The sequence below is a fragment of the Pseudomonas sp. CFII64 genome (genome assembly GCF_000416235.1).
GTDB lineage: Bacteria > Pseudomonadota > Gammaproteobacteria > Pseudomonadales > Pseudomonadaceae > Aquipseudomonas.
The window spans coordinates 1-56,723 of record NZ_ATLO01000003.1; the positions used below are offsets into that span (position 1 = coordinate 1).

The 56,723-nt window shown below is 59.7% G+C and carries 54 protein-coding genes and 1 riboswitch (1 of these 55 running past the window's edge); of the genes, 20 read left to right on the top strand and 34 right to left on the bottom strand.

The features are described 5' to 3' along the window. Positions 1-91: 91 nt before the first annotated feature. On the bottom strand, positions 92-2,716 hold the full coding sequence (gene ligD / locus CFII64_RS00015) for a DNA ligase D (RefSeq protein ID WP_044901054.1): 2,625 nt from the start codon (positions 2,714-2,716) through the stop codon (positions 92-94). A gap of 305 nt (positions 2,717-3,021) precedes the next feature. Here ligD and csrA point away from each other — a divergent pair, with 305 nt between their 5' ends. The 4 genes from csrA (at position 3,022) to CFII64_RS00035 (ending at position 5,604) form a co-directional block, all read left to right on the top strand. After that, a complete protein-coding gene (gene csrA / locus CFII64_RS00020; RefSeq protein WP_002554157.1) occupies positions 3,022-3,210 on the top strand; it encodes a carbon storage regulator CsrA in 189 nt (62 codons plus the stop codon). Positions 3,211-3,527: 317 nt separating this feature from the next. After that, positions 3,528-4,274: a hypothetical protein gene (locus CFII64_RS28985; protein ID WP_020288680.1), complete on the top strand. Its 747-nt coding sequence runs from the start codon at positions 3,528-3,530 to the stop codon at positions 4,272-4,274. After that, on the top strand, positions 4,274-4,690 hold the full coding sequence (locus CFII64_RS00030; RefSeq protein WP_020288681.1) for a phage holin family protein: 417 nt from the start codon (positions 4,274-4,276) through the stop codon (positions 4,688-4,690). The genes CFII64_RS28985 and CFII64_RS00030 overlap by 1 nt, the downstream gene beginning before the upstream one ends. Further along, complete coding sequence (locus tag CFII64_RS00035; RefSeq protein WP_020288682.1) at positions 4,687-5,604, top strand: DUF3618 domain-containing protein; 918 nt, start codon at positions 4,687-4,689, stop codon at positions 5,602-5,604. The genes CFII64_RS00030 and CFII64_RS00035 overlap by 4 nt, the downstream gene beginning before the upstream one ends. A gap of 72 nt (positions 5,605-5,676) precedes the next feature. Here the strand turns inward: CFII64_RS00035 and CFII64_RS00040 are convergent, their stop codons facing one another. The 3 genes from CFII64_RS00040 to CFII64_RS00050 all read right to left on the bottom strand — a co-directional run bounded on the left by CFII64_RS00040 (position 5,677) and on the right by CFII64_RS00050 (position 8,602). Further along, positions 5,677-5,919, bottom strand: coding sequence for a DUF465 domain-containing protein (locus tag CFII64_RS00040; RefSeq protein ID WP_020288683.1), 243 nt, complete (start codon positions 5,917-5,919; stop codon positions 5,677-5,679). Positions 5,920-5,993: 74 nt separating this feature from the next. Continuing rightward, entirely contained in the window at positions 5,994-6,929 is a 936-nt protein-coding gene (gene panE / locus CFII64_RS00045; protein ID WP_020288684.1) for a 2-dehydropantoate 2-reductase, read from the bottom strand. A gap of 245 nt (positions 6,930-7,174) precedes the next feature. Next, entirely contained in the window at positions 7,175-8,602 is a 1,428-nt protein-coding gene (locus tag CFII64_RS00050; RefSeq protein WP_020288685.1) for a hypothetical protein, read from the bottom strand. 932 nt (positions 8,603-9,534) lie between these two features. Here CFII64_RS00050 and CFII64_RS00055 point away from each other — a divergent pair. Next, the gene (locus CFII64_RS00055) at positions 9,535-9,849 is read left to right on the top strand and encodes a hypothetical protein (protein WP_020288686.1); all 315 of its coding nucleotides are present in this window, start codon (positions 9,535-9,537) and stop codon (positions 9,847-9,849) included. A gap of 290 nt (positions 9,850-10,139) precedes the next feature. Here the strand turns inward: CFII64_RS00055 and CFII64_RS00060 are convergent, their stop codons facing one another. Beyond that, positions 10,140-10,409, bottom strand: a complete 270-nt coding sequence (locus tag CFII64_RS00060; protein WP_020288687.1) for a DUF1652 domain-containing protein — start codon at positions 10,407-10,409, stop codon at positions 10,140-10,142. Positions 10,410-10,735: 326 nt separating this feature from the next. After that, the gene (locus CFII64_RS00065; protein ID WP_020288688.1) at positions 10,736-11,218 is read right to left on the bottom strand and encodes a GNAT family N-acetyltransferase; all 483 of its coding nucleotides are present in this window, start codon (positions 11,216-11,218) and stop codon (positions 10,736-10,738) included. 406 nt (positions 11,219-11,624) lie between these two features. Here CFII64_RS00065 and CFII64_RS00070 point away from each other — a divergent pair, with 406 nt between their 5' ends. Further along, complete coding sequence (locus tag CFII64_RS00070) at positions 11,625-12,557, top strand: hypothetical protein (protein ID WP_020288689.1); 933 nt, start codon at positions 11,625-11,627, stop codon at positions 12,555-12,557. Between the two features lie 160 nt (positions 12,558-12,717). Here CFII64_RS00070 and dctM read toward each other — a convergent pair whose 3' ends face one another. The 8 genes from dctM to CFII64_RS00110 form a co-directional block, all read right to left on the bottom strand. Further along, a complete protein-coding gene (gene dctM / locus CFII64_RS00075) occupies positions 12,718-14,001 on the bottom strand; it encodes a C4-dicarboxylate TRAP transporter large permease protein DctM (protein WP_020288690.1) in 1,284 nt (427 codons plus the stop codon). After that, on the bottom strand, positions 14,001-14,633 hold the full coding sequence (locus CFII64_RS00080; RefSeq protein WP_020288691.1) for a TRAP transporter small permease: 633 nt from the start codon (positions 14,631-14,633) through the stop codon (positions 14,001-14,003). Before CFII64_RS00080 ends, dctM begins: the two co-directional genes overlap by 1 nt. A 79-nt stretch (positions 14,634-14,712) precedes the next feature. Further along, the gene (locus tag CFII64_RS00085; RefSeq protein ID WP_020288692.1) at positions 14,713-15,705 is read right to left on the bottom strand and encodes a TRAP transporter substrate-binding protein; all 993 of its coding nucleotides are present in this window, start codon (positions 15,703-15,705) and stop codon (positions 14,713-14,715) included. A gap of 197 nt (positions 15,706-15,902) precedes the next feature. Continuing rightward, positions 15,903-16,730 carry a CoA ester lyase gene (locus CFII64_RS00090; protein WP_044901055.1) on the bottom strand — a complete coding sequence of 276 codons (828 nt, stop codon included), beginning with the start codon at positions 16,728-16,730 and terminating at the stop codon, positions 15,903-15,905. A 166-nt stretch (positions 16,731-16,896) separates the two neighbouring features. Beyond that, the gene (locus tag CFII64_RS00095; RefSeq protein ID WP_020288694.1) at positions 16,897-18,096 is read right to left on the bottom strand and encodes a CaiB/BaiF CoA-transferase family protein; all 1,200 of its coding nucleotides are present in this window, start codon (positions 18,094-18,096) and stop codon (positions 16,897-16,899) included. A gap of 144 nt (positions 18,097-18,240) precedes the next feature. Further along, positions 18,241-19,590, bottom strand: coding sequence for an MmgE/PrpD family protein (locus CFII64_RS00100; RefSeq protein ID WP_020288695.1), 1,350 nt, complete (start codon positions 19,588-19,590; stop codon positions 18,241-18,243). A 10-nt stretch (positions 19,591-19,600) separates the two neighbouring features. Then, positions 19,601-20,764 carry an acyl-CoA dehydrogenase family protein gene (locus CFII64_RS00105; protein WP_020288696.1) on the bottom strand — a complete coding sequence of 388 codons (1,164 nt, stop codon included), beginning with the start codon at positions 20,762-20,764 and terminating at the stop codon, positions 19,601-19,603. A 64-nt stretch (positions 20,765-20,828) separates the two neighbouring features. Next, positions 20,829-21,668 (bottom strand): MaoC family dehydratase N-terminal domain-containing protein, encoded by an 840-nt coding sequence (locus CFII64_RS00110; RefSeq protein ID WP_020288697.1) that lies wholly within the window; start codon positions 21,666-21,668, stop codon positions 20,829-20,831. Between the two features lie 147 nt (positions 21,669-21,815). Here CFII64_RS00110 and CFII64_RS00115 point away from each other — a divergent pair, with 147 nt between their 5' ends. Continuing rightward, positions 21,816-22,733 carry a LysR family transcriptional regulator gene (locus CFII64_RS00115; RefSeq protein WP_020288698.1) on the top strand — a complete coding sequence of 306 codons (918 nt, stop codon included), beginning with the start codon at positions 21,816-21,818 and terminating at the stop codon, positions 22,731-22,733. Here CFII64_RS00115 and CFII64_RS00120 read toward each other — a convergent pair. After that, a complete protein-coding gene (locus tag CFII64_RS00120) occupies positions 22,714-23,685 on the bottom strand; it encodes a DMT family transporter (RefSeq protein ID WP_020288699.1) in 972 nt (323 codons plus the stop codon). The genes CFII64_RS00115 and CFII64_RS00120 overlap by 20 nt on opposite strands. Positions 23,686-23,786: 101 nt before the next feature. Between CFII64_RS00120 and CFII64_RS00125 the strand changes: the two genes are divergently transcribed. Together CFII64_RS00125 and CFII64_RS00130 are read left to right on the top strand one after the other, a co-directional pair. Next, complete coding sequence (locus tag CFII64_RS00125) at positions 23,787-24,656, top strand: LysR substrate-binding domain-containing protein (protein WP_020288700.1); 870 nt, start codon at positions 23,787-23,789, stop codon at positions 24,654-24,656. 221 nt (positions 24,657-24,877) lie between these two features. Then, positions 24,878-25,834: an alpha/beta hydrolase gene (locus tag CFII64_RS00130; protein WP_020288701.1), complete on the top strand. Its 957-nt coding sequence runs from the start codon at positions 24,878-24,880 to the stop codon at positions 25,832-25,834. Here the strand turns inward: CFII64_RS00130 and CFII64_RS00135 are convergent, their stop codons facing one another. Continuing rightward, positions 25,835-26,566 carry a CatB-related O-acetyltransferase gene (locus CFII64_RS00135; RefSeq protein ID WP_020288702.1) on the bottom strand — a complete coding sequence of 244 codons (732 nt, stop codon included), beginning with the start codon at positions 26,564-26,566 and terminating at the stop codon, positions 25,835-25,837. Between the two features lie 236 nt (positions 26,567-26,802). Between CFII64_RS00135 and CFII64_RS00140 the strand changes: the two genes are divergently transcribed. After that, positions 26,803-27,579 (top strand): thioredoxin family protein, encoded by a 777-nt coding sequence (locus CFII64_RS00140; RefSeq protein ID WP_020288703.1) that lies wholly within the window; start codon positions 26,803-26,805, stop codon positions 27,577-27,579. Here the strand turns inward: CFII64_RS00140 and deoC are convergent. After that, positions 27,573-28,256 carry a deoxyribose-phosphate aldolase gene (gene deoC / locus CFII64_RS00145; RefSeq protein ID WP_020288704.1) on the bottom strand — a complete coding sequence of 228 codons (684 nt, stop codon included), beginning with the start codon at positions 28,254-28,256 and terminating at the stop codon, positions 27,573-27,575. The genes CFII64_RS00140 and deoC overlap by 7 nt on opposite strands. A gap of 98 nt (positions 28,257-28,354) precedes the next feature. On the opposite strand from deoC, the gene deoR reads away from it, so the two are divergent. Beyond that, the gene (gene deoR, locus CFII64_RS00150) at positions 28,355-29,125 is read left to right on the top strand and encodes a DNA-binding transcriptional repressor DeoR (RefSeq protein WP_044901056.1); all 771 of its coding nucleotides are present in this window, start codon (positions 28,355-28,357) and stop codon (positions 29,123-29,125) included. 21 nt (positions 29,126-29,146) lie between these two features. On the opposite strand, the gene CFII64_RS00155 is transcribed toward deoR, so the two are convergent. From CFII64_RS00155 to pcsA, 7 genes are all read right to left on the bottom strand, one after another. Continuing rightward, the gene (locus tag CFII64_RS00155) at positions 29,147-30,214 is read right to left on the bottom strand and encodes an aldose 1-epimerase family protein (RefSeq protein ID WP_044901064.1); all 1,068 of its coding nucleotides are present in this window, start codon (positions 30,212-30,214) and stop codon (positions 29,147-29,149) included. Then, positions 30,214-31,545 (bottom strand): L-fucose:H+ symporter permease, encoded by a 1,332-nt coding sequence (gene fucP / locus CFII64_RS00160; protein ID WP_020288707.1) that lies wholly within the window; start codon positions 31,543-31,545, stop codon positions 30,214-30,216. The genes CFII64_RS00155 and fucP overlap by 1 nt, the downstream gene beginning before the upstream one ends. A 61-nt stretch (positions 31,546-31,606) precedes the next feature. Next, entirely contained in the window at positions 31,607-32,527 is a 921-nt protein-coding gene (gene rbsK / locus CFII64_RS00165; RefSeq protein WP_020288708.1) for a ribokinase, read from the bottom strand. Positions 32,528-32,752: 225 nt separating this feature from the next. Beyond that, positions 32,753-33,517: a trans-aconitate 2-methyltransferase gene (gene tam, locus CFII64_RS00170; RefSeq protein WP_020288709.1), complete on the bottom strand. Its 765-nt coding sequence runs from the start codon at positions 33,515-33,517 to the stop codon at positions 32,753-32,755. 75 nt (positions 33,518-33,592) lie between these two features. Further along, positions 33,593-34,339, bottom strand: coding sequence for a DUF72 domain-containing protein (locus CFII64_RS00175; RefSeq protein WP_020288710.1), 747 nt, complete (start codon positions 34,337-34,339; stop codon positions 33,593-33,595). 6 nt (positions 34,340-34,345) lie between these two features. Next, positions 34,346-34,522, bottom strand: coding sequence for a hypothetical protein (locus CFII64_RS29645; protein WP_020288711.1), 177 nt, complete (start codon positions 34,520-34,522; stop codon positions 34,346-34,348). A gap of 328 nt (positions 34,523-34,850) precedes the next feature. After that, entirely contained in the window at positions 34,851-35,570 is a 720-nt protein-coding gene (pcsA, locus tag CFII64_RS00180; RefSeq protein ID WP_020288712.1) for a phosphatidylcholine synthase, read from the bottom strand. Positions 35,571-35,729: 159 nt separating this feature from the next. Continuing rightward, positions 35,730-35,923: riboswitch (cobalamin riboswitch) on the top strand. Positions 35,924-36,106: 183 nt separating this feature from the next. On the opposite strand from pcsA, the gene CFII64_RS00185 reads away from it, so the two are divergent. Genes CFII64_RS00185 through CFII64_RS00195 form a run of 3 tightly spaced genes read left to right on the top strand, consistent with a single transcriptional unit; the run spans position 36,107 to position 38,951 of the window. Next, positions 36,107-37,123 (top strand): ABC transporter substrate-binding protein, encoded by a 1,017-nt coding sequence (locus CFII64_RS00185; RefSeq protein WP_020288713.1) that lies wholly within the window; start codon positions 36,107-36,109, stop codon positions 37,121-37,123. Further along, on the top strand, positions 37,120-38,163 hold the full coding sequence (locus CFII64_RS00190) for an iron ABC transporter permease (RefSeq protein ID WP_020288714.1): 1,044 nt from the start codon (positions 37,120-37,122) through the stop codon (positions 38,161-38,163). The genes CFII64_RS00185 and CFII64_RS00190 overlap by 4 nt, the downstream gene beginning before the upstream one ends. After that, positions 38,160-38,951 carry an ABC transporter ATP-binding protein gene (locus CFII64_RS00195; protein WP_020288715.1) on the top strand — a complete coding sequence of 264 codons (792 nt, stop codon included), beginning with the start codon at positions 38,160-38,162 and terminating at the stop codon, positions 38,949-38,951. Before CFII64_RS00190 ends, CFII64_RS00195 begins: the two co-directional genes overlap by 4 nt. Before the next feature lie 95 nt (positions 38,952-39,046). Here the strand turns inward: CFII64_RS00195 and CFII64_RS00200 are convergent, their stop codons facing one another. From CFII64_RS00200 to CFII64_RS00215, 4 genes are all read right to left on the bottom strand, one after another. Continuing rightward, positions 39,047-39,538, bottom strand: coding sequence for a GNAT family N-acetyltransferase (locus CFII64_RS00200; RefSeq protein WP_020288716.1), 492 nt, complete (start codon positions 39,536-39,538; stop codon positions 39,047-39,049). Positions 39,539-39,628: 90 nt separating this feature from the next. Next, positions 39,629-40,579, bottom strand: coding sequence for a DUF979 domain-containing protein (locus CFII64_RS00205; protein ID WP_020288717.1), 951 nt, complete (start codon positions 40,577-40,579; stop codon positions 39,629-39,631). Further along, positions 40,579-41,310: a DUF969 domain-containing protein gene (locus CFII64_RS00210; RefSeq protein WP_044901065.1), complete on the bottom strand. Its 732-nt coding sequence runs from the start codon at positions 41,308-41,310 to the stop codon at positions 40,579-40,581. The genes CFII64_RS00205 and CFII64_RS00210 overlap by 1 nt, the downstream gene beginning before the upstream one ends. Before the next feature lie 84 nt (positions 41,311-41,394). After that, entirely contained in the window at positions 41,395-42,630 is a 1,236-nt protein-coding gene (locus tag CFII64_RS00215; RefSeq protein ID WP_020288719.1) for an OprD family porin, read from the bottom strand. A gap of 354 nt (positions 42,631-42,984) precedes the next feature. On the opposite strand from CFII64_RS00215, the gene CFII64_RS00220 reads away from it, so the two are divergent. Continuing rightward, a complete protein-coding gene (locus tag CFII64_RS00220; RefSeq protein ID WP_020288720.1) occupies positions 42,985-43,914 on the top strand; it encodes a LysR family transcriptional regulator in 930 nt (309 codons plus the stop codon). 336 nt (positions 43,915-44,250) lie between these two features. Further along, positions 44,251-46,140, top strand: coding sequence for a methyl-accepting chemotaxis protein (locus tag CFII64_RS00225; RefSeq protein WP_020288721.1), 1,890 nt, complete (start codon positions 44,251-44,253; stop codon positions 46,138-46,140). Positions 46,141-46,143: 3 nt separating this feature from the next. On the opposite strand, the gene CFII64_RS00230 is transcribed toward CFII64_RS00225, so the two are convergent. Then, complete coding sequence (locus tag CFII64_RS00230) at positions 46,144-47,031, bottom strand: LysR family transcriptional regulator (RefSeq protein ID WP_020288722.1); 888 nt, start codon at positions 47,029-47,031, stop codon at positions 46,144-46,146. Between the two features lie 122 nt (positions 47,032-47,153). Here CFII64_RS00230 and CFII64_RS00235 point away from each other — a divergent pair, with 122 nt between their 5' ends. After that, entirely contained in the window at positions 47,154-47,612 is a 459-nt protein-coding gene (locus CFII64_RS00235) for a multidrug/biocide efflux PACE transporter (protein ID WP_020288723.1), read from the top strand. On the opposite strand, the gene CFII64_RS00240 is transcribed toward CFII64_RS00235, so the two are convergent. Next, the gene (locus CFII64_RS00240) at positions 47,602-48,753 is read right to left on the bottom strand and encodes an MFS transporter (RefSeq protein WP_020288724.1); all 1,152 of its coding nucleotides are present in this window, start codon (positions 48,751-48,753) and stop codon (positions 47,602-47,604) included. The two genes, CFII64_RS00235 and CFII64_RS00240, sit on opposite strands and share 11 nt — an antisense overlap. A 202-nt stretch (positions 48,754-48,955) precedes the next feature. On the opposite strand from CFII64_RS00240, the gene rarD reads away from it, so the two are divergent. Next, a complete protein-coding gene (gene rarD, locus CFII64_RS00245; RefSeq protein ID WP_020288725.1) occupies positions 48,956-49,831 on the top strand; it encodes an EamA family transporter RarD in 876 nt (291 codons plus the stop codon). A gap of 6 nt (positions 49,832-49,837) precedes the next feature. Here rarD and zapE read toward each other — a convergent pair whose 3' ends face one another. After that, on the bottom strand, positions 49,838-50,956 hold the full coding sequence (gene zapE, locus CFII64_RS00250) for a cell division protein ZapE (RefSeq protein ID WP_020288726.1): 1,119 nt from the start codon (positions 50,954-50,956) through the stop codon (positions 49,838-49,840). 365 nt (positions 50,957-51,321) lie between these two features. Here zapE and CFII64_RS00255 point away from each other — a divergent pair, with 365 nt between their 5' ends. After that, positions 51,322-52,767, top strand: a complete 1,446-nt coding sequence (locus CFII64_RS00255; protein WP_020288727.1) for a SulP family inorganic anion transporter — start codon at positions 51,322-51,324, stop codon at positions 52,765-52,767. Positions 52,768-52,817: 50 nt separating this feature from the next. Here CFII64_RS00255 and CFII64_RS00260 read toward each other — a convergent pair whose 3' ends face one another. Genes CFII64_RS00260 through CFII64_RS00270 form a run of 3 tightly spaced genes read right to left on the bottom strand, consistent with a single transcriptional unit; the run spans position 52,818 to position 55,796 of the window. After that, positions 52,818-53,141 carry a hypothetical protein gene (locus CFII64_RS00260; RefSeq protein WP_020288728.1) on the bottom strand — a complete coding sequence of 108 codons (324 nt, stop codon included), beginning with the start codon at positions 53,139-53,141 and terminating at the stop codon, positions 52,818-52,820. Continuing rightward, complete coding sequence (locus CFII64_RS00265) at positions 53,138-54,502, bottom strand: acyclic terpene utilization AtuA family protein (RefSeq protein ID WP_020288729.1); 1,365 nt, start codon at positions 54,500-54,502, stop codon at positions 53,138-53,140. The genes CFII64_RS00260 and CFII64_RS00265 overlap by 4 nt, the downstream gene beginning before the upstream one ends. Position 54,503: 1 nt before the next feature. After that, on the bottom strand, positions 54,504-55,796 hold the full coding sequence (locus CFII64_RS00270; RefSeq protein ID WP_020288730.1) for a CitMHS family transporter: 1,293 nt from the start codon (positions 55,794-55,796) through the stop codon (positions 54,504-54,506). A gap of 131 nt (positions 55,797-55,927) precedes the next feature. Between CFII64_RS00270 and CFII64_RS00275 the strand changes: the two genes are divergently transcribed. Then, on the top strand, positions 55,928-56,723 hold the 5' portion of the coding sequence (locus CFII64_RS00275) for a LysR family transcriptional regulator (RefSeq protein ID WP_020288731.1). It continues 83 nt past the right edge of the window; the window shows 796 of its 879 coding nt (coding positions 1-796); the start codon lies at positions 55,928-55,930; its stop codon lies beyond the right edge, outside the window.

The following is a 56,723-nucleotide window of genomic DNA, read 5'->3' on the forward strand; positions in this document are numbered from 1 at the left end:
GGGGTCGACCGTCAGGGCGAAACCTCAATAAACCGCACCGCAAATGCTGTTGATGCGCTGGCATTTATGGCGCAACACAGCAACAAATAACCTACCGCTTCATCCCGATCCGCTTACGCATCTGCGCCGTAATCGTCTGTTTCACCTTCGCATACCCCGCCCACGGATCGTCCTGATCTGCCAACCGCTCCATGAAATTCTGAATATTCCAGCCATTGGCGCCTTTAAGCTGGGCGACTTCTTCACGCAAAACCGGTACTGAAATCGGCAATCCATCCCGCGTACGGGCCGAGAACGCGCAAATAGTGGTAGCGCCCTGGCTGTTGCGCAGGTAATCGATGAAGATCTTGCCGACCCGATTCTTCGGCCCGGACACTGCGGAAAATCGTTCCGGCAGCAACTTCGCCATATGGGTGACGATGGCCTGGCTGAACGCCTTGGCCTCGTCCCAGCCGGCCTTGGGTTTGAGCGGCACGACGATGTGAATGCCTTTACCGCCGCTGGTTTTCAGAAACGACTTGAGGCCCAGCTCGTCCAGAATGGTCAGGGTCAGTTGCGTCGCTTCGACCATATGTTTCCAGGGCAAGGCCGGATCGGGGTCGAGGTCGAGGATAAAGCGGTCAGGATGGTCGAGATCCGCCGAAGTCGCATTCCAGGTGTGCAGCTCGATGGTGCTCATCTGCACCGCACCAATCAGCGCCTCGGCGTTGTCGATGATCATGATGGGCTGGCCAGCGTGTTCCTTGCCGAGACTGATCAGGCCAGGAATCGCCAGCTTGTCGGCGTTCTTCTGGAAGAACAGCTCGCCGGCGATCCCTTCTGGCGCGCGGACCAGTGCAACCGGCCGGTCCTGCAGATGCGGCGCGATCCAGGGGAAAACCTGCGCGTAATACTGAGCCAGCTGCATTTTCGTCGCGCCACTGCTGGCATCGATGACCCGCTCCGGATGGGTGATGCGGATCTTGCCGTCGCCGGAAGCCTTTTCGGCAGCCTTGGTTTTTGGGGGTGCGGCTTTCGCAGCCTGGGGCGGAGCTTTTTTCACGCTACGGGGTTTCGGTTTCTCGACCTCGGCGGCAGGCGTGGTCTGCTCCTCGCTGATCTGCGAGGCAGGCTTGTCATCGCGCATGCCGTGGAACACCGAATGGCGCACCGAACCCTCCCGAGTGATCTCGGCATACGCCACTTCGGCCAATAACTCGGGCCTGAGCCAATGCACGCCTTTGGCTTCGAAACCGGTGGGCGGATTGACGACGGGAATGGTTTTGGTTTCCAGAGGTTTGAGGCGTGCATGAATGCTGCGCAACGTTGACTCGTTGAAACCGGTGCCCACTTTGCCGGCATAACGCAACTCGCCGCTATCAGCGTCGTGCAACCCCAATAGCAAGGCGCCAAACGCACTGCGACTGCCTTTGGGCTCACTAAAGCCGACGACAACGAACTCCTGACGATGCTTGCACTTGAGCTTGATCCAGTCCGTGCTGCGACGAGACTGATAGAGGCTGCCGACACGCTTGCCGATCAAGCCTTCCATCTTCATCTGGCAAACACTGTTGAGCATGTTGTCCGCCGATTCGCCGAAGTCCTCCGAGAACCGCAATGCGTCGTCGGTACCGCGTTCCAGAACCGCTGCCAGCGCGGCGCGGCGTTGTTCGAGCACCACCTCGCGCAAATCCATGCCATTGAGATACGGCATGTCGAATAGGTAAAACACGATGCTCTCGTGGCGACCGCTTTCAAATGCGTTCTGCAGCGCCTGAAAATCCGGCATGCCTTCTTCGTTGGCGACCACCACTTCGCCGTCCAGCCAGGCGGATTCCAGACCGAGTTTTTTCAAGGCCTTGGTCTGGCGGGGCATTTTTGCGCTCCAGTCATGGCCGTTGCGGGTAAACAGCTGGACCTTGCCACTGTCGATGCGGGCCATGATGCGGTAGCCGTCGAACTTGAGCTCATAGCGCCAGTCTCCGTCGGGCGCGCTGTCCACCAGCGTCGCCAGTTCGGGCTTGATGGATTCCGGCAGCGGGGCTATCTGAGCGCCGGTCAGGGCAATGGATGGCGGGGTTGTGATTGCGGCTTTCTTTTTTGCAATTTGTTTCGGGGGCTTTGTCGGCGATTTCTCTGTAGCGCGCTTTTTTGCGATCAGGGTGCGCTCACTCAGGACGCTATCGGGCTGGTCTTCGACAATGTCGTATTCGGCTTTGGCGCGGGCGAAGGAATCCTTGGATTTGATCAGAAACCATTGCTCCTGCTTACCCTCCAAATGAGTGCGAACCAGATTCCACAGGCCGCCGAGCTTTTCCCCTTCGAGCTGGAACTTGAGCCGGCCTTTTTCATACGCCGCTGCAGGATCGCCTTGGGGAATCCAGACGCCGCGATCCCAGACGATTACATCACCCGCGCCATAATGACCTTCCGGGATAGAGCCTTCGAAGGCGGCGTAATCCAGCGGGTGATCCTCCACATGCACGGCCAGGCGCCGTACGGCAGGGTCCAGGCTAGGGCCTTTGGGCACGGCCCAGCTCTTGAGGGTTCCGTTTATTTCCAGGCGAAAGTCATAATGCAGGCGAGTAGCATCGTGCTTCTGGATACAGAATTGGAGGGCATGCTCGGCAACCGATTTCCTACGAGATCTGACGCCTTTTTCTATCTTATTGCCAGAAGGCTCCGGCGTAGCTTCAAAGTCACGCCTACGCTGATACTCATCCAGGGATCTGTTCATGGTTCACCTCTGCGCCTTGCAATAAAGAGCAAAGCGCTCGGTGATAGTTCAGCGCCGAGGAATGAAAGCTTTTTTAGCTCCCCAGTAAACGCGGGCATTTGCGAGCAAAAACAGGCAGAATTGGCGTACTCACCACGTCAGTGATTCAAATACCCGTGACAGAAGAACGGGCCAAGGGAATTAAATTCCCCCCGGCACCGTCATACTGATGGACGCATTTGGATGTACTCGGCAATATTCACCACGCAAAGGCAAACGCCAGCTTCTTGGTAGAGGCGTTTCAAGAGGCCATCAAGGAAAAGATTATGTTGATACTCACCCGCAAAGTAGGCGAAAGCATAAACATTGGTGACGAGATCACCGTCACAATTCTTGGCGTTCAGGGTCTTCAGGTCCGGCTAGGCATCAATGCGCCTAAAAATGTTTCTGTGCATCGTGAAGAAATCTACAAACGCATACAGGCGGAGCTGGCGCCCAACCAAGACCCACAATGAATTCCTAGCGTCACCCAAATTCAAGCCGACCTGCCTCATCGTTGCGGGCAGATCGGCCGCACGGCGTCCATTATGACGCCGTTTTTTATGCCTGGGATTCAGTTGACTGCACCGGCCTGTTCGCGGGCAAACCTCGCTCCAACAGATCTCCCCCACCAGGCACCGCCTACCATTTGTCTGACTTTCAGAACTCTGCGAAAAAATCACCCCTCCATCTCAAGTAAGCATTGAGACCGACGCTGAGCCCGTAGTCCCCGTTGTCGTCGTGAGCTTAGCTCGTCTTCTTTTGGTGAAACAGAATGGACGGTGAATAAGAAATGAACACAACTTCCGAGAACTCGACCGACAATACCCAACATAAAACTGCGCCGCCCGAAGAACATCTGCAGCACCTGCAAGATGATGCCAAGGCTGCTTTAGAGAGTGCCAAGGAACACGGAACGGCACAGTTCGAGCAGTACCGGGACACGGCGGCCGAACAGATCAATGCGTTGGCCCAAGGCGCTCAATCTGCTGCGCAGCAAATGGAAGGCAGCGATACCCTCGGCCTCTCGCATTACGTCACTGACATTGCGCAGAATATGGCGACCCTGGCCGACAACCTGCGTGGCAAAAGTGCTGACGAACTGTTGCAGCAGGCCGGCAGACTGGCGCGGGACAATCCCGCACTGTTTCTGACTGGCAGTGTCGCATTGGGCTTTGGCCTGTCGCGTTTCCTGCGGGCATCGAGCCCTTCGCCGACCTCTTCGTCAACCTCCCCGATGAAGCCATCCGAGCCCGGTGATTCGGCGGTTGATCGTCACCAGACCGGAATCAATCCGGCCATCGCCGCTGACGAAGAGCTGCCTGTCACGCCAGCGCATACCGATGACGTTTATCACAGCGCCCGGCCAGGCATTCCGGATCGCTCGGCATCGCCTGACGCGGCGGGTCCCGGCAGATCACCGGGTGCGTATGTACCTACCGATCCATTGGGCAGCTCTGCGACCTATCCCGACACCGATGCCTCGGCCCCCAAAACGAACGAGATGCCTAAAGGCGGTTCTTCTCGAGGAGACCTGTAATGGCCACGACACCCAATATTCCTCCCACAGGTTCTGAGAACGAAACCTCGGTGCTCGGCCTGATCCGCCAGTTGGCCCACGAAGTGCCGGCGCTGGTCACCAAGGAACTGGCCCTGGCCAAAGCCGAACTCAGGGAAACCCTCGAGACCACCAAGGCCGGTGTGGCTGCCGTCAGCGGCGGCGCCGTCGTGATGCTGGCGGGCCTGATCATCGTGTTGCTGGCAGCCGTGTACGCGCTGGCGATGATTATGCAGCCCTGGCTCGCCGCGCTGATCGTCGGCGTGGTGGCCATGGTCGTGGGCTTCATCATGGTCCAGTCCGGGAAAAAACAGTTCGAAGCCTCGAACCTGACACCCGAACGCACGGTTAACTCATTGCAAAAAGACAAGGAAGCCATCCAGAGGAAAGTCTCATGAGCATCGATAGCAGCTTTGAAAGCGGCATTGCCGACAAGGAAACCTTCGCCGTCGAATCCGAAAAAAGTCCGGAAACCCTGGAGCGTGAGATCGACGCCCAGCGCTCGAGCATCGGCAATATCGTCGACGCCCTGGAAAGTAAATTCTCCCCTGGCCAACTGGTGGACCAGGCCTTGGCGTATGCCAAAGGCAATGGCGGGGAGTTTTTCGGCAATCTGGGCAATACGATCAAAGCCAATCCAGTGCCTACCGTCCTGACTTCGGTAGGCCTGCTCTGGCTGATGCTGGGTCAGAATCGCAGTCTGGCACCCTCCTCCGCAGCTACGGGGTCGGGGGCTTCCAGCCTTGGCCTTGGCCATCTCGGCGAGCGACTCAGTGACATGGCCCACAACATGACTGATTCACTGGGCAATGCGCGCAGTCGTATTGAAGAAACAGCCCATCGTATGAAAGACAAGGCCAGCGATGTCACCGACAAGGCCAGCAACCTGACCGGCAGCGTCAGCGATAAGCTTTCATCCGCCGGCCAACGACTGAACATGGGCACTCACGACGCCAGCGACGCCTTGCAGGAGCAAGCCAGGAAGGCGCAGTCGAGCTTCAATTACATGCTGCGCGAACAACCCTTGGCCCTGGCCGCCATCGGCATCGCGCTAGGCGCGGCCATAGGCGCTGCGCTGCCGTCGACTCAACGGGAAAACCAGTTGATGGGTCAAGCCAGTGACCAGTTGACCGATAAGGCCAGGCAGGTCGCGAGCGAGGGTTACGACAAGGTCAAGGAAGTGGGCGCCGATCTTGCGGGCGAAGCCAAATCGGTCGCGTCGTCAGCAAGCTCAAACTCGCCCGACACGGGCAACATGGAGTTCGGCAGCCCGAGTAAAACCGCGCCCAATGCGGGGACCGGTCTGGGCTAGGCAGAAGACGTCATCACTGATGGGTAAACGAGGAATCGGGCCGTAGTGGCCCGATTCTTTATGCTTCTTGCGTCACTCGGGACTGGTGAGTCGCTGGACGATCTTGTCCTTGATCAGCAGGCGTTTTTCCTTGAGTTTCTTCAACTCGTCATCGCTGACACTTCCCGCCGAACCGGATTCGGCATCGAGCACGCCAGTATCTATCTGGCCGTAGTCACTGAGCAGCTGATTGAGTTTCCTGTCGGTTTTCGTGCGCTCGGCAACCTGCTCCTTGGTAAGCCCCAAATCCTTGTACAAATCGTGTTTGACCGGCATAGCGACACCTCTCTTCTGACTGCGATGATCTTAAAGGTATGAGGCCGGGCGCTGTCTTAGGTTCGATGCAATCGTCATTGCTCGCGCAGACGCCGCGCTTCATAAGCCTTCAAATGAGTGTAGGCAAACTCCAGCACCGACAGCTCGCCGGATTCCACGCCCTGCGCATCGCGCCGAGTCAGCAAATCACCCAGGACGTGTTCAGCCTCCGTGGGTGCTCCACGCTCGACGTCGCGCAGCATTGACGCCATCATCTTCGAGCCGGGCGCAGTCAGCATCTTCAGCGAACGCTGACGAGCCGGTTCGCGCAGTGGAAAACCGCACGCCGCTGCGACGCTGGCACATTCGGCGAACAACCCGACGATCAACGGCTTGCCATCGGCGACCAACACATCGCCGAGACTGGCGCGCATGGAGCAGGTGATTCCGGCACCGGTGGCAATGAAGCACCACTTTTCCCACATCTCTTGCACGATGAACTGGCTGAGACTGGCCTCGAAGCCCGTATCCGCCAAGGCTTCGGCGACGCGCAGGATGCGCGTGGTCAAGGCGCCGCTCAGTTCGCCAAACGACAACTGATTGGTGTCATTCAAATGCAGAATCGCACCGGTAGCGTCCCGGTCCAGAGAAATCAGACACTGGCCGCCCAGTACGTTTGCGTCGTCGAAACGCGCACAAAGCCGGTCCAGGTGCGCCATGCCGTTGAGCAACGGCAGGATTGCCGTCTCGGGACCGACTGCAGCAGCGAACGAGTCCATGGCCGCGTCGAGATCGTAAGCCTTGCAACTGAGAATAATCAGGTCGTACGGATCGCTGAGCATCTGCGTCAGCACGTGGGGCGGCGATGGATACTGGATGTTGCCCAGCGGGCTGCGCACCACCAAACCATCGCGGTTCAGCTCCTCGGCGCGGCCGGGACGCACCAGAAAGGTCACATCGCGTCCGGCCTCAAGCAATCTGCCACCAAAATAACCGCCTATCGCCCCTGCCCCAACGATCAGAATGCGCATGATGTCGTTCTCCTGTCAGTCTGCCCGCGCCCACCCAAGTATCGAGAGTAGTGGATGTACAACCGCTGCTCAATGAATGATCAACGGCAAGGAGGAAGAGCGGTGTCTAGCCTGAACCTGTTTCAGTCTCAAAACGCCTTATCGAGGACAAGTCCTCTCCCACAAATGACGGGATGCGGGGCAAAAAAAATCCCGAACCGCTCTCAAGCGCCTCGGGATTCTTCTGACCCTCACCGGTCGACGCGTCAGCTGTTGGCGCTGCTCAGGGCTGGAAACAGAAACGGCAGGCCTTCCTCCAGACGCTCGGCCAGGCTGCGGCTCGGAGCCGCAAGCTCCGGCGTAGTCTGTTGCAGCCTTGCAATGACCGATTCAATGACCGCACGGCTCGCGTCGTTGTGGAACTGCCACACGCCGTAGATGCGCCCATCAAAGGATGGCTCGCTGCCCAACCGGGGATCAATGCCCAATCCTGATCCAAGCCCGAACAGATGCAAGCCGTGCAAGCGCAGGCCCGAGGTATCCATCGGGCAGCCTGCTGCATCCGAATCCACGCCACCTTTGACTTCGCGCAGGGTGATTGGCGTGCCGTCCGAATAGCTCATGGGAGGCAGATTCGGCTGATAACCCGTGCATTGCACCACAGTATGCGACTCAAGCAGCGCCTGGGCAGCCGCCTGGTAATCTCCCGGCGCACCGCCTTGGGTCTGGAAAGCCTGGGCGCGCACGCCGGTCTTGCCGACACGCGCGTGTTCAATGACCGCACGACCCACATCCAGCGCGCGGTAGCGCAAGCCACCGGAACGATTGACCCTGCCGGAGACCGGGCAGATATCCTGGACCGGATCAAATCTATAACCGGCAGCCTCAGCCTGTTCTGCACTTTCATAGAACAGACGAATCGCCGAACGATGGATCAGGGTGAGCTCCTGCAGGCCGGCAAATTCAAGGGCGTCGGCCAGATTCTCGAGCATGGAAAAGGCACTGTGCGAACCGCCGACCACGGTGATCCGCCCGGAACAGGCCAGCGCTGGGGCAAAGGTTTCGCGCAGCTGGACGGCATTCATGCGCAGCAATTCATCAGCGCTTTTAATGGTGGCTGTGGGCGGCACCCGCAAACCTTGCTGCGCGAGCCCCTTCACCAGATGCTGCGGATCCTGTCGACCGCCAAGATTGAGCACCAGCGTACGGCAGCGAATACGCCGCGTGCGGCCCTGAGCCTGGACCCAGACGAAAAATTCGTCGTTATCGCGCACCACCTCAGTGATGGTCGTGCTGCGCCAAAGCCTGGCGCCGTAATGCTCGACGATAAAGTCCAGCACCAGCCGGGACGCTTCAGCCAGTAACTCACCAATGTCCGACAACTGTGGGGCGTGCTGGGCCTGACGACGGATGCGCCAATAAGCGGGCGAATGCTCAAGCGGGGCGAAGACGTCCCTCAAGGCCGGATCGCGCAAACACTCAAGGATCACGTCGCCTACCGAATTCGCCGTGATGCGGTACTCGCCGAGGCGGCCCGTCCCTGGGGCGGCACTGGCATCAACAATAATCAGCCCGTCTTTGGCCAGATCAGGCAAGGTTCCGCTCTTCAATGCGTTGAACAGCAGGCCCATGCCCGCTGGTCCGGCGCCGCCAATCACGCAACCGCAAGAAGTTTCCAGATAATCTCCAAACATAATGCCGCTCCATAGTTTGATCGACGGGTTAATACAATCCAACAGTTCCTGAGCCATCCGTTGTAACGAGGGCTGCTGCACTTTCTCTGGGCCGAACAACGCCCTGCCGTTTAACGGGCATACAAGAAAGCGTGTCGCATCGATCTAGCGTCGGCAGGCCGACTTTGAATGCATATACGCAAGGGATGCGGCAATACTTACTCCTGCAAGGCACCTGGTGACTTTCCTGCGGAACGCGCAGACAAAGCTACCGCCTGGTGCAATCGGGAGGCTGTTTGGAGTAATAAATAATGCACACAAGAAACGAATGACGGCTGAACTCACCGCTCGCATTTTTTGTTTATCAGGCCCCCACAGGAACGGCGCAGACGCTGCCGCTTGGCAAGATCACCGAAAAAACAACAAGTTAGGCAGATTGCCTGTTTCCAGAGCCTGACAAACGGTGTCAGGAATGAAGAGATAATTCCAAATATTACTGCAAGTGTCAACTTTTAGTTAAACTCGTCAATCAAGAACATCTTGATGATAACCATTTGATTATCATGATGTTTATTTTTTGACGCCTACTCCGCAAGCAAAATGTCCTGAAAAAAAAGCGGTGTCGCCTGATTGTATTTTTTGACGGTCCGATTCCAATGAATCCAAACGCCAGCGCCGGTAAGTTGACGAACAAAATTTCAATGCTAGTTATATACGACGCGGAACGCCTGAAACCTGGTTATTGCATCTATTTTGACGCGCCGTCAGAAACAAGTTCATTACCGGTTACTTACGGGGTACGGGCATGGCATCCGTTGCGCCCCACGCAGCACAGGCGAGTTCCCAGGGCTGTCGATCAACGGCACTGCCGTCATCGTCAACGGCAGAACTATTCCCACTCGCAAGTATCAATCATCTAACGAAGAGAACAGGCGTCTGCAAGGGATACCATTATGAGCACTGATCAAGACCAGCGAACAAGCATCGCCGAAATCGACTACTCACGCGATACCCTGTTCGGCCCGATTCCGATGCAAGCCACCTGCCGGGTTCGCCTGGCTACTGTGGAGCACGCCGGACACCGCTTGCGGGAGCTGACAATTCTGGGTGAGGTGCCCGACTACCTGTCCAAGTCAACGGTGATCCGGGTCGCCCTGGACGGCCGTATCGAGGCAGGTCCGATCCGGGACCAGTTTCCAGTGCGCGATGCCGATGAAGCTCAGTTCAAATTGCTGTTTGAAAATGAACACCGGCGTAGGACGTACTGACAGACAATGCCCGGCTCGCTGATCCTGTTGCGAGCCTCGCCAGCCAGGTGGACCTGCCGCAAACCGGGAAGGTCGGATGTCTGACCTGCTGAGATGACCTGCAAACACGCAGCGCCTGTACGATTAATTCAACATTCAAGTTAATTCCAGAACTACATATCGTACAACTACACATCCCGAGCAACGTCAACAGTTGCAGAATCGACTTTCTGTCAGACAAAAAAAAGCCGCTAGTTCAGCAAGTTGCTCTTAAACATCGCGGCGTTTACAGCGTGTCAGAAACGTTTCATCTAACCGACCGAACGAACCGGCATCTGCAAGTGTCCAGCATGCTCCAGGTCGTAGCGCAGCTCAGCAACAAGCTCCGCGATATCTCGACTGGTGTTTAGTCGATCCAGTGATATACCGGTAACCAGAAGTTCTACCTGACCGGTCTTGGGGTCGGCGATCTGCACCGTCATGGTCGAGCGCGGTGCAATACTGCAAGTACAACGTAAAGGCAGGAAAGCCCCCTCGATAATGCTCCGTAATTCGAGGGTGGAAAGTCGGTAAGCAAACATGCGTATCTCCTTATGGCTGCTGAGCGGCGAACAAATCGCAGACCACAGCATTTTATTGATCCCGAGGGTTGAATATCCTTTGCCCGACAAGTAAATGTCGCCATTTATTTGAAGGCATGATTCTTTATACGCTGTAGATCCGTGCCTTCGCAACTTTGTTTTTAGGTGTAACAAGTTGTTAAGTTATTGAACTTGCAGAGAATCTTATTGCAGAAACGATTCACTCGCCCCGGTTATTTGTTCGACACCTGACTTGAATCAAGTCAGGTGACTATTTATTGGTCAGGAAAAACCGCCAATTGACTGGACGCTGATCCGGTCGTGGCTCAATCCGGGCTGCGCGGCAGACGGAAATGAATCAGTGCCACTCGCCCACCCTGTTTGTCGCGGCGCTCATCCACGGCATACGGCCGAAACCCCAGCTTCGGGTAAAAAAGCAGACCCGGCACGTTGTGGTTATAGCAGGAAGCCGTCATCTCGGTGGCCTCGTGCTTGTCAAATGCCAGGTCCTTCATGCAGCCGATCAGGTAGCGGCCCACCCCTCGGGATCTGGCTTTCGGGGCGATGATCACATTGCCCAGTGAGCAGCGCCCACGGAAATCGCTACGTGAAAAGTTGGCGTACCCGACCACCTCGCCGTTCATCTCAATAACCGTGGAGTCTGAGTGATTGTCCAGAGCATCCTTGAGCTGGGGCGGCGTCAACGGATACAAGGCTCGGGGAAACATATAGAACAGCTCGTCGACACTCTGTGGCAGTCCGCACACAACCGCTATGTCTTTTTCTTCCAGGGGACGATGTAGAAACATTTATGAGTAACCTCTCGAAGAATCAGGATAAGCACCTAGACACTATATGCGATATGGCAGGCCGCGCACCCGCGGGATGCGAATCCACGAAAAACCCTTGCGCATCAAAGCGCCATATCGACTTGGCTAAGATAGGACAAGCCGATTCAAGTTCAGATGACCTGCTCCAACGCACCACACAAGACCGGCCAACTTCCCTGCATAACCCATTGAAGCGGCTGTGATTACTGCTCATGCATTACGCCTGCTGAAAATCTCCCGACCTTGCAAAATGCATGAATCAGAACTGAGGTTTCATTTACAACCGGTTGAATTCATTGGGTTTTAATTTTTCTAGAACTGGCACAGAGGCTGCAATACTCACTCCGGAAAGATGTAACAATATTATTCATGGAGTAGAACAACAATGATTTCATCCCCCGATACTTACGTAACTGCCCCGCAGGATTCGCAAAATCACTCAGGTGTGTCCTGGGGTGCGATCTTTGCCGGTGCCGCTGGCGCCGCTGCGTTGTCTCTCATCCTCGTCCTGCTGGGCTTCGGCTTGGGCTTCTCTGCTGTTTCGCCGTGGGCGGACAGCGGCATAAGCGCTAAAGGGCTGGGCATTTCCACGATTATCTGGCTGGCGCTGACGCAGATCATTGCTTCAGGGCTGGGTGGCTATATTGCCGGACGCCTGCGGGTTCGCTGGGCAAATCTGCATGGTGATGAAGTCTATTTCCGCGACACCGCACACGGCTTCCTGTCGTGGGCCGTTGCGACGCTGGTTGCCGCGACGTTGATCGTTGGATCGATCGGCAGCATGGTCAGCGGTGGGGTTCAGGCTGGCGCAAGCATGGCATCCGGCGCAGCCGGTGCGGTGACTCAAGTTGCAGGCAGCGCTGCCAGCAACACCAGCAGTCAGGATTATGGCTACTTCATCGACAGCCTGTTCCGCGACGATCGTCCGGCCGCTGTCAGCGATGACGCAGCTCATGGTGTGGTGTTCCGCATCTTCGCCAAGACGCTGAACAATGGTGGCGACATGACTGCTGAAGACCGTACCTATCTGGCGCAGATGGTTGCCCAACGTACCAACCTGAGCCAGGCCGACGCCGAGCGTCGTGTGGATCAGGTTTACGGTCAGGCTCGCCAGGCTGTTGAAGACGCCAAGCTGGCCGCCAAAAACGCCGCTGACACCGCCGCCAAGGTTGCTGCCTGGACGGCGCTGTGGATGTTCATTTCGCTGCTGTGTGGTGCGTTCTTTGCCAGCTACGCAGCTATTTTCGGTGGTCGTCGTCGCGATGCGGTGACTTACACCGAAGCCCGCGCCTACACCACTACAACAACGGCTCGATAAGCCAGGAGAAAGACAATGCGCTCATTACTACTGCTGTTCCTCGGCGTGCCGATCCCGATCATCATTCTGATCGCGCTGTTCATGCACTGATGTGCTGAGCGGTTAAATAAAGAAGCCGTCTTCTCTCGCGAGGAGACGGCTTTTTTGTAGCAGGTTTAAATCACGGCATGCCCAACCAGTTAGGCAGTGCGAGGGAGATGAACGGTACGTAAGTCACCAGAATCAGGAACGCCAGCAGAATCGTCAGCCAAGGCATCGCCGCACGAATCGTCTGACCCAACGTCAAACCGGTTACCGCCGATGTCACGAACAGGTTCAGCCCCACCGGAGGGTGCACCAGTCCGATCTCCATGTTCACCACCATGATGATGCCCAGGTGAATCGGGTCGATACCCAGCTTCATGGCAATCGGGAAGAAGATCGGCGCCAGAATCAGGATGATCGCCGAAGGCTCCATGAAGCTACCCGCCACCAGCAACACGATGTTGACCATGATCAGGAAGCCGATTGGCGTCAGCCCTTCGGAAAGCACCCAACTGGTGATCTGTTGCGGGATCTGTTCAGTGGTCAATACATGAGCGAACAACATGGCATTGGCAATGATGAACATCAGCATGATCGTCAGCCGACCCGATTCCAGCAGCACCTTCGGGCAGTCGCTGAATTTCATGTCCTTATAGATGAACAGTGCAACGAAGGCCGAATAGACCGCCGCGACAGCTGCCGCCTCGGTTGGCGTGAACATGCCGCTGTAAATCCCGCCGAGAATGATCACCAGCAGTAACAGCCCCCAGAACGCCCGTTGTGCGGTGTGCAGCCATTGACGGAACGTCACCCGTGGCTGGGCAGGCAATTTCTTGACCCTGGCGACGATGTAGATCACCACCATCAGGATCACGCCGAGGAGAATCCCCGGAATCACACCCGCGATGAACAGCTTGCCCACCGAGGTTTCAGTGGCCGCGGCGTACACCACCATCACGATGGACGGCGGAATCAGAATGCCAAGCGTGCCGGCGTTGCAGATGATCCCCGCGCCGAACTCCTTCGGATAGCCGGAACGCACCATGCCCGCGATGGCAATCGAACCCACTGCGGCGACCGTGGCTGGCGAGGAGCCGGACAACGCCGCGAACAGCATGCAGGCCAGTACCGCCGCGATAGCCAGACCGCCGCGAATATGCCCGACGCAGGCGTTGGCAAAGTCGATGAGCCGTTGCGCCACGCCGCCGGTGGTCATGAACGCACCGGACAACAGGAAGAATGGGATCGCCAGGAACGTGTAGCTGTCAGACGTTTCGAATAACTTGATCGCCAATGAACTCAAAGAGTCCTGGCTGAACATCAGGATCGACACCGCGCCCGACAGACCCAGGGATATCGCGATGGGCACCCCAAGGAACATGAATACGAACAGCAGCAGAAACAGACATATGACTGTCATCAGTGTTGCTCCTCGTTATGCTGCGCCAGTTTGCTGGCTTCGGCGGCTTCATCAGTCAGCCCGAGCCCTGTCTGGCGATGGGTATAGATGCGCCAGAGGATTTCCAGATACCGCACCAGCACCAGCGTGAAGCCGATGGGCACGATGATCGCGATGTGTGACACCTGGATGCCAAAACGGTCAAGATCCTCGGCACCGATGTGGGCCGTGAAGAGCGCAGACACCCATTTGTAACTGGCGACCACGAACAGCCCTGCGTAGACCAGGCAGCAAGCACAGGCCAGCATGGCCAACAGACGCTGCACCGGTTTGCTGGTGAGTTTGACCAACGCATCGACGCCCAGGTGACCCGCAGTGCGTACGCCGTAGGAGATGCCGAAGAAGATCAACCAGCCGAACAGCGCTTTGGTGAGGGCCACACTCCAGGTCATGCCTTGGGCATATCCCATCATGTGGTCGCCGATGTAACCGAAGAAGCCGCTTGTTACCGCCCATTGATCGCTCAGGGTATAAAACAGCGTGTAAACGTTGTTGAGCGCCACATAGACGAATGTCACCAGCGTCATTGCGGCCAGCAGGAAGGCAATCATGCCCTCCTCAAAATGCTCCCAGAGTCGCGTCAGCGAATGCATAGGAATTCTCCGTATAGAGAGAGAGAGTGGCCATTCAGAACAGAATGGCCAGCTGCCTTATCACGTCATGACGAGGGCGTTACAGGGCTTTGTTCGAATCGTCCGCAGCCTTGATCAGGTCGGCACCGATGTCCTTGGAGAACTCTTCCCAGACCGGCTTCATGGCTTCGCGCCATTTTTCCCGCTGTTCAGGGGTCAAGGTCACGATTTCACTGGTCTTGGAGTCGATGATTTTCTGCTTGGCCGACTGGTTGAGCGCTTCGGCCTGTTTGTTCACTTCGACCGAGACTTCGGCCAGGATCGCTTCCAGTTCGGTGCGCACGTCGGGTTGCAGGCCGCTCCAGAACTTGGAGTTGGTGATCACCATGTAATCGATCAGGCCATGGTTGGACTCGGTGAAATACTTCTGCACCTCGTTAACCTTTTGGCTTTCGTAGTTGGACCAAGTGTTCTCGGTGCCATTGACAGTGCCGGTCTGCAAGCCTTGGTAAACCTCGGCAAAACTCATCTTGCGCGGGTTGGCTTTAAGGGCCACGAATTGAGCTTCAAGGATGCTGGAAGACTGCACCCGGAACTTCAGCCCACGAACATCCTTGGGCTCGACCATTTTCTTGTTGGCCGACAGCTGCTTCAAACCGTTGTGCCAATAGGCAAGGCCGTGAATCCCCTTGTCGTCCATGGAAGTGAGCAAGGCTTTGCCCTGTGCCCCTTGCTGAAAGCGGTCGACAGCGGCGAGGTCGTTGAACAGGAAGGGCAGGTCGTAGATTTGCACCTGCTTGGTGTAATGCTCGAACTTGGCCAGGGATGGCGCCAGTAGCTGCACGTCGCCCAGTAACAGCGCTTCCATTTCCTTGCCGTCACCAAACAGCGAGGAGTTCGGGTAGACCTCGACCTTCACTTTCCCCGCCAGACGCTCTTCGGCAAGTTTCTTGAACAACAGCGCGCCCTGGCCTTTGGGCGTGTTTTCCGCCACGACGTGAGCAAACTTGATAATGACGGGATCGGCGGCCTGTGCGAGGGAGGCCACGGACACAGCGGCGGCGCAGAACAGCGCCCTGGTCAACTTCAACATGAATTTCACCTTCTTATTGTTGTGTAAGAGTCGGCCTCTACGGGCCTTCTTTAGCGGAGCACTAGTAGCAAGATGCCCAACTGTCTGTGTTTATAGAATCAGCTTTTATGTAAGCCCGCGTTTGGTTTAGCTGAATGCTGGCATTTTGCACAGCAAACCTCCATTTTTTCCACGGATTACCCAGGATTAGTGCCGTGCTAGACGGCCTGATTGACCATCAACAAGCGCTGCGCGCGGATCAACACCGGCGCATCGATCATCTGCCCATCCAGTTGAAAGGCCCCTGCCCCGCTGGCTTTGGCGCTGGCGTCGACTACCCGGCGGGCCCAGGCCAGATCGTCAGCGCTGGGTGCCAGCGCGTCATGGATGATTGGCACCTGTTTAGGATGAATGCACAACGCGCCACCAAAGCCCATGTCGTAGGCGTGACGAACCGAACGTCGCAGCCCTTCGGGATCGCCAATGGCCGGATACACCCCATCCAGCGGAGCCAGCAAGCCGGCCGCGCGGGAATGAAGTTGCACAGACATTCGCGATTGGTCGAGGACGAACGCAGCGGCCGCCGTTCCATTATTCAAGTTCAAGTCCAGCGCCAGGTCCAGGCCGCCAAATGACAAACGCTCGACCCCCGGGCACTGGGCGATCTGCGCAACGGCCAGCAAACCTATGGCGCTCTCGATGATCGGCCAGATCGGCTTGCCGCCCTGCCACACCGCTGCAACCTGTGCAGTGGTTTCGACTTTGGGCAACAGCACGCCGGCCACGCCAGGCTGCTCGGCGCAGAACCGCAGATCCGCGCCATGCTCGGCGTGGTCAGGCGCATTGACCCGCACCCACACTGCAGCCTCGGGATGGGTGGCAAGGAACGCCGCAAGGTTATCTCGCGCCTGACGCTTGAGGGGTTCTTCGACGGCGTCTTCAAAATCGACGATCACCGCATCGGCACCGGCAGCCAGCGCCTTGGCAAACCGCTCGGGTCGACTGCCGGGCACAAACAGTGCAGAGCGGACGATGGGTTGAGGCATGGTGGTGTTCCTCATGAAATAAATGCATCGCAGTTCGTTGGAGCGAGCGGGCGGCAGCCGTAGCTGCGACTGTAGGAGCGACTTCAGTCGCGAGCCGCTCATCAATTGCCCTCCCGGCTAAAGCCGGTCCTACAGCAACGTATCGGGGGGGGGCGGAGCTGGAGGCTCAAACAACCCCCGCCGCCAACAGCCGTGCGTGATCCGTCGCCGACAATCCCAGCTCATCAAGAATGCTCGCGGTGTGCTGGCCCAGCCCTGGCACGGCGTCCATGCGCGGGGTGAAGGCGGCATTGCGACCCGGCGGCAGCAGCGACGGCAGTTTGCCAGCCGGGCTGTCGACTTCGCGCCAGCCGTCCCGCGCTTTCAACTGCGGGTGGTCCCAGACGCCTTGCATGTCATTGACCCGGGCGTTGGCGATTTGCGCGTCTTCGAGCCGTGCGACCACTTCATCAACGCTCAGTTGCGAGAAGCCGTCGACGATGATCTGCCGCAGCACCTCGCGGTTTTCCGAGCGCTTGAAGTTGGCCGAGAAGCGTTCGTCGGTGATCAAGGCGCTATCAAGCAGAACTTTCTCGCAGAACAGCGCCCACTCGCGCTCGTTCTGCAAACCGAGCATGACCGTGCCGCCGCCCTTGGTGGGGAACGGGCCGTAGGGATAAATCGTCGAGTGCGAGGCTCCGGCCCGTGGCGGCGGCGGCGCGCCGTTGTAGGCGTAATACATCGGATAGCCCATCCACTCCACCAGGCTTTCCAGCATGCTGACGTCAATGCGACTGCCAACGCCGGTCTTGCCGCGCAGCAACAGCGCGGAAAGAATCCCGGTGTAGGCGTACATGCCAGCGGCAATGTCGGCGATGGAGCAACCGGCCTTGGCCATTTGCTCTTCACCCGGCCCGCCGGTCACCGACAGAAACCCGCCTTCGCTCTGAATCAACAGGTCGTAGGCTTTCTTCTTTTCATAAGGGCCGCCTTCGCCGTAGCCGGAAATATCGCAAACGATCAGTTTCGGGAAACGCGCATGCAGCGCCTCGAACGACAACCCCATGCGTGCGGCTGCGCCGGGGGCCAGGTTCTGCACCAGCACGTCAGCCTTGCCCAACAGCGATTCGAGAATATCCCCGGCTTCGTCGTGCTTGAGGTCCAGGGTCAGGCTTTCCTTGGAACGATTGGTCCAGACGAAATGCGAGGCCAGGCCGTCAACGCGCTGGTCATAACCACGGGCGAAATCGCCGCTGCCGGGACGCTCGATCTTCACCACACGGGCACCCATATCGGCGAGTTGCCGGGTGCAGAACGGCGCGGCAATGGCGTGTTCCAGGCTGACGACGGTGATGCCGTCCAGAGGACGGGGGTTTTGTTCGGTCATTGTCTTTCACCTCATGTGCCGTGCCCCGCAGGAGCGGATTCATCCCCGCAGGCGTCGATACAGCAACAAATGATTTGGAGCATGTACCGGCCTCCTCCCGAATGAATTCGGTCCTACAGAGGCAAGTACGGCGCGATCTGCGCGTTAAATCAATTCAGCCAGCGTCCGCGCATCCCGCAAACCCCAGACCTTGTCGATCAACGCATTCCCTTGTTCAGGTGTGCGTGCGCCAGAGAACGCCAGCAAGCGCTGGAATTTGTCCTCCAGTTCAGGCCGCGACAAGGTGTTGCCCGGATCGCCCTTGGGCTCGTCAATGGCGCCGCTCAGCGTGCGGCCATCGGTGGTGGTGACGATGACGCGGCCCAGCCAGCGCACTGGATAGGCCTGATCGACCTCGTTATCCAGCTCCATGCTGACTTTTTCGCGAAACGCCGCTACGGCCGGATCGGTCAAGGCGTGCTGCTGGAATTCGATCAGTTGCGCCTTGCCATGCACGGCGATCAAACCCAGCACCGCACCCATGGAAAACTTCGCCTGATGCACCGTGGTCGGTACGACAACTCGCCCCAGCACATCGATTGCACCCTGATGCACCCGCGTCACCACGTTGGCGATCTGCTCGTGATTCAGGCCTTCGCGCTGCATCAAGTCCAGCAAGGCGTCGGCGGCAGGATGAGTGTGACGGCAGGAAGCATGAAACTTGAACGAGGTCTCGACCAAGGCCCAACGGCTGCCGAGGCGATCGGACAATTTGCTCGGATCAGCGTCGCTGGACATCCCCGCCGCCATGCCTTGATCGCCTTCGAGAATGTTGCGTGCGCCGGTCAGACCGTCTTCGGTCATGTACGCCGCGAGCAAACCATCGGCGGCAGCCTTGGCGGTGTGCAGTTGTTTGGAGTCGGCGGCGTCGCGCAGGAATTCCCACAAACCCGCCGCCTGAGTACCCGCGTTGCCCAGCAGGTTGATGAACTGCTCCTTGTCGAAACCGAGCAACTTGCCCACGCCAACGGCGGCGGCAAGGGTGCCGACCGTCGCGGTGGTGTGGAAGATGCGGTAATGGGAGCGGCCCATGAACTCGCCGATGCGAATTCCGGCTTCATAACCGGCGACCGATGCCAGCAGCAGATCCTTGCCGGATTTGCCGCGATCCTGAGCGGCGGCCAGCACAGCCGGGAATACCACTGTGGCCGGATGCAGCACTGAGCTGTTGTGCAGATCATCCTGCTCGACCAGGTGCGAAGAAGCGCCGTTGACCAGCGCGGCGAAATACGCCGAGCTGCCTTTGCCGTTGACGAGGATTTTCGCCGGGCCCTCGGCGGGGCCCATTTTCGCGGCGTAACGCTCGAACAGCGGGATAGGCCGCGAACCCTGGCTGGCCAGCGCGGAACCGACCCAGTCGAGGAACAAATCCTCGGTACGGTCCAGCACGGCGTCGGGAATCTGCGAGTATTGGAGGTCGGCCAGAAACGCCGCCAAGTCTTGGGTATGGCTCATAGTCCGCTCCTCAGAAGCTGCGTGGCAGCTCGAGCAAATGCTCGGCGACGTAGGAAAGAATCAGGTTGGTGGAGATCGGCGCGACCTGGTACAGACGGGTCTCGCGGAATTTGCGCTCTACGTCATATTCGCAGGCAAAGCCAAAGCCGCCGTGGGTTTGCAGGCAGGCGTTGGCCGCTTCCCAGGACGCCTTGGCCGCCAGGTATTTCGCCATATTGGCGCTGGCCCCGGCGTTTTTGCCGCTGTCGTATTCCTCGCAGGCACGCCAGCGCATCAGGTCGGCGGCTTCGATTTCGATATGCGCTTCGGCAATCGGAAACTGCACGCCCTGGTTCTGGCCGATGGGACGCCCGAACACCACCCGGTCACGGGCATAAGCACTGGCTTTTTCGACGAACCAGCGACCGTCGCCAATACACTCGGCCGCGATCAAGGTGCGCTCGGCGTTCAGGCCGTCAAGGATGTACCGGAAGCCCTTGCCTTCTTCGCCGATCAGGCTGTCCAGCGGCAGTTCGAGGTTGTCGAAAAACAGCTCGTTGGTTTCGTGGTTGACCATGTTGGCGATGGGCTGCACGGTCAGGCCGTTGCCGATGGCGTCGCGCAGGTCGACGAGGAAAATCGACATGCCTTCGGATTTTTTCTTCACCTCGGCCAATGGTGTAGTGCGCGCCAGCAGGATCATCAAGTCCGAATGCTGAACCCGGGAGATCCACACCTTCTGGCCGTTGATCACATACTTGTCGCCCTGCTTGATGGCGGTGGTCTTGATCTTGGTGGTGTCGGTGCCGGTGGTCGGCTCGGTGACGCCCATGGATTGCAGGCGCAACTCGCCGCTGGCCAGTTTGGGCAGGTAATAGCTTTTCTGCGCATCGCTGCCGTGACGCAGCAAGGTAAACATGTTGTACATCTGGCCGTGAACCGTGCCGGAGTTACCGCCACAACGGTTCACCTCTTCGAGAATGATCGACGCCTCAGCCAGGCCCAGGCCCGAGCCGCCGTATTCGGTGGGGATCATTGCCGACAGCCAGCCCGCGTCGGTCAGGGCCTTGACGAAGCTCTCCGGGAAACCTTTTTCTTCATCGATCTTGCGCCAGTACGCCGCGTCGAATTCAGCACACAAGGCACGCACGCCTTCGCGGATGGCATTGAAGTCTTCATTGTCATTGGGGTTCATCAATCTGCTCTCTTGAGTTCGCGCGCCAACAGAACCGGCACGGTCTGGCTAATGAGTGAGGTGTTCAGGCGAACAGCACTTCGGCACTTTGCGCGACGCCGTCAAGGTTGCCGGCCCACAGCTGCGCCTTGCCCGGCTCAGTGACGCGGCCGCTGATCGTGAACGGTGTCGGCACATTCAACGGACGCACGCCGCGATAGGCGAAATGCCGCACCCGCGCCTCGGGATGGGCGCGACAGAAAGCGCGCAGGTTCAGGGTGGCGATCATCGGCCCATGCACGACAAGGCCCGGATAGCCTTCGGTGGCCGTGACATACGGATAGTCGTAATGAATGCGATGGCCATTGAAAGTGACTGCCGAATAACGAAACAGCAGGGTCGGCGTCGGCGTGACGACTTCGTTCCACTCACCGGTTTCGGCCGCGTCGCCACTGTGCAGCTTCGGCGGATTCGGCTCGCGATAAACAATGTCCTGCTCTTCGCGGATGCACAGTTGGCCGTTTTGCGAGTAATCATGCCGAACCGTGACGAACAGCAAGGCGCCGGTGCGACCGTGCTTTTCTTCGATGTGGGTGATGGTGGACAAACGATGGGCATCGGCGCCGACTTTCAGCGCTTCAATGAACTCGACACGACCACCGGCCCACATGCGATTGCGGTTGTCCGCAGGTGGCAGAAAGCCGCCGCGTGCCGGATGGCCATCGGTGCCCAGCAGCGACTCTTCAATCGGTTCCTGGAAGAAACACCACTGCCACAACGGCGGCAGCGCATCGCCATCAGCGGGCGTGGCTTCACCGAACGTGGCGGCGATGCGTTTGATCAGATTAGGACTCAGATGATCGTGAGCCTCTTCAGTGCGTCCTAGCCAGGCAGTGAAATCCTTCGGCGACTCTGCAGCGCTCATGCGGGTGACCCCTTAGCATTTGTTGTTATGACCGAATCATGCAAGGCGCTGGGCATTCTGTGAATTTGCATTTGCGTAAGGCCGCGTTCATATATGCTGAACACTGCTGACACCCATAATTCCAATAACTCTCACCGGACGCGACCCATGCATTTCGACCTGGCCGATCTACGCCTTTTCATACACATCGGCGAATCCCCGAGCTTGACCCAGGGCGCACGCCGCGCCTTTCTATCGCCCGCCGCAGCCAGTGCGCGGATCAAGGCGCTGGAAAGCCAGTTCGAAACACGCCTGTTGTACCGAGACAGCCGTGGCGTGGAACTGACCCCGGCCGGGCAACGCCTGCTCAAGCACGCGCGACTGGTCATGCGTCAGGTGGAATACCTGAAAAGCGAGTTCACCAGCTACGGCACCGATTCGGCGGGGCACATTCGCATCTTCGCCAACACCACAGCCGTCACTGAGTTTCTTCCAGAAGTGCTGGCCGGATTTCTCGCGCAACGGCCCGGCGTCACTGTCGATCTGCAAGAGCGCCTGTCCCGGGACATCGTGCGTGGCGTGCTGGATGGCAGCTCTGACATGGGCATCATCGCCGGACCGGTGGAAGCGGCGGGTCTGCAAGTGATGCACTTCAGCACGGATCGCCTGGTGCTGGCGGTGCCGGTGGGCCATGACCTGGCCAACCAAAGCCCGGTGACCCTCAAGCAGACGCTGGCGTTTCAGCATATCGGCCTGCATGAAGGCAGTACCTTGCTGAGTTTCTTGCGCGATCACGTCGAGCGCCTCGGCCAGCACCTGTCGCTGCGGATTCAGGTCTCGAGCTTCGAGGCGATCTGCCGCATGGTTGAAGCGGGTGTGGGCATCGGCATCATTCCCGAGTCCGCCGCGATGCGCCACAGCCGCACCATGAACCTGGTGACGGTGCAGCTGGACGAACCCTGGGCGATTCGCGAACGCAGCATTCTGGTTCGCGAACTGGACGCCCTGCCCGGCACGGTTCGCGCATTGATCGCGACACTGATGCCGGACGCGGAGCCGTCTTCCGCTACGACCTCGGACGCCTGAGAAACGGCAGTCCCGCCAACGTCAGTGCCACGCCCACCAGCGCGGTGACGGCCAGTGGATCGCCGAATTGCAGGTAGGCCCAAAGCATCGTCACCGGCGGCGTCAGAAACAACGCGCCGCTGACGCTTTGCAGGGTGAAGCGACGCAGGCACAACCAGTAAAATCCGTAGCCGCCCAAGGTCCCGAACACCACCAGCCAGAGCACACCAAAACCAAAACCGCTGGCCATCACCGGACGCAGGCTGCCTTCCTGCAAGGCCAGCAGGGCAAACACCGGTAATATCGCGCAGACCTGAATGAACAGCCCCATCAGCCCCGGCAATGGCGGATGACGCGACTGTTTCTGATAAATGGTCGCCAGCGCCAGTGACGCCACCCCAAGCAGCGGCAGCGAGTACGCCCAGATCGACGCGCGGGAAAACTCCAGACTGCTGCCACTGGCGATCAACATGCCGATCAGGCACAGGCCGATGCCCAGCCACTGCCAGCCGCGCGTCGCCTGACCGGGCACAAAACCCGCCAGCAGGACGATGCTCAACGGCAGCAGGTTGGCGATCAGCGAACTGGTGCCCGGCGCCACGCCCAAGGCGATGGATACGGCGATGGGCCCGATGTAACCGGCGATACCCAGCAAACCGACCACGCCCTGATCCGCCCAATGGCGCCAACTCAGTTCGCCCAGCTGCCGCCACACCAACGGCAGCAACAGCAAGGCCGCAAGCACGAATCGCCAGAACGTCGCCAGCATCACCCCGCTGTGCTCCGACACATAGCGATAGCCGATAAACCCGGAACTCCAGCTGAGCACCATGGCGCTGAGCAACAGCGCGCTGATCCAGGTGACCGAAGATGATCTGTGTGGGAGCAAGCTTGTTTGCGAAGGCAGCGCCACTGGTTTCGCATCATTGAAACTGCACACGTCAGCCTGCTGTCCGCTGCTCTGCATATCCATCGTTCACGCCCCCTTTCCATCACATGAACCTGATGGTATGTATGTCAGGGTGATTCAATCAAACGAGATGATAAGCATCACTGATGCAGGATTTATCAACCATGCAAAGCACTCTGGATATCGACCTGCTGCGCACCTTCCAGGCGGTGGTGCGCTTCGAACAGTTTCTCGCCGCCGCGACCTTTCTCAACCGCAGCCCATCTGCTGTCAGCCTGCACATTCGGCGCCTCGAAGACATTACCGGCGGGCGCTTGCTAGAGCGCGACAATCAGACCGTTACGTTGACGCCCCTGGGACGCCGCTTTGCCTTGCAGAGTGCGGAACTGCTGCAAATGCACGACCGAATGCTGGCCGGCTACAACGCGCCGTCGGTCAGCGGCACCGTCAGGCTGGGGATATCCGAGGAGTATGCCGGCGCGTTATTGCAATGCACCCTGCCCCCATTGTCCGAAGGTTTTCCTCACATCGAACTGGAAGTGGAAACCGCTTCCAGCGGCCGCCTGCATAGCCAATTGCAACGCGGGCAGATGGACCTGGCGCTGGTGGTCGAGCTGATGCAAGCGCAGCCCACCCGCGAGCCGCCATTGTTGCGCTTTGGCACCACCGAACCGGTCTGGGTCGCGGCTCACAGCTATCGGGCCGATCCCGACAAGCCGCTGCCCCTGGCGTTGCACGGTACGGGTTGTCCCTATCGCTGCGTGGCGCTGGAGGCGCTGACCCAAGTGGGTCGGCCGTGGCGCACCATGGTCATGAGCGCTGGCACCAGCGCGCTGGAAACCACGATTTGCGCCGGACTGGTGATCGGCATCATCGACCGGGCGCGGGTCAGCCCACAGATGCGCATCCTGAGCGAAGAAGACGGTTTGCCGACCTTGCCGCTGCACGAAATGCAACTGGTCAAGGCCCCCGGCGCGCCCAGCGCTGCGTGTGAGGTCTTGATTCAGCTGATCGGGGAGAATTTTCGGTTGTGAATTGGAACGAATTCCGTAGGACCGGCTTTAGCCGGGAGAGGGCCGGTAAAATCGATACATTTCTATCGTCGGCAGGATTGTTCTCCCGGCTAAAGCCGGTCCTACGACCTCGTGGTGTCTGACCAACCACCGCTGCAATATTCTGTAACCAACCGGTTAATCGGTATCATGACAACGTCGTTACAGTCGGCATTTGGCCATTTCGTTGGGGAACTGTTTCCATGCCTGTTTTTTCCCTGGCGCGCTTCAAGGCGCGCTGGTTCGCCTGGTCCTGCATGGCCCTGCTGATCGTCGGTCTGCCGGTGGGTTGTGCGGTGTTGCAACATACCGAGCGCGAACTGGTGTTTCGTATCGAACCGGGCACTGCCAGTTGGTACAGCGGGCTGCCCGCCGGGGTGCAGGAGTTCGAGCTCAAGGCACCGGACTTCGGCGTCGCGCAAAACATCCACGCCTGGTGGTGGCCGGCCAATCGCAAGGACGCGCCGGCGGTGCTGTATCTGCATGGCTCGCGCTGGAACCTCACCGGCCAGCTGTTTCGCATCGAGCAACTGCGCGCCCTGGGCTTCTCGGTGCTGGCCATCGATTATCGCGGTTTCGGCCAGAGCCAAGGGCGATTGCCTTCCGAGGCCACGGTTTATGAAGACGCACGCGTCGCCTGGGAACGCCTGAAATTGCTGCAGCCGGACCCGCGCCAACGGCTAATCTATGGCCACTCATTGGGCGGCGCCGTGGCGGTTGATCTGGCGGCAGAGCTGGGCCGCGACACTGACAACGGCAAAGAGCCCGCACAGGCCCGGGGTTTGATTATCGAATCCACCTTCACCACGCTGGCGGATGTCGCCACCGCAGTAGCCAATACGTCGTTACCGGTGCGCTGGTTGCTGTCGCAGAAATTCGACTCCATCGACAAAATCGCCGATATCCACATGCCGTTGCTGATCGTGCACGGCACCGAGGATCGCTACGTGCCATCGCGTTTCAGTGAAGAGCTTTTCGCGGCGGCTCAGGAGCCCAAGAAATTGCTGCTGGTGCCGGGCGGTTCGCATAACAACAGCATGAGTTTGGGACGACAAGCGTACGGGCAGGCGATTCAGGCGTTGTTCCGAGCCAGCGAGGCGCCGACCCATGCAGCGAAATCCCAGGCGCGCGCTGAGGCGGTAAACCCTTCATCTGGCTGATTACTGTGGGTCGATGTGGCTCACCGTGAACGGCTTGCTGCGTACCACCACCTGACCCGGATGACTGGCCGGCGCGACGCTGCCGTTCAGTTGTTTGAGCAGTTGCTGCGGGTCTTCGATCGGCAGCCCGGCCAACTGCTGCGCCGACAGGTTCCACCACTGGCTGGCCAGCAAGCCGTCGATAATGTCCTGATCAAAGCGATAACGCACCACCTGGGCCGGTGAGCCGACGGCGATGGCATAGGGCGGAATGTCCTTGTTGACCAGTGATTGCGCGCCGATCACTGCGCCGGTGCCGATGGTCACGCCTTCCAGAATCAGCACGTCCATGCCGATCCACACGTCATGTCCGATAGAGGTTTGTTTCACGCCATCGTGATGCGGCGCAATGCCGCCCAGTTGCTGGCGCAGGCCGACCAGCCCGCTGTGGGACGTCAGCCAGCTCAGCGGATGGGACTTACGGTCCTGGCCGATGGTCACGTTCTTGGCAATCGAGCAATAGCGCCCGATGCTGGAAACATCATGCAACTCGGAGCCGCTGACGATATCGGTGTAGGCACCGATGGTCAGCTTGCGGGACAGTATCTTGATCTGATGCAGCTTCACGCCATGCTCCAGCGTCAGCTCGGTTTCACGCCGCAGGCCTTTGATCCCGCTGTCCAGACGACACTTGTTCTTCGAAAGCGCCTTTTTCAGCTTTCTGTCCAACAGCGCTCTTTTGAAGAAGTTCATGGTCTGGTTCCACAGATGATTGGTGGGCTGGTGACGATTCCACGACGTGAGTGGAATTTTCCTACGCCAGCCTAAATGCCATCCCACACAAAGTCGGGAATCATCGCACAAGCCGAGCGAATCCCAAAAAGCTTGTTCACGGTTGTTCTCGGCCAGAGGTTGTCGATTCACAGACAGGTCATTCGACTATCCAAAAGCTGCACCCGAATGAATGAACAACGAAGAGGAACCCTGCCATGAGCACTCATCCAGTCGCCCCACACGAACTCGACACTCACCCAGTCGTCTCTCGGCAAGAGTGGCTGACGGCGCGCCAACAGCATCTGCTTCACGAGAAAGCCTTTACCCGCCAACGCGATCAACTCAGCGCCGAGCGCCGCGCCCTGCCCTGGGTCAAGATCGACAAACCGTACAGCTTCGAAGGTCCGAACGGCCAACACAGCCTCAGCGAGCTGTTCGGCAATAACAGCCAGTTGATCGTGTATCACTTCATGTTCGGTAAGGATTGGCAGGAAGGCTGCTCGGGCTGCTCCTTCCTGACCGACCACATGGACGGCGCGAATTTGCATCTCGCGCACCACGACATCAGCCTTGTCGCCGTTTCCCACGCGCCATGGCAGCAGTTTCAGGCGTTCAAACAACGCATGGGCTGGCAGTTGCAATGGGTTTCATCGGCGGGCACTGACTTCAACTTTGACTTTGGCGTATCCGCCACCGCCGAACAGATCGCCGACGGCAGCGTCACCTACAATTACGAGCCGTCTACCGAACCTTTCGAGGAAATGCCCGGCCTGAGCGTTTTTTACAAAAACCCGGCGGGCGAGATTTTCCACACTTACTCGACCTACGCCCGAGGCCTGGACATCCTGGTGGGCGCCTACAACTATCTGGACCTCACGCCCAGAGGCCGGAATGAGCTGCAAATCATGGACTGGATGCGCCTGCATGACCGCTATGAGGACGCTGCCAGCGATTCAGCCCAATGCTGCGCGAGCGAAGCCCGGGATCAATAACCGCTGCCGGACGCCTGCGCGCCGCTGACAATGGCGATGCCCGAGCTGGTCCCCAGGCGCGTGGCGCCCGCTTCGATCATGGCCACGGCGGTGGCGTAGTCGCGCACGCCGCCGGAGGCTTTGACTTGCACCGCAGTGCCGACCACTTTACGCATCAAGGCCACGTCTTCCAGGGTCGCGCCGCTGCGGCTGAAACCCGTTGAGGTCTTGACGAAGGCGACGTTCAGCTCGCGGGAAATCTCGCAGGCGCGGACTTTTTGCGCCTCGTCGAGCAAGCAGGTTTCGAGGATCACTTTCAACGGCACGGCACCGCACGCTTGCTTGACCAGGGCTATGTCATCGCGCACCACCTCGAACAGCCCGTCTTTCAAGGCACCGATGTTCAGCACCATGTCGATTTCCCCTGCGCCGGCGGCAATTGCCCGCTGGGCTTCGAAGGCTTTGGTATCGCTCAGGCCTGCGCCCAGCGGAAATCCCACCACCGCACAGACTTTGACGCTTGCGCCGGTCAGCAGCTGCGCCGCGTAAGGCACCTGCCCGGAATTGACACAGACGGAATAAAAGCCATGATCCCTGGCTTCCTGACACAACGTGGCGATTTGCTCTCTGGAGGCATCGGCGGCCAGCAAGGTATGGTCGATATACTTGGCCAATGCAGCGGGTTCGAGTTTGATCATCAGAGGTTTCCTGTCAGAGTGCGCTTTCAATTCAGCACGTGAAGTTATTTTAGTCACAATTAGTGTTAGTTTTACAACAGCAAACTTTCATTACCGGAATGCCCGTGGACAGTAAAAAATCCGAACGCATCAAATTCATCCAGCGCGCCCTGCAAGATCAAAAAGCCATCCACCTGCGGGAAATGGCCGCCTTGCTGGACGTCTCGGAAATGACCCTGCGCCGGGATCTGGGCCGTCATCCGGACAAGTTTCACTTGCTCGGCGGCCACATCACCCTGGCCTTCGATGGCAATGAAGCTGCCGATTACCGGGTCACCGAACAGGACACCCGGCACGTCGAGGAAAAACGCCGCATCGGCAAGCTGGCTGCCGCGTTCATCAAGCCCGGCGACACGGTATTTTTCGATTGCGGCACCACCATTCCTTTCGTGGTCGATTTCATTCCTGATGAGCTTGAGTTCACGGCGGTGTGCAACTCGCTCAACGTGTTGCTCAAGCTCCAGCAAAAACCCAACTGCACCATCGTGCTCTGCGGTGGCACCTTCCATCGCAAGAACCAGATCTTCGAGAACCGCGCCGAAACCGGCATTCTCGATGGCGTACGCCTGAGCTGGGCGTTTGTTTCCGCAGCCGGGGTCAGCCAGGAGTTCGGCGTGACCTGCTTCAACTTCAACGAAGTCGAGGTCAAGCAAAAGGTCCTGCGTCAGGCGCGGCACTGCATGCTGCTGGCCGATCACTCCAAGTTCGACGCCGTGCGCACCGCGCATTTCGCCAAACTGGAGGACTTCCAGGTGGTGGTCACCGACAAGAAGCTGCCCCGCCGCTATCGCGACTTGATCGAGGCCAACGGCGCCCAACTGGTGCTCTGACCCACACGTAACAACTGCCGCTTACAACAGTTTTTGTTCCATAGCCCGGCGTTCAGCAGCCGACAAATACCCGGTCGTCACACTGAACTGCGCACTCTCGCCCACCGCCAGCGACCGCACATTGCCCTTGGCTGACTCGGCGCGATAGCCCTCCGGCTCGCAGGTGGCCGGCAGGATAAACGCCGCAACCTGTTGATCAGGGTTGTGCAGAATCCAGCGTGCTGCGTGATCAAACTGCTCCGGCCGATAGCGCGTGTAGAACGCCGGGCCATGCGGGTGTTCGAGCAAGAAGTGCGCATTGCCATCTTCATCAGCGCGAACATTGTCGAAGAAACAGACGATTTCCGGGTTGTACAGCTCAGGCGTGTCCAGGGTTTGCAAGCGCGAAGGGGCTTGCGTCAGCTCGTCCATATACGCACTCCACTGCGGCGTCGGACGCACATGCGCAGGAACGCTGCTGCGCACCCGAATACGCTCGACACCCAGCGGTTCGACGAAGCGGCCGCCCGGCACATAGGCGTAATTCATGTGCGCCATGTACATCAGCTCCATGGGCGTGCCGGCCAGATTGGTCACCTGCATGCCGATATCAAACAGCGCCGACTCTGGGCGCAGCGTGACACTGGGCCGCGCCTGATAATGATCACCAAAACCCTGCACGTATTCGTACTCGCCGCCCAACCGCAGATACGCGCCCTTGCTGTCCTCACCGACTTCCAGCCAGGCGTTGTCCATGGCGGCACAGGGCATTTCGCCGTGCAGCGGATGATCGTCTTCCGGGCCGGGACAGCCATTGCGCAGCAAGCCGCTGTGAAACATGAAGCAACCGTAAGTGCCGATCACGGTCGGGCTCGGGCGCGGCTGGCTGAACATGTTGCGCATGGTCAGGTCGCAGCCGTCGAAGACCGCCGACCAGATCATCTGCCCTTGATAAGGCAGCACCACCAGGCGACCGCGCTGGTTTTCCAGCGCCAGCGCCAGCACGCCGGACGGGAACGTCCAGGCGCTGACCCGGAAATCAGCGGATTCGAGCAGCGGCTTCTCAGCCCCGACGAACTGCGACGGAGTCAGCGCGAATCGGGTCGGCATCATGATGCGGTCACCACGCCTGCCGACACCTGTTCAGTATTGCCCTGGCGCATGCAGCGCACGGCGTAGAGGACGATCACCACGAAGCACAACAGTGGAATGCTGTAGGCCATCTGCATGTTGCCGCCGGTGTAATCGGACAGCAGGCCCTGGAAGATCGGAATCACGCCGCCGCCAACAATGCTCATGACCAGCAGCGAGCCGCCGACGCTGGTGTCTTCACCCAAACCATCGATGGTCAGGCCATAAATGGTCGGCCAGCACGGGCCGAGGAAAATACTCACGCCCACCGCCGCGTAAACCGCAGAAATGTTCGGCACCAGAATCGTGTAGGCCAGCAGCACAATGGTCAGCACGCCATACAGCGCCAGGACCGTGGCCGGACGCATCTTGCGCATCAGCAGGTTGGCAATCATCTTGCCCACGAAATAAGCGGCAAAAGTCGTCAGCAGGAACCACGAAGCGCTGCGCTCATTCATCCCGCCCATCTGCATGGCCAGGCGAATGGTGAAACTCCACACACCGACTTGCGCCCCCACGTACAGAAACTGCGCCAGCACGCCGAAGACAAAACGCGGATTACGGCGCAGACGCGACAAGCTTTGGCTGATGCTGGAGGTTTTGACGTCAGTCTTGGCGTTGCCTTTGCAAGCCGGAAAGCGGGTGATGGCGATCAGGATGAACATCAGGATCAGTACCGCGATCATCCATTTGTACGGCAGCAGGGTCGACTGGATCATCTGCAACTGCTGGATCGCCGCATCGCTGGCGCTCATCTGGGTCAGTTGCTCGTGAGTCGCGTCAGTGTCCTTGAACATCACGAAACTGCCGACATAGACCCCGGCCATGGCGCCGAACGGGTGGAAAGTCTGCGAGATATTCAGGCGCCGAGTGCCGGTTTCACGCGGCCCCATCAGCGTCGAGTAGGTGTTGCAGGCCGTTTCCAGAAACGCCAGGCCCGCGGCGATGACAAACAGCGCCATCAGGAACATGCCGTACTTGGCCGTCGAGGCCGCCGGGAAAAACAGCAGACAGCCCAGCATGTACAGCATCAGCCCGATGAGAATCGTGGTTTTGTAGCTGAACCGCCGCACCGCCATCGCCGCCGGAATAGCGACAAAGAAATAGCCCAGGTAAAACGCCGATTGCACGAACGCGGTCTGGAAATCGCTGAGCAGGAAGGCTTTCTTGAAATGCGCGATGAGCACGTCGTTCATGCTCGCTGCGGCCGCCCACAGCGCAAAGATGCTGCACAACAGCAGGAAAGCAAACCACGGCGTGCGATTGAGGTAAAAACCATCGGCGGTCTGTTGAAGCGGAGGCTTAGTCATTATTGTTCTCCGGAGTGACGTTGGGAAATGCGGCGCCAGGCTCAAGGCCAGGCGACGGCGATCAAACAGCTTTCAGGAATGCGGCAAAGGCTTCGGCGTCTGGATAGGAAGTCTGCGTCCCCAAACCGGTAACCGAGCAGGCTGAATAGGCCACGGCCTGAGTCATGGCGCGGCGGATGTCGCGGTCCTGGGTCCAGTTCCGCGCGAAGCAGCCAATGAATGCATCGCCAGCGCCCGTGGTGTCCCGGGCGGCCACGCTCAGGCCAGCGACGCGAAACTCGCCTTCCTCGCCCACGTACAGCGCGCCGTGTTCACCCAGGGTGACGATGACGTGGCGAATGCCTTCGGCGACCAGTTGCCGTGCAGCAATGGCCGCAGACTCCGGCGAGTCCACCGTCAAGCCGCTGATCAGGGCCAGTTCGCTTTCGTTGGGGATCAGGAAATCCAGTTGTGCCAGATGCGCGCGGCTCAGTCCGGCCACGGCTGGCGCAGGGTTGAGCAATACCGGGATGCCGTTGCGCTTGCCGAACTCGATGGCGTAGTAAACGGTGTCCAGATCGATTTCCAGCTGCACCACGATCAGCGCGCAATCGCGCAGCGCAGCCTGTGCGGTATCGATGTCCGCCGGCTTGAGATGAGCGTTGGCACCTTTGACGATCAGAATGCTGTTGTGGGAATCGCTCTGCACGAAGATCGGCGCCACGCCGCTGGAGACACCGGGAACCCGGTTGACGTATTGGGTATCGATGCCGAAGCGCTGGAAATTGGCCAGGGTGTTATCGGCAAACACATCGTCGCCGACCTTACTGAGCATCAGCACGTCAGCGCCAAGCTTGGCCGCCGCCACCGCCTGATTGGCGCCCTTGCCGCCGCAGCCCATGGCAAAACCAGGCGCTTCAAGGGTTTCGCCCTGCCGAGGCATCCGGTCGATGTAGGTGATCAAATCCACCATATTGCTGCCGATGACCGCGATCTTATTCATTGTATTCACCTTGATATATCGGGCCCTCCACAGCGGGAGAAAACCTTTTTTACGTTTATATTTTGTTAAATTAATAACATTTAATGTGATAACTCAATCTTTTTTTGATGTGAATCTCTCAACCCAAGCAAAAACGGGCCAGGCATTTCTGCCTGACCCGTTGGGAACCCTCGATATAGACGGCGCGTGGCCGGTTATTATCCGCTCGTCGACCAGCTCGTCTGCTTAACGCGTTGCTACTACAAACAACCTCGGGAATGGCAACAGCACCGTGCCATCTTCCAGCGCCGGATACGCCTCGCTGATCGCGACGAGATAGCGTTCGAGGAACGCCTGCTTTTGTGTTTTATCCAGCGGCTCAAGATAAGGCCGCAATGCCGAACCCTTGAACCACTCGACCACGGCCGCATGACCGCCTTCCAACGGATGAAAATAGGTGGTTCGCCACACGTCCACTGAACGGCAATGGCCCTTGAGCAATGCGTAATAAAAGCTCGCTTCGTGACGATCAGGATGTTTGACCGCCGCAATCTTGCTCGCCCACGGGCCGTCCGCTGCCACTTCACGGGCCAGACGATGCGCCGGTTCCTGCAGGTTATCCGGCGTCTGCACCGCCAGGCTGCCACCGGGCGTGAGCTTGCTGACCAGGCGCGGATATAGCGCGGCATGCTCCGCCACCCATTGCAGAGAAGCGTTGGCCAGGATCACGTCCAATGGTTGCGCGGGATTCCACGTAGCGATGTCGGCCAACTCGAAACTCAAGGCTGGCAGGCGTTGGCGCGCATCGATCAGCATGTTTTCCGAACTGTCCAGGCCGGTCACTCGCGCCTGGGGATAACGTTCTGCAAGCACTTGCGTCGAATTGCCGGGGCCGCAGCCCAAGTCCACCGCCGTCTGGACGTTCTGCGTCGGGATCGCCGCGACCAGGTCAATCACTGGGCGTGTGCGTTGCTGCTCGAAAATTGAATACTGCTTGGCTGACCAGGACATGAAGGCTCCCGTACTGTGTTGAGACGTGGAGCAGAGACTAGAACGTGCAGCACCGGGAAACAATGTTCGGGCAGGTCAGCGGGACAACAGCGCCTGCAACTCCAGCGCATTGCCCACGGCAAAACCGCTGGCGGTGTTATCGAAAATGCACCAACTGGAGATATTTTTTTGCCGGGATGCCAGCAGGTCGCTGGCCAGTATTTGCAGCCGGGAATGCTCATACGGGCTGTGGTAGATCCGTGGCGAACCGTGCAGGCGCCAGTACCGGACGCCCGGCCAGCCTGCGGGAAGCGTGCCGCCGCAGATTGGCGATGGATCAGCCGCGACCCGGCCAATTCGCTGTTCCATCAGTAAGTCGTCGGCGCTCAGCCAACTTGCGTGGCGCGGTTCAAGCACAACATCGCCGGGGAAATGCTCGCGCAACGTGTGAAAGAAAATCTGCGCGACTTGCGGTTCATAGGTCAACGACGGCGGCAACTGGACCAGCAGGCAACCGAGCTTTTCACCCAGGCCGCTGCATTGCGCCATGAATTCATCCAGCGCTGCAGCGCAATCCACCAGACGTCGTTCGTGGGTAATCTGCTTCGGCACTTTGACGGCAAAGCGAAAGTCAGCAGGAACCGACTCGGCCCAACGCACGTAGGTCTGATAGCGGTGAGGCCGGTAGAACGAGCTATTGATTTCAACCGCTGACAATCGCGAGGCGTAACGCTGCAAATGGGAGCCTTGTTCGTCAAACGCCGACCAATGCTCCCGAGGCAGACTCCAGCCAGCGCAGCCCACATAAATGGGCGACGCCTGATGGTCGTGGCTGACTACCACGCCGTCTTAGCTCGGCGCACCCGAGCTGTCATCGCCGGCGATGTCCGGATCATCCGGCTCCACTTCATTGTCCTCGGCGTTGCGCACGTCATCATCAGGGCGCGCCTCGTCGTCGGACTCCATCGGATTGGGGTTGGGCCCCGGGGACTGCGCGGCTTGGGTGTCGACAGGTCGTATGCTCATGTTGCCCTCGCAGAATCATTGGATGACCTGCGTTGGAAATGGCAGCCAAGCATGAGTTCGGATTATTGGATGACTGGTGAGAAAAGCGCGATGCGAGAGGCAGCAAACATAGAACACCAGGTAGGAGGGGACTTGTCCCCGAAAGGCGATAGTTCAGGCAGCGTTAACCTTCCGGATTTTCATTGTCAGAACCATCGCATTCGGGGACAAGTCCCCTCCTACCGGTGGCTGGATGAACCACGTTGGAGCGAGGCTCGCCCGCGAAGGCGTCATTGATCTCAGCGCCCTCTTCCCGGATAAATCCGGTCCCACAGCGTGTGTCCGTGCCTCAACCCCGCAACTTGCCCAACCATTCCAGCGAAGTGCGCCACAGGCAGATGCCCAGGAAGTACGCGGACATCGCGGCCCAGACGATCATCACTGTCGGGCTTTGCGCCGGGTGGTCGATCACCAGCAAGGCGCTGCACACCAGCCAGATCGTGGTGACGGTGATATTCAGTGGCATCAGGCGGCGCACGCGAAACGGATGGAGGAATTTCATCCGTGTCAGGGTCAGCAATGCCAGGCCGAAAACCGTCAGCAAGGTGACCCAGGAGGCTGGGGAGATGATGTACACGCACAGCGCGACCACGTTCCAGGCGGCAGGAAAGCCCTGAAAATAGTTGTCCTTGCTTTTCATTTCCAGGTTGCAGAAGCAGAACAGCGACGACACCAGAATGACCGCAGTGCTGAGCAACATGGTGTGGTCCGGCAGGTCGATGTAGCGATAGATGAACAACGCCGGAATGAACACGTAGGTCAGGTAATCAATGACCAGATCGAGCACTGAACCATCAAAGCCCGGCAACACCGACTGCACATTGAATTTGCGCGCCAGGGAGCCATCGACGCCATCCACCACCAGCGCAAGGCCCAGCCACAGCAGGCATGCCTTGGGCTGGTCTTCGAACAGCGCGATGGTGGCCATGAAGGCAATGACCACGCCGGTGGCGGTAAAAGCATGGGCACCCCAGGCTTTGAGCCAGGCCGTGCGTTGAGTCGATATCACAGGGGGAAATCTCCAGAAATAATACGGGCCGGGCATCATCATCGCCGATTTGTCAGCGGAGCACTCAGCCAGCGTGCATGTATCGACCGGCTATCGGCCGATAAGGTTCACCAACGGGACTCGAGCGCCGGGAAAACTTCCCCGTCGCGGTTGATATCCATTACCATGCCGCCCGTCGGTTCCCAAACGGGACTAATAGGGAATCCGTGATCGCCTCAGGGTTATCAACCGGAACTGCCCCCGCAACTGTAGACGCCGAGCCGCTCCATCGATGCCACTGGGTAAGCCCGGGAAGGCTGGAGCATGGCCATGACGCGTCAGTCAGGAGACCTGCCGACATCAGGGCTGCACGAAAGCGCGCCCTGGCAATTGACCCACCGGCGGGGTGTCCGGGGAGGACATCCGTCAGAATCGGTTCATCGCCGTTGCTGCCAGACCCTGCTCGACCGGCCCCGCCGCAGTCAGCAGCGGTGGCTGATGTGTTTCCTGCCCTTACACCGCCGTCCGGACATCCGTTCGAATGGAGATAACCTTTCATGACTTTGCCTCGCCTTGCCGTACTGTTTGCCAGCCTTGGATGTTCTGCACTGGCGCTGGCCGCCGGTCCGACGCAGTACCCGCTGACCGTCGAGAACTGCGGCGTGCCGCTGACCTTCAAACAGGCACCCGGCAAAACAGTCACCATCGGCCAGGCCGGCACTGAAATCCTCTACTCCCTCGGGCTGGCCGACAAGGTGGTCGGCACATCGCTGTGGTTCAACGATGTGCTGCCGCAGTTCAAGGCCCAGAACGAACGTATTCCGCGTCTGGCCGATAACGAGCCTAGTTTCGAATCGGTCATTGGCAAACGGCCTGACCTGGTGCCGGTGCAGTTTGAGTGGATGGTCGGCCCGCAAGGCGCGGTCGGCACGCGCGAGCAGTTCAGCGAACTGAATATCCCGACTTACATCATGCCGTCGGACTGCGAAGGCAAAGATAATCTGGTCGGCGCCGATGGCACGCGCCTCAAGCCGTTCTCCGTGGAAACCGTGTTCAAGACCGTCACGCAACTGGCGCAGATCTTCGACGTGCAGGACCGTGGCGATGAATTGAGCGCCCGGCTGCGGGCGGGTTTGACCAAGGCTCAGGCCAGCGTCAAGGCCAAGCACTTGAGCGATGCCTCGGCGCTGTTCTGGTTTTCCAGCGCCGACCTGCACATCGACCCCTATGTTGCCGGGCGCAAAGGCGTTCCGGATTTCATGATGAACATCCTCGGCCTGCGTAACGTGATTGAGTCCGATGAAGAATGGCCAAACGTCGGCTGGGAAACCATCGCCAAGGCCAATCCTACGGTGCTGGTCATTGCACGCATGGATCGCCGTCGCTTCCCCGCTGACGACTTCCAGAAAAAACTGGAATTCCTCAAATCCGATCCGGTGACCAAAAACATGGATGCGGTGAAGCACAACCGCATCGTGATTCTCGACGCCGACGCCATGCAGGCTTCAGTGCGCATGTTTGATGGCATCAACGAGCTGGCCAGCGCCATTGATCAGGTTGAACCGGGCAAATGAGAGCAGTAACCGGCGGTCAGGTGCTGCGCAGGGTCTGTCTGCACGCCGCATGGGTGATCCCGGTGTTGCTGGCCGCGATCCTGGCCGGCATTGCCATTGGTGAAACACCGATCAGTCTGTCACTGGTGTTTCAGGTGCTGGCCAACAAATTGTGGGCCGCCGGTTTCGTGCTGGACCCCATCGATGAAGGCATCGTCTGGAACTACCGCCTGACCCGCGCCCTGGTTGCCGCCGCCTGTGGCGCCGGATTGGCGATTTCCGGGGTGGTGTTGCAATCACTGCTGCGCAATCCGCTGGCCGATCCGTATCTGCTGGGGATTTCTGCCGGAGCCTCGACCGGCGCAGTGCTGGTGTCGATCATCGGCCTCGGTGCCGGCGCCATCTCCTTGTCGATGGGCGCCTTCGCCGGCGCGGTGGCGGCATTTGCGCTGGTCGCCTTGCTGGCGCGCAGCACTGGGGCGGTCAGCGGCAGCGGGCAGATCATTCTGGCAGGCATCGCCGGTTCGCAGCTGTTCAACGCCCTGACATCGTTCCTGATTACCAAGTCGGCGAGTTCCGAGCAGGCACGGGGCATCATGTTCTGGTTGTTGGGCAACCTCAGCGGCGTGCGCTGGCAATCGGTAACACTGGCAGTGCCGGTGGTGTTGATCGGGCTGGCTATTTGCCTGTGGCATCGCCGCGCGCTGGATGCGTTCATGTTCGGCAGCGATTCGGCAGCCGCGCTGGGCATCCCGGTGCGACGTGTTCAAGTGGTGCTGATCGCCACGGTTGCGCTGGTCACGGCGGTGATGGTGTCGCTGGTGGGTTCCATCGGCTTCGTCGGTCTGGTGGTCCCGCATGCGGCGCGCCTGTTGGTCGGCGTGCGTCACGGGCGACTGATCCCCCTCAGCGCGTTGAGTGGCGCGCTGTTCCTGATCGCCGCCGACGTGCTGTCGCGCACCGTCATCAAGGGTCAGGTACTGCCGGTCGGGGTGATTACCGCGCTGATCGGCGCACCGGTGTTTGCCGTAATCCTGATCAAAGCCAAGGGTGGTCGATGAATAGCCTGCAAATGCCCACACTTCAGACCCGTGTGATGGCGTGTTCCGACCTGAGCTGGTCAGTCAAAGGCAACCTGATCGTCAAAGGTGTCAGCCTGGAGCTGCAACGCGGGGAAACCCTGGGCTTGATCGGCCCGAACGGTTCCGGCAAATCCAGCCTGCTCAAATTGCTGTCGGGCATCAGGCCACCCGACAGCGGGCGGATTCAGCTCGACGGCAAGGCGCTGACCGACATGACGCGCCGGGATATCGCACAGATGATTGCGGTGGTCGAGCAACAGGCCGAAACCTCGGACGCCATCAGCGTGCTGGATGCCGTGGAACTGGGGCGCACGCCCTGGCTTTCGGCGCTGACGCCATGGTCCGCTGGCGATGATGAAATCGTTCAGCAGGCATTGGTCGACGTGGACATGGCGGACAAGCGCAAGCGCGCCTGGCACAGTCTTTCCGGCGGCGAACGCCAGCGCGTGCACATTGCTCGCGCTTTGGCCCAGCGCCCGCAAATCCTGCTGCTGGACGAACCCACCAACCACCTGGATATCCAGCATCAGTTGAGCATTCTGGGTCTGGTGAGATCGTTGCCGGTGACCACGATGATTGCCCTGCACGACCTCAATCAGGCCCTGGCCTGTGATCGGCTGGCCGTAATGGACAAAGGCGAGCTGATTGCCATCGGCATTCCGGCACAGGTGCTGACCTGCGAACGGCTGCGCGACACGTTTGGCGTCGAAGCCCACTACCTGATTGATCCCCACGATGGCGCGCGGATTTTGCGATTTCGTTCATAACCCACAGCCCGAAAAAACACATAACCCCCCGTAGGACCGGACTTGTCCGGGAAGACGTCGGATCTGCCACGGAAGATCTTCAACAAGCTCCGCGATCACAATAACCCGCACTCCATATGCGTCGTCCGCCAAACCGGATCGTCTTCGACATTGACGACGTAGAAACCCTGCTGCTGCCAGAAGCCGACCGCGCCCGGCAGGAACGGATGAGTGTGCAGATACAACACCTCAACGCCCTGCTGCCGCGCCTGTTCCTTCAGTTCCAGAAAAATCCGGCTCGCCAGTCCTGAGCGGCGCAATTGGGGGATGACGAACAGCCGCACGATTTCCACTACGCGCTGGTGACCGTAGTCCAGTTGGGCGAATCGACCGTCGTAAGGCAAGTAACCGATGGCCGCGACGATTTCCCCGTCGCGCCGGGCAATCAGGAACTTGCCGCCGCCGCCTTCGAGATACACCTGGGCAAAATTCGCCAGATCTGCCGGCATGCCAGCGGAATCGAGCATCGGGAAGATTTCCGCGCGGGCGCGCAACACGAATTCCAGCACGGCGGCGACGTCTTGCTGTTGGGCAGGAACAATGTCCATCGATGAACCACGTTAATAAACCGGCCGCCATCCTACGCACAATCACAACGCCCGCGAAAGTCGCGGGCGCTGTTTGCCGATAGCGTTGGATTACATCAGGAAATACAGCAGCACGATGTTCGCCACCAGCATTGGCAGCGCCGTGGGGATCTGCGCCTTGATGACCGCGTATTTGTCCGGCAACTCCAGCAACGCTGCCGGGACTATGTTGTAGTTGGCGGCCATGGGCGTCATCAGCGTGCCGCAATAGCCGGAGAACATGCCAATGGCCGCGACCACCGCCGGATTGCCACCATACATGCCGATCAGCACCGGTACGCCAATGCCGCCGGTCATCACCGGGAAAGCCGCGAAACCGTTGCCCATGACGATGGTGAACAAGGCCATGCCCAGCACGTAAACCGAAACCGCCACCAGCCGGAAGTCGAGGTTGATATAAGCCGTCGCCAGATGCGCCACCGCCTTGCCGACCCCGGCATCGTTGAACAGCAAGCCGAGCATCGCCAGCATCTGCGGCAGCACCAGGGCCCAACCCAGCGCTTCGGTCAGACGACGGGATTCACGCATGGCCTGCACCGGCGTATCCCGGGTCAACCAACAGGCCAGCGCCAAGGCCAGCAGACAACCCAGGCCCAGGGACACGAACGTGCTGTTGGCCGGATCGAGCAAGGCGACATCGCCAAACTTGATGTTCTTGAGGAACATCGCGCCAACCACGGTCACCAGCGGAATCGCCAATGCCGGAATAAACAGTTTGTTGCCCAGCCGACCGGCGCTGGCGCGGCGCGCCTTGTCCGGCAGGTCTTCATGCTTGCCGAAGCCGACGCCGCCGAACCCGGCAATCGCCGCCATGACCAAGACACCCACGCCCACAATCGCTGGCGGCAAACGCTCGCCCACCAGAAACGCGACGGCGAACAATCCCCAGAACAGGCCGGTGCTCCAGCGCTTGGGGTTAGTGGTGTCGGTGACGGTCATCACTGCGGTGATCGCCAGAATGACGCCCGCCAGCCAGTACAGGTATTGAATTGAAATGATCATTACACGCTCTCCTGCGCGGCCGCTGGCGGGGTGGACTGCGGCAAGGGCTGCAACTGGCGATTGAGCAGGCGATCAAAGCGATGCAGGCGAATCGCATGGATCACAAAGGCGCAGATCGCCGTCGGAATACCCCACAACGCGATGTGCATCGGGTCGACGTCGATACCCGAACCCAGCAGGAAGGTGTGCATCAAGGCAATCGCGCCAAAGGCAACAAAGATGTCTTCGCCGAAGAACAGACCGACGTTATCCGTGGCCGCACACATGGCCAGCAGCTTGACGCGCAAGGCTTCCGGCAACTTGCCAAAGCGCGCTTCAGCGGCGCCTTCGGCCATGGGCGCGAGCAACGGGCGAACCATTTGCGGGTGCCCGCCAAGGCTGGTCAAACCCAACGCAGCGGTGGTCTCGCGCACAAACAGATAGGCGATCAGCAGACGTCCGGCGGTGGCGCTGGTGAAGCGGGCGATCCAGTTCTGCGCATGCAGGCGCAGGCCGTGACGCTCCAGCAGACCGATCACCGCCAGGGGCAGCAGAATGATCAGCGGCAAGGTGCGAGTCTTGATGAAGCCGGTGCCGATGGTGGCGAGAATGGTGTCCAGCGGCATGCTCGCGGCGAACCCGGTGGCGACCGCCGCCAGGGCGACCACCAGCATCGGATTGAAGCGCAGCACAAAGCCAATAATGATGACCAGCACGCCCAGTAGCGGCCAGAGATTGATAGCGGTTTGCATGATGGGAATCTCGTTCGGTGGTCCGATTTGAAGGATTCGGCGATCCATGGCGAATCCTACGCAGGTATCAAGCCAATCCCGGCCCTACCACAGCGGCACGGTGTAGCTGACGATCAGGCGGTTCTCGTCCAGGTCATTGCCGAAGTTGGAGCGGACCGTCGCGTTACGCCACTTGACGCCCAGGTTCTTCAGCGTGCCGCTTTGAAACACATAGCCGATATCGGTGTTACGTTCCCACTCCTTGCCCTCGCCGCCCGCCGCGCGCTCCACGTTGTCGCCAGACACATAACGGCTCATGAAGGTCAGGCCGGGCGCGCCCAGAGAAGCGAAGTCGTAGTCATAGCGAACCTGCCAGGAACGCTCGTGGATATTGGCGAAATCGCCGATCTGGATGAAGTTGACCAGGAACGGATCGCTGCCGGTGATGTACGGAAACGGATCATCGCCGCTCATGCGCTGGTAACCGGCACCGAAGGCGTGGGCATTGAGTTTGTAGGTGAACATCGAACCCAGGGCGCGGTTGTCCAGGTCACGGAAGTTGCCGTCTTCGCTGCTTTTCGAGAAACGCAGGTCAGTCTTGAAACTCTGCCCGACACCCAGCGGCAAGACGTGGATCAGGCCGCCGTAATACTGCTGATAAACGTTTTCCAGCTGGCCGTAATGGGCGCTGAGTGCCAGCTGCGGGGTGACCTGATACTCGCCGCCGCCAAAGCTGAAATCATTGCTCAGCCCGCCGATTCGGTTGGCGCTCATCTCGGTGAAGTCGGTCGAGCTGTTGGCCTTGATGCGGTCGATATGGCCGCCGGTGAACTTGAAGTTGGCGATGTCCTGGGACGTCACCAGCGCACCGCGAAAGGTCTGCGGCAACAGGCGGGTGTCATTGGAGGACACCATGGGGCTGCGGAAAAACAGCGTGCCGGCCTTGAGTTCGGTCTTGGAAATCTTCGCCTTGGCGGTCAGCCCTAGCTTGCCGTATTCGTCCTGGGAGCCACCGGAAGACAGGTCCGCCGGTAATAAACCGGTGCCGCCGGTGCCCGATCCGGAGTCCAGCTTGTAGCCGACCATGCCCAACGCGTCCAGACCAAAGCCCACGGTCCCCGCCGTGTAGCCCGATTGCAGCCGAAAGATAAAACCCTGGGCCCATTCTTCGGCTTTATACCGGGAGCCGTCCTGACGGAAATCGCGATTGAAGTAGAAGTTGCGGGCTTCCAGTTCCCCTTTACTGTCAGCAAAAAATTCCGCATGGGCGCTCATCCCGTAACTCAGGGAAGCGCCACCAAACAGCATTGCGCAGATGTATTTTTGATTGTTGTAGCTCATTGAAAACTTTCTCCATGAGCGCGCAGCGGTATCGACCGACTGTTGGCAGAGCGCAGTTATTATTGGATGGCCGCAACAAGCAAAACCGCGACCTGAAGGTTTGACGCAACGGTGTGATGAGAACAGCGTTGCGGGACCTTTCTCGTTCCAGGTCAATCTTTCGGTAGCCTTGCCTCTGGCGTCCAACGGGAAAAAACCGCTATGCCTCATAAGAATTTCTGTATCGGTGCTGGCATATAACCTGCAATTTCAGGGGCTATAGCTGACGCGGGCCGATCCGGAGTTTCGGACATGGGAGCGCTGTCAGCACTCAATTCAAGGCCACCCTTCAAGGCCTCAACTAAAGGATCGGCGGTGAACCTCAAGTTTCTGGAAACCTTCGTCTGGGTCGCCCGATTGAAGAGCTTTCGCCTGACGGCGGAAAAGCTGTTCAGCACCCAGGCCTCAATCTCCAGCCGTATCGCGGCCCTGGAAGACGAAATGGGTGTGCGTCTGTTCGTGCGTGATTCCAAGGGGGTTTCGCTGACGCCCGAAGGCCAGCGGGTGCTGGAATACGCCGAGCACATCATGGACACCATGCAAACCATGAAGGCCGCGATCAAGGACCCGCGACAGGTGCGGGGGCGGATTCGCATCGGCGCAATGGATACGGTGATACACACCTGGCTCAGCCCTTTGGTAACACGCCTGATGAAGTGTTACCCGGCCCTGGAGATCGAACTGACCGCCGACACCGCGAGCAATCTGTGTTCGCAGCTGGAAAAGGGCTATCAGGACATTATTTTCCAGACCGACATACTGCGCTTCGACACGGTACGCAACGCCGTGCTGACCCGTTATCCGATGCATTGGGTGGTGCCCGCCGGCTCCCGCTACGACCATACCTATGCCTCTCTGGAAGATTTATCCCTGGAACGCATCGTCACGTTCTCGCGCAACTCCCGGCCGCATCAGGACATTCTCAACATGCTGCACAGCGCCAACATCATCACGCCGCGCATCAACTGCGTGAACTCGGCGTCGGCGATCACCCGCCTGGTGCGTGATGGCTTCGGCATCGGTGCCATGCCCGCCGCACTGGTGCGCGGCGAACTGGCCCAAGGCGTGCTGACCCTGCTCGACGGCATTCCCCTGCCCTCGGTGATGGACATCGTCGCCAGCTGGCGCACCGGCGCCGGCATGGAACTGGTGGAAGACATCGTCAGCCTGACCCGGGAAGTGGTGGCGGAATTCGATGCGCAGTTACCCCCGGGTTTCAGGGCAGAAGTCCTGGACGCTGGCTGAACCTCGGAGAAACGAAATATCGTTGGCACCCGCCCGCGAATTGACCGTAGGAGCGACCGTAGGAGCGGCCGTAGGAGCAACTTTAGTCGCGAGAGCATCCACAGCCCTCCCGGCTAAAGCCGTTCCTACAGCAAGCCTCGTCAACGAACCGCAACTGCTCCCGAACAGTGCGCGATCAATACAAAAAACGCCAATCCCGCCCCCTTAATGCCCACAACAATTTCCACGTCTGCCCATCAGCTTTTCTAGTTCGACAAAGCCAGTGCGCTCGTTAAATCTGCGATCAACCCTGAGCCTGCGGGGACTTCATAAAAATGATCAGACGAGGGTTGCCGCATGGGCATCAATTTGAAATTCGGCCACAAGATTCTTCTCGGCGCGTGCGTCATCGTGGTTGCGGTGTTTCTGTCGTTTGCGCTGTTCAACGACTATCGGCAAACCGCCAGCACCCGCGATGCGCTGCACAGCAATTTACAGAACATGGGCAAAGTCCTCGGGGCCAACATCGACAGTTGGCTGGCCGGACGGATTCTGCTGATTGAAGGCCTGGCCGAAACCATCGCCGCCAATCCCACTGCGGACACCATCGGCAAAACCCTGGCGCAGAACAGCGTCACCTCGACGTTCGTCGCCAGCTATGTCGGCCTTGAAGATGGCCGCTTCGTGATTCGCCCGGAACGCGTGATGCCCGACGGCTTCGATCCGCGGCAACGCGCCTGGTACAAGGACGCGGCACGCACCCTCAAGCCGGTACTGACCGAACCCTACATCGGCGCGGGCACCGATTATCTGGTCATGACCCAGGCCGTACCCCTCAAGGTCGACGGCAAAGCTGCCGGGGTATTGGGCGCCAACCTGAATCTGGAGACGCTGGCAAAAATCATCAACGCCGTGGACCTCAACGGCATCGGCTATGCGTTTCTGGTCAGCGCCGACGGCAAGATTCTGGTGCATCCGGACAAAACCCTGGTGACCAAAACCCTGACCGAAGCCTTTCCTTCTGGAGCGCCTGCTATTAATAGTCAACTCAACGAGGTGCAGGAAAACGGCAAGGCCCGAATCGTGACTTTCACACCCATCAGCGGCCTGCCGTCGGTGAACTGGTCCATCGGTCTCTCAGTCGACAAGGACAAAGCCTACGCCGCCCTGCATGAGTTTCGCACCTCGGCGCTGATCGCCACGCTGATTGCGGTGCTGGTCACGGTCGGACTGCTGGGCTTGCTGATCAACGCCTTGCTGCGGCCATTGCGCAGCATGGGCACGGCGATGCAAGCGATCGCCGAAGGTGAAGGCGATCTGACCCAACGCTTGCACAGCCGTTCCAGCGATGAATTCGGGGTGATGGCCGGCGGCTTCAATCGTTTTGTCGAACGCATTCAGCAGTCCATTGGCGCAGTACTGACGTCCAGCAGCCAGCTTACCGAACTGGCGGCGCGGGTCAGCCAGGCGTCGCATTCATCATTGAAAAGCTCCGACACCCAGGCCGCCCTGACCCATAACGTCGCCACGGCGATCAACGAGCTGGGCGCCGCTGCCCAGGAAATCGCCCGCAGCGCGGCTCATGCTTCAAGCCGCGCCTCTGACGCCAGGGACCAGACCCAGCAGGGACGGCAAGTGGTCGAGCGCAGCATCAGCGCCATGTCGCAGCTTTCATCACAGGTGGGTAGCACTCGTCAGGACATCGAAAGCCTCAACGCCAAGACCCTCAAGATCGGGCGCATTCTCGATGTGATCAAAGGCATTTCCGATCAGACCAATCTGCTCGCCCTCAATGCCGCCATCGAAGCGGCCCGTGCCGGGGACGCCGGACGTGGTTTCGCCGTGGTTTCCGATGAAGTGCGCAGCCTCGCCCATCGCACCCAGCAATCGGCTCAGGAAATCCACAGCATGATCGAGGAGCTGCAAGTCGGCGCCAGCGGGGCCGTCAATGCCATGCTGGAAAGCCAGCGTCACAGTGACGATAACGTCAAAGCCGCCAATCTGGCCGGGGAACGGCTGGACAGTGTGCTGCTGGGCATTGGCGAAATCGACGAGATCAACCTGTCCATGGCCACTGCCACCGAAGAGCAGACTTGCGTGGTGGACAATCTGGACCGGGACATCAGCCACATCAACGACTTGAATCAAGCGATGGTCGGCAACCTGCAGTCCACGCTGCAAGCCTGTACCGAACTGGAAAACCAGTCCCATCGCCTGCAACAACTGGTCAACACTTTCAGGATCTGAGCCCTACCGCTCGCCGCGATGCCGGGTGAAGGTTTCCAGCAGCCAGGCTCCGGCTGGCCCAAGGCTGCGCTGTCTTGACCAGATCACATCGACGGCGGAACTGCGCGGCCAGCCGGGAACATCCAGTTCCTTCAACTTGCCGTCGGCGTAGCCTTTGACCAGCCAGCGCGGCAACGCCGACCAGCCGAAACCGAACGCGGCCATGTCCATCAGCAACAGGTAGTTGGGCGCCGACCAGGGCCGATGGCCGCTGATGGGCAAATCGTCGGTGGGCACGCCCTGATCGACCAGCGTGTTCAGGCGCAGCGCGCGATAGGCCGCGAGTTTTTGATAATCGACCTGCTGCTCGGCCGCCAACGGATGCTTGTGGCCGACGAACAGCCCGAAGTCGGCGCGTTCGGCAATGGTCGCGTAGCCGACTTCCGGCGGATAGCTCGGTTGCGCCGACAAAAGGCCTAACGACGCGCGGCCGGACTGAATCAGGTTGATCGCATCGCCGTGCTCGGCAAAGACACATTCCAGTTCCAGTTCGGGAAAGCGTTGATCCAGTTCGGCCATGCGGATTTCGAAGTCGGCAAATTGATTGGCGTCGGACAATACCAGCGTCAGGCGCGGCTCCATCCCGTCAGCCAGACGCCCGGCTGCCCGGCGCAACTTGTCCGAAGCGGCAAGCACATCTTCAATGCGCCCAAGCATGGCCTTGCCGGCCTCGGTGAGGACGGGATGCTTGGACGAACGGTCGAACAATTCCAGGCCCAGGTCTATTTCCAGCCGGGAAATGGCTTCGCTGACGGTCGACTGGCTTTTGCCCAAGCGCCGCGCCGCAGCGCTGAAAGAACCCAGCGCGACGGTCTGGGCAAACGCCTCAAGGGCTTCGGGGGAATAACTCATGGGCACCTTGTATCGGTTTTTCCGATGGAAACGATTTTCACTTTAACGCAATGACCGATGAGAATGCACGTCATGAACTGCCCGGTTTCAACTGAACACCAGATCCAAGAGGTCAACTTCCCATGCAACAACCCAGCAAAACCATCAAGGAACGCGCGCTGCATGCGCTGCTCTTCGAGATCATCGGCGTGCTGCTGTTCGCACCCTTGCTGGCGTGGCTGCTCGGCCATTCGCTGGGCAAGATGGGCGCCATGACGGTGATGATTTCCACCGTGGCGATGCTCTGGAACATGCTGTTCAATGCCCTGTTCGACCGGTTGCGGGCCAGGTTCGGTTTCGTCCTGTCGCTCAAAGCGCGCATCGCCCATGCGCTGGGTTTCGAGGGCGGACTGATTCTGGTGGTCGTCCCGCTGGCCGCCTGGTGGCTGTCCATCGGCTGGCTGGAAGCGTTCCTGCTGGACGCGGGCCTGCTGTTGCTGTTTCTGCCGTACACCCTGGCGTTTAACTGGTTGTATGACCACGCGCGAGCGCGAATCGTCCGGCGTCGCGTGCAGGCCGCGCAGAACAGTATCAGGCCCTGAGCCGACTGCCACCGAACGCCACGCCGAGCAACATCACGGCGACGATCATGAAGGCCAGCTCCAGGCTGCTGGCGTGGGCGATGAAACCGATGCCCGCCGGGCCGATCAGAATCCCGGCGTAACCCAAGGTCGTGATCGCCGGAACCGCGACGTTTTCCGGCATGCTTTTCTGGCGGCCGACAGCGCTGTAACAGACCGGAACGATATTCGAGCAGCCCGCGCCCACCAATGCATAACCGAGCAGCGCGGCTTCCCATGACGGAACCAGCGTGGCAATCGCCAAACCCGCCGACGCGCACAAGCCACCGAGGATGATCACCCGATTCGGCCCGACCCGCCGCACGATAGCGTCGCCAAAAAAGCGCCCTAACGTCATGGTCAGGGCGAACACCGCATAGCCCAGCCCGGCGTAGGACGTTTCAACACCGCGCAGGGAACTGAGGAACACTGCGCTCCAGTCGAGCATCGCGCCCTCGGTGAGAAAAACCGTGAAGCACAGCAGGCCAATGAACAGCACCACGCCTCGGGGAATGGCAAACGGCGGGCCGTCGCTTTCGCTGCCGTAACTGAACAGATGCGGCGCAGCCTTGACCAGACAAAGTGCCACGAACGCTACCACGATCAGCATCGATACCAGCGGTGACGCACCCAGACTCAACAACCCGGCAACGCCCGCCGCACCGACGATTCCGCCCAGGCTGAACAGCCCGTGGAAGCCGGACATCATGGTTTTACCGCTGGCCCGCTCGACAATGATCGCCTGGATATTCACCGTGCAATCCAGCGCGCCCATGCTCGCGCCGAACACAAACAACGTGGCAATCAACAGTGGCAGACTGGAAAGCGTCGCCAATAGCGGCAAACACAGGCAGATGATCGCGGCGGAACCGACCAGCACCCGCCGACAACCGAACCGCGCCGCCAAGGCACCGGCCAATGGCATCGCGATAATCGAGCCGACGCCAAGACAGAGCAGCAGCAAACCCAGCGTACCGTCATCGAGCCCGACCCGGGCTTTGGCGTAAGGCACCAGCGGTGCCCAGGCGGCAAGGGTCAGCCCGGCAATGAAAAACGCCACACGGGTGGAAAATTGTTCCAGTCGTCCCGCCGCAGTCTGCGCCGGGGTGCTGATGGAAGTCATGCAGGCTCCTTGTGAACACCCGTCGGGCTTGACCGGGCAATCGCAGCAGCCTAGCAAAGGTCGGCGGTTATCCAAATCTTTCGTGCTGATCCTGATGCCCGAACATGTATCGCCAGAGGTGCATGTCGCAACCAGACCCATCTACAGCGCCTTGATCCGATAGACTGTGCGCCGCTGCAATACAACAAAAAAAGAGGTGGCTGTGTACAAAGGTGTAGTGCTGTCGGTATCAGCCTCGGTGTTGTTCGGGGTCATGTATTTTTATACCTCGCTGATGACGCCCTTGAGCGGCGAGGAGATTTTCGGTTGGCGTATGTTGCTGACTGTGCCCTGCGTCACGCTGTTTCTGCTGTCGAGCGGCGACTGGCCGCTGGTGCGCAAGATCGCCAGTCGCCTGCGGCAGCAACCGACGCTGCTGCTCGGCATGGCTGCGTCCTCGCTATTGCTGGGCGCGCAATTGCAGATCTTCATGTGGGCGCCGTTGCATGGCCGCAGCCTGGAAGTGTCGCTGGGCTACTTTCTGCTGCCCCTGACCATGATCATCACCGGACGCATCGTGTATGGCGAAAGGCTGTCACGTCTGCAAAAGATCGCCGCGTTTTGCGCGATGATCGGTGTCGGGAATGAACTGCTGCGCCTGGGCAGTTTTTCCTGGGAAACCCTGCTGGTTGCGCTGGGCTACCCGATCTATTTCGTGCTGCGCCGCAAACTGGCCATCGATAACCTCGGCGGATTGTGGTTCGACATGGCCCTGATGCTGCCAGTGGGCGTGTGGTTCATCATCAGCGGCAATCCAGCCGCCATCCAGCAAGCGCCGATGTTGTATCTGTTGATTCCGATATTGGGCGTGATCAGCGCGTCGGCATTGGTGAGCTACATTGTGGCCAGCCGTTTGCTGCCCTTCAGCCTGTTCGGCCTGCTCAGTTACGTCGAACCGGTGCTGCTGGTGGGCGTCGCGCTGCTGCTTGGCGAAAGCATCAGCCGTGAGGAGTGGATGACGTATTTGCCGATCTGGCTGGCGGTATTGGTGCTGGTCTTCGAAGGCAGCAAACACGTGCTGGTTCAGCGGCGAACCTGAACGCGATCAGGCCACGACGAAGCGTTCCAGTTGCATTTCCTGCAGGCGACTCAAGGTGCGGCGGAAAGCAAAGGACAAATAACCTTCGGTGTACAACTCGGCCATGGACACCTGCGCCTCGACATACAGCGGCACGCGTCGGTCATAGCACTCGTCGACCAGCGCGATGAAGCGCCGCACGCCATCGTCATGGGGCGACAACTGCGGCAACTCGCGATCCCCCGCCGCGACCTGCTCCACGGCATCTTCGGTGCCACGCGCGATCCGGCCTTCGCGCTGGGGTGCGCTGAGGGCCGGGACTTCGCTGACCAGCACCGCTGAAAAACGATCACACAGCTCAATGAAGTCCATCGCCGCCAGCGGTGTCTCGCACAACTCGGCGTAGCGACACCACAGCACTGTTTCGCTGTTGCGCACGCAGTTGATGGTGCGATGGCCCACGGGCACAACATCGGTAGAAACCGTCTGGCCGACACTAAGTGCGTCGAAAATCCCGCCCAACGCGCTCGGCCGACCCGGCTCGGTGATCCAGTAACGCTGATGCAACTGCCCAGGATGCAAACGATGGTCTTCGCCACCATCTACCGTGAGCACATTCATATAGCGGTTGATCGCGGCAATCGCCGGCAGGAAACGCTCACGGTTATGCCCGTTGATGTACAGCTGCTCGGGCGGCTGGTTGGACGTGCAGACCAGCACCACGCCTTCTTCGAACATCACCTGCAACAGGCCGCCGAGAATCACCGCATCGCCGATGTCATTGACAAACAGCTCGTCGAAGCACAGCACGCGCACGTCCCGCGCCAGTTCCCTGGCCAACACGTGCAGCGGTTTGGCAGTGCCCATCAACTCGAACATGCGCTTGTGCACCCAGCGCATGAAGTGATGAAAATGCTGGCGCCGGGCAGGCACTGTCAGGCTCTCGAAAAAACGATCCATCAGCCAGGTCTTGCCGCGCCCGACCGGTCCCCACAGATAAACCCCTTTGGCACTGCGCGGATGGTTGCCCAAGGCCAGATAGCAAGCCTCCAACTCCCGGGCGGCCTGCAATTGCGCCTGGTCCGGCTGGAAACCACGCTGCTCGACCGCCTGTTGCCAGGCTTGCAAAGGGGACACGCCAGTCATCCGAACACCGCTCGTCAGGGTAAAGCTGGCAATCATAAAGCAGGAGCGATGGTACCGGCGAGCTGCGGGAGATTCTATGTTTGGGGTGAACCCACCGCTGCCGCAGATGTGGTGCCTGCACCGACGCCATCCCGGATGAATCCGGTCCCACGGGATGAACGCATTCCACCTGTGGGAGCGAGCTTGCTCGCGAAGGCGACGTTTTGGACTCAGAAGATCTACTGGATGTACTAGCCGATTCGCGAGCAAGCTCGCTCCCACATAAACCCCGCCAATCTGCTGGCCGCCCCGCGTCACATTCCGTAACATCGCTCCTTTTTTGCGCGGTTGGCGGCTGATCGAGCCCCATGCACTTCAGGTAGACCATGAAACCAGCTCGTATGCGTGCCGATGTCCTGGCCGGACTCACTACTTCCTTTGCCTTGGTGCCGGAGTGCATCGCGTTTGCCCTCGTCGCCCATCTCAACCCGTTGATGGGCCTGTATGGCGCATTCATTATCTGCACCCTGACCGCACTGTTCGGTGGTCGGCCGGGGATGATTTCCGGTGCCGCCGGGTCGATGGCGGTGGTGATCATTGCGCTGGTGGTGCAACACGGCGTGCAGTATTTGCTGGCCACGGTGCTGCTCGGGGGGATTCTGATGGTGCTGTTCGGCCTGCTGCGCCTGGGCAAACTGATCCGTCTGGTGCCGTATCCGGTGATGCTCGGTTTCGTCAACGGCCTGGCGATTGTCATCGCGCTGGCGCAACTGGAGCACTTCAAGACCGGCGAAACCTGGCTCAGCGGGACGCCGCTGTACCTGATGGTCGGCCTGGTTGCGCTGACCATGGCCATCGTTTACCTGCTGCCGCGCCTGACCCGCGTCGCGCCTCCCGCGCTGGTGGCGATTCTTGGCGTCGGCTTGCTGGTTTACCTGCTCGACCTGCCAACCCGCACGTTGGGCGACATGGCGCACATTGCCGGTGGGCTGCCGAGCCTGGCCCTGCCGCAAGTGCCATGGAATCTGGAAACGCTGCGCATCATCGCGCCGTATGTGGTGCTGATGGCGCTAGTCGGGTTGCTGGAAACCCTGCTGACCCTGAACCTTACCGATGAAATCACCGAAAGCGCTGGCCAGCCGGATCGCGAATGCATTGCACTGGGTATGGCGAATATCGCCTCCGGCGCCTGTGGCGGCATGGGCGGTTGCGCGATGATCGGGCAGACCGTCATCAACCTCAATTCCGGTGGCCGTGGCCGTTTGTCCGGGGTCGTGGCCGGTGTGATGATCCTGATGTTCGTGCTGTTTCTCTCGCCACTGATCGAAGAAATCCCGCTGGCGGCGCTGGTCGGCGTGATGTTCGTGGTGTCCCAGCAAACCTTCGCCTGGGCCTCGCTGCGGGTGTTGCGCAAAGTCCCGGTCAACGATGTGCTGGCAATCATTGCCGTGACCACCGTCACGGTGTTTACCGATCTGGCCACCGCCGTGCTGTTCGGGATTGTCATTGCCGCGATCAACTTTGCCTGGCAGCAAGCCCGGGAACTGTATGCCGATACGCATCTGGAGCCGGACGGCAGCAAGCTCTATAAGCTGCATGGCACGCTGTTTTTCGCTTCCACCACGCCTTTTCTGAACCAGTTCAACCCAGGCGATGATCCGGCCCAGGTGACGCTGGACTGCCGCCATCTGAGTTTCGTCGACTACTCGGCCATCGCGGCACTCAAGACCTTGCGCGAGCGCTACAGCAAGGCCGGCAAGCATTTGCGCGTGGTGCATTTGTCCGAGCGTTGCAAGCAATTGCTCAAGCGTGCCGGGGTGCAACACGGCTGAGCGCAGTCAACGACGAGCGTATTTACGGTTATCAGGGTCGCAACACGCGATCAACAAACCTCAATATCCAGCAACGCTGCGCCCAGTGCCTTGCCATGGGCGTCCAGCGCCAGGGAGCGGGTGACGCCGCCGCGCAGGATGCCGGGCAGGACGAAATTCAGGGCGTGCACATTGGGCAGTTCATAACGCCGCACCGGGCCAGCCGTCGGATCGAGGAGTTCGAGGAAGTGGGCGGTTACCCGTTCAACGGTCAAGGCGTCACGCAGCCGGGAAAAGTCCTCGGCGCGATAGGCGATCACGGAAATGTTCGAGGTATCGCCCTTGTCGCCGGTTCGGGAATGGGCCAGTTCGCGCAGCTTGATCGGTTCGCTCATGGTGTTTGCTCCAGATGCACAATCGGCGTGACGGCAGTGCGCGGCACGAACAACGATGCCACCGCTACTACCTGGCGCAAGGCCTTGGTCGCCCCGCCGCCGCCATACGGGCCATTGGTATAAAGGGTTTCCACTTCATTGCCGACGCGCACCGCTTCGGCTTTGTCGGCGCAGCGGGCGGCAACCCGCAAGCGGACTTCCCAAGGTTCGCTGGTCACCCGCGAGCCCAGTTCGCTGCCATGCAAGGCATCCACGCCAATCAGCTCGGCGCGCACGTCTTCATAGACCACACCCATGAGTTTCAGACGCTCCAGCACCACGTCCCGCGCCAGCCGCGCCCGAGCCAATGCGCCGGGGCCGCCGTAGGAAATCTGCCCTTCGCCGATCCAGCCATCGAGATAGCCCACCGATACCTTCAAGGTTTGCGGGCGAGCGCGGCCATCCGCGCCGCTGACCCGCACCTGATTCTCGCCCACAGCCGAGAATGAAACTCCGGAAAAATCCGCGCTGACGTCCGGCGTCAAATACGCCGCCGGATCGTGAACTTCATAGATCAGCTGTTCGGTGCAGGTCGCAGTATCGATACGCCCGCCCGAGCCCGCCACTTTACTGATCACTGCTGCGCCCGAGGCATCCACTTGCGCCAACGGGAAACCGAGGCGCGCCAGATCGGGCACGTCCTTGAAGCCAGGGTCGGCAAAATAGCCGCCGCTGATCTGTCCCGCGCATTCGAGTAAATGCCCGACTGCCGTGCCGCGTCCCAACAAGGTCCAGTCGTCCTCGGCCCAGCCAAACTCGAACAGCTGCGGCGCGAGAAACAATGAAGGATCGGCAACCCGCCCGGTAATCACCACGTCCGCATCGGCCTGCAGCGCCTCGACGATGCCTTCGATGCCCATATAGGCGTTGGCGGAAATCAGCCGTTCGCCCAGGGATCCGAGGGTTGCGCCGTTATCCAGCAATTGCTCGGGATTGGCCTGCAAGGCAGCCAGCACGTCGTCGCCGGTCAAGGCCGCAACCTTCAAACCGGTCAAGCCCAGTTCGGTGGCGATACGGCGGACTTCCCGGGCCGCCGCCAAAGGATTGGCCGCGCCCATATTGGTGATAATCCGCAAACGACGACCCTGACCCTCGGCACCGCGCCCGACAAAGGGCAGCACCCGGCGCATGCGCTCGCTGAGCAGCGGGTCATAACCGGATTCGGGGTTGTTCAGGCGCGCTTGCTGGGCCAGGGCGATGGTGCGCTCGGCCAGGCATTCGAAGATCAGATAATCCAGCTCGCCATATTCGGCCAGCTCGACGGCGGGCTCGATGCGGTCGCCGGAATAACCGGCACCGGAGCCTATACGCAAGGTTTTCATATCAAAAGACTCCCAAGAGCAGCGCGGTCAGGGTCATCAACACCGAAGCCGCGAACAGGAAAGGGATGGTGAAACGCTGGTGATCCGCCAATTCGATCTTGCACAGGCCCACCAGCAGAAAAGTCGCCGGGGTCAGCGGGCTGACCGGAAAGCCGGTGGTGTGTACGCCCAGCAACGAGGCCTGAGCCACTTGCAGCGGATCGACGCCCAGGGCCTTGCCGACTTCGGCAATCACCGGCATCACCCCGAAATAAAACGAATCCGGGTCAAACAGCATGCTCAACGGCATGGACAGGAAGCCCACCACCATCGGGATCAACTTGCCGTGGCCCGCAGGAATCTGCGCCACCGCCACTTCGGCCATGGCCTTGAGCATGCCGGTGCCTTGCATGATTCCGGTGAAGACCCCGGCCGCCAACAGAATACTGGCCATGGTCAGTGCGGTCTTGGCGTGGGCATCGATGCGCGCCCGTTGGGCATCGACGTTGGGGTAATTGATGCACAGCGCCAGCACGGTGCCGAGCATGAACATCACCACCGGATCGACGATTCCGGAAATCATCACGCCCATCACGGCGATGGTCAGCACCAGGTTCAGCCAGAACAAACGCGGCCGACGCAGTATTTCTTCATGCTCGCTGAGCACCCGTTGCGGCACCACATCCACTTTCGCGCCTGCGCCGAGGCCCAGACGTTTTTCTTCGCGACGGCCCAGGAACCAGGCGCAAGTGAAAACAAATATCAGGCCCACGATCTGCACCGGGATCAGCGGCTGGAACAAGTCCGCCACCGGCACGTGCAAGGCCGCCGAAGAGCGCAGCACCGGGCCGGTCCAGGGCAAAAAATTCACCCCGGCGGCCATCGCCGTGACGCAGGCGAGAATCCGTTTATCCATACCCAGCCGCATATATAAGGGCAGCATGGCCGGGATGGTCACCAGAAAGGTTACGGCGCCCGAGCCATCCAGGTGGACCAGCAGCGCCAACAGCGCGGTGCCCATCACGATGCGGGTCGGCCGCGTGCCAACCGTGCGCAGGATGCGGTCGATGATCGGGTCGAGCATGCCGGCGTCGGTCATGACCCCGAAAAACAGGATCGCGAAGACGAACATGCCGACTACCGGCGCGACGTTCTTGATCCCGGTGATGATAAAGGCGCTGGTTTGCAGGCCGAATCCACCGAGCAAGGCGGCGATGATCGGCAAGGCGATGAGGGCGACAAGGGGCGAAAGGCGTTTACTCATGACGGCGGCGAGTAAACAGAGAATGGTGATGACACCGAGGGTGGCGAGCATAGGGACTTCCTGTTCGTCATCCCTGACCACTGGCGCGGCGAGATGAGCTGTTGTTGTTTTCAACGAGTATTGAAAACACAGGTAAGCTTTGTAAATTGAAATGTTCAGCACCCTACATTCGGAAAAACAAAATGAAGAATTCCATTCAGCACATCCGCGCCTTCCTCGCCGTCGCCCACAGCGGTAGTTTCGCCAAGGCGGCGCTGGAGTTGAATCTGTCGCCGTCGGCCCTCACCGTGCAGGTCCAGCAACTTGAAGAATGGCTCGGCGTGTCGTTGCTGGAGCGCAGTCCGCGTCACGTCAGCCTCACGGCGGCCGGGCAGAACAATCTGCGGCCCATGGAAAAATTGCTACTGGATCTGGACAACATTGTTGCCGGCTCTCGGGATCTGGCAGCCCTGCGCCGGGGCGTGGTGACCATTGCCGCCCTGCCCTCGCTGTGCTCCGGCGCACTGCCGCCGGTGCTGCGCCAGTTTCGCGAGCAGTTTCCCGGCGTCGAAGTGCGCCTGCGGGACGTGGTGGCGCAGCGTATTGACGCGTTGGTCCGTGAAGGCGAAGTGGATTTCGGCCTCGGCGTCAAAGCCCGGATGAGCCATGGTCTGGATTTTCAGGTGGTGATGACCGATCGCCTGTGCCTGTTTGTACCGCACGCGCATCCGCTGGCCAGACACTCGTCGATCAAGCTCGCGGCGCTGGCCGGCCAGCCGATTATCCTGACCGGTCGCGACAGCAGCGTGCGCGAACGGGTGGAGCAGTTGTTCGCCGAAGAACAGCTGGAATTGGTGCCGGGGCTGGAAGCCAACTATATGTCGACGGTGCTGGCGTTGGTGCGTCAGGGTTTGGGCATGACGTTGTTACCGGAGTCCGCCGACGAAGGCCGTGGCGATCTGATCAGGGTGCCGGTGGAGCATCCGGGCGTCAGCCGGG

Bases quoted from the DNA above. Each gene is read 5' to 3' on its own strand.
- CFII64_RS00230 (WP_020288722.1), bottom strand. From the start codon at position 47,031: ATGAGTTATTCCCCCGAAGCCCTTGAGGCGTTTGCCCAGACCGTCGCG.
- CFII64_RS00050 (WP_020288685.1), bottom strand. From the start codon at position 8,602: ATGTTTGGAGATTATCTGGAAACTTCTTGCGGTTGCGTGATTGGCGGC.
- zapE (WP_020288726.1), bottom strand. From the start codon at position 50,956: ATGACTGGCGTGTCCCCTTTGCAAGCCTGGCAACAGGCGGTCGAGCAG.
- panE (WP_020288684.1), bottom strand. From the start codon at position 6,929: ATGCGCATTCTGATCGTTGGGGCAGGGGCGATAGGCGGTTATTTTGGT.
- CFII64_RS00105 (WP_020288696.1), bottom strand. From the start codon at position 20,764: ATGAACCCCAATGACAATGAAGACTTCAATGCCATCCGCGAAGGCGTG.
- CFII64_RS00190 (WP_020288714.1), top strand. From the start codon at position 37,120: ATGAGAGCAGTAACCGGCGGTCAGGTGCTGCGCAGGGTCTGTCTGCAC.
- fucP (WP_020288707.1), bottom strand. From the start codon at position 31,545: ATGACTAAGCCTCCGCTTCAACAGACCGCCGATGGTTTTTACCTCAAT.
- CFII64_RS00065 (WP_020288688.1), bottom strand. From the start codon at position 11,218: ATGTTTCTACATCGTCCCCTGGAAGAAAAAGACATAGCGGTTGTGTGC.
- CFII64_RS00090 (WP_044901055.1), bottom strand. From the start codon at position 16,730: ATGCCTCAACCCATCGTCCGCTCTGCACTGTTTGTGCCCGGCAGTCGA.
- CFII64_RS00100 (WP_020288695.1), bottom strand. From the start codon at position 19,590: ATGAGCCATACCCAAGACTTGGCGGCGTTTCTGGCCGACCTCCAATAC.
- dctM (WP_020288690.1), bottom strand. From the start codon at position 14,001: ATGACAGTCATATGTCTGTTTCTGCTGCTGTTCGTATTCATGTTCCTT.
- CFII64_RS00135 (WP_020288702.1), bottom strand. From the start codon at position 26,566: ATGAACTTCTTCAAAAGAGCGCTGTTGGACAGAAAGCTGAAAAAGGCG.
- CFII64_RS00185 (WP_020288713.1), top strand. From the start codon at position 36,107: ATGACTTTGCCTCGCCTTGCCGTACTGTTTGCCAGCCTTGGATGTTCT.
- CFII64_RS00200 (WP_020288716.1), bottom strand. From the start codon at position 39,538: ATGGACATTGTTCCTGCCCAACAGCAAGACGTCGCCGCCGTGCTGGAA.
- rbsK (WP_020288708.1), bottom strand. From the start codon at position 32,527: ATGAATAAGATCGCGGTCATCGGCAGCAATATGGTGGATTTGATCACC.
- CFII64_RS00260 (WP_020288728.1), bottom strand. From the start codon at position 53,141: ATGAGCGAACCGATCAAGCTGCGCGAACTGGCCCATTCCCGAACCGGC.
- CFII64_RS00035 (WP_020288682.1), top strand. From the start codon at position 4,687: ATGAGCATCGATAGCAGCTTTGAAAGCGGCATTGCCGACAAGGAAACC.
- CFII64_RS00215 (WP_020288719.1), bottom strand. From the start codon at position 42,630: ATGAGCTACAACAATCAAAAATACATCTGCGCAATGCTGTTTGGTGGC.
- tam (WP_020288709.1), bottom strand. From the start codon at position 33,517: ATGTCCTGGTCAGCCAAGCAGTATTCAATTTTCGAGCAGCAACGCACA.
- CFII64_RS00155 (WP_044901064.1), bottom strand. From the start codon at position 30,214: ATGCCGACCCGATTCGCGCTGACTCCGTCGCAGTTCGTCGGGGCTGAG.
- CFII64_RS00130 (WP_020288701.1), top strand. From the start codon at position 24,878: ATGCCTGTTTTTTCCCTGGCGCGCTTCAAGGCGCGCTGGTTCGCCTGG.
- CFII64_RS00210 (WP_044901065.1), bottom strand. From the start codon at position 41,310: ATGCAAACCGCTATCAATCTCTGGCCGCTACTGGGCGTGCTGGTCATC.
- CFII64_RS00140 (WP_020288703.1), top strand. From the start codon at position 26,803: ATGAGCACTCATCCAGTCGCCCCACACGAACTCGACACTCACCCAGTC.
- CFII64_RS00265 (WP_020288729.1), bottom strand. From the start codon at position 54,502: ATGAAAACCTTGCGTATAGGCTCCGGTGCCGGTTATTCCGGCGACCGC.
- csrA (WP_002554157.1), top strand. From the start codon at position 3,022: ATGTTGATACTCACCCGCAAAGTAGGCGAAAGCATAAACATTGGTGAC.
- CFII64_RS00125 (WP_020288700.1), top strand. From the start codon at position 23,787: ATGCAAAGCACTCTGGATATCGACCTGCTGCGCACCTTCCAGGCGGTG.
- CFII64_RS00080 (WP_020288691.1), bottom strand. From the start codon at position 14,633: ATGCATTCGCTGACGCGACTCTGGGAGCATTTTGAGGAGGGCATGATT.
- CFII64_RS00205 (WP_020288717.1), bottom strand. From the start codon at position 40,579: ATGATCATTTCAATTCAATACCTGTACTGGCTGGCGGGCGTCATTCTG.
- ligD (WP_044901054.1), bottom strand. From the start codon at position 2,716: ATGAACAGATCCCTGGATGAGTATCAGCGTAGGCGTGACTTTGAAGCT.
- deoR (WP_044901056.1), top strand. From the start codon at position 28,355: ATGCCCGTGGACAGTAAAAAATCCGAACGCATCAAATTCATCCAGCGC.
- CFII64_RS00030 (WP_020288681.1), top strand. From the start codon at position 4,274: ATGGCCACGACACCCAATATTCCTCCCACAGGTTCTGAGAACGAAACC.
- CFII64_RS00055 (WP_020288686.1), top strand. From the start codon at position 9,535: ATGAGCACTGATCAAGACCAGCGAACAAGCATCGCCGAAATCGACTAC.
- CFII64_RS00120 (WP_020288699.1), bottom strand. From the start codon at position 23,685: ATGGATATGCAGAGCAGCGGACAGCAGGCTGACGTGTGCAGTTTCAAT.
- CFII64_RS28985 (WP_020288680.1), top strand. From the start codon at position 3,528: ATGAACACAACTTCCGAGAACTCGACCGACAATACCCAACATAAAACT.
- CFII64_RS00240 (WP_020288724.1), bottom strand. From the start codon at position 48,753: ATGACTTCCATCAGCACCCCGGCGCAGACTGCGGCGGGACGACTGGAA.
- CFII64_RS00255 (WP_020288727.1), top strand. From the start codon at position 51,322: ATGAAACCAGCTCGTATGCGTGCCGATGTCCTGGCCGGACTCACTACT.
- CFII64_RS00095 (WP_020288694.1), bottom strand. From the start codon at position 18,096: ATGACCGAACAAAACCCCCGTCCTCTGGACGGCATCACCGTCGTCAGC.
- CFII64_RS00085 (WP_020288692.1), bottom strand. From the start codon at position 15,705: ATGTTGAAGTTGACCAGGGCGCTGTTCTGCGCCGCCGCTGTGTCCGTG.
- deoC (WP_020288704.1), bottom strand. From the start codon at position 28,256: ATGATCAAACTCGAACCCGCTGCATTGGCCAAGTATATCGACCATACC.
- CFII64_RS00040 (WP_020288683.1), bottom strand. From the start codon at position 5,919: ATGCCGGTCAAACACGATTTGTACAAGGATTTGGGGCTTACCAAGGAG.
- CFII64_RS00060 (WP_020288687.1), bottom strand. From the start codon at position 10,409: ATGTTTGCTTACCGACTTTCCACCCTCGAATTACGGAGCATTATCGAG.
- CFII64_RS00070 (WP_020288689.1), top strand. From the start codon at position 11,625: ATGATTTCATCCCCCGATACTTACGTAACTGCCCCGCAGGATTCGCAA.
- CFII64_RS00235 (WP_020288723.1), top strand. From the start codon at position 47,154: ATGCAACAACCCAGCAAAACCATCAAGGAACGCGCGCTGCATGCGCTG.
- CFII64_RS29645 (WP_020288711.1), bottom strand. From the start codon at position 34,522: ATGAGCATACGACCTGTCGACACCCAAGCCGCGCAGTCCCCGGGGCCC.
- CFII64_RS00225 (WP_020288721.1), top strand. From the start codon at position 44,251: ATGGGCATCAATTTGAAATTCGGCCACAAGATTCTTCTCGGCGCGTGC.
- CFII64_RS00195 (WP_020288715.1), top strand. From the start codon at position 38,160: ATGAATAGCCTGCAAATGCCCACACTTCAGACCCGTGTGATGGCGTGT.
- CFII64_RS00270 (WP_020288730.1), bottom strand. From the start codon at position 55,796: ATGCTCGCCACCCTCGGTGTCATCACCATTCTCTGTTTACTCGCCGCC.
- CFII64_RS00110 (WP_020288697.1), bottom strand. From the start codon at position 21,668: ATGAGCGCTGCAGAGTCGCCGAAGGATTTCACTGCCTGGCTAGGACGC.
- CFII64_RS00115 (WP_020288698.1), top strand. From the start codon at position 21,816: ATGCATTTCGACCTGGCCGATCTACGCCTTTTCATACACATCGGCGAA.